The sequence below is a fragment of the Methylobacterium sp. TK31 genome (assembly GCF_055361545.1).
This window is the reverse complement of the sequence record NZ_CM143964.1, coordinates 2,497,002-2,549,649: the sequence shown is the minus strand read 5'-3', so window position 1 is coordinate 2,549,649 and position 52,648 is coordinate 2,497,002. Positions and strand designations below refer to the sequence as shown.

General features: G+C 69.5%; 61 protein-coding genes and 1 tRNA gene (1 of these 62 running past the window's edge). 47 read left to right on the top strand and 15 right to left on the bottom strand.

The window, feature by feature from the left end; all coding sequences use genetic code 11:
- The 3 genes from ACXJY8_RS11805 to ACXJY8_RS11795 all read left to right on the top strand — a co-directional run.
- Positions 1-970 carry the 3' portion of an alpha/beta hydrolase gene (locus tag ACXJY8_RS11805; RefSeq protein WP_463769078.1) on the top strand. Its footprint begins 227 nt before the window's first position, so only the last 970 of its 1,197 coding nucleotides appear in the window; its start codon lies off the left edge, out of view; it ends in the stop codon at positions 968-970.
- 153 nt (positions 971-1,123) lie between these two features.
- Positions 1,124-1,324, top strand: a complete 201-nt coding sequence (locus ACXJY8_RS11800) for a hypothetical protein (RefSeq protein WP_463769076.1) — start codon at positions 1,124-1,126, stop codon at positions 1,322-1,324.
- Positions 1,325-1,495: 171 nt separating this feature from the next.
- Entirely contained in the window at positions 1,496-1,672 is a 177-nt protein-coding gene (locus tag ACXJY8_RS11795) for a DUF1328 domain-containing protein (RefSeq protein WP_003599466.1), read from the top strand.
- A 134-nt stretch (positions 1,673-1,806) separates the two neighbouring features.
- Here the strand turns inward: ACXJY8_RS11795 and ACXJY8_RS11790 are convergent, their stop codons facing one another.
- A complete protein-coding gene (locus tag ACXJY8_RS11790) occupies positions 1,807-2,025 on the bottom strand; it encodes a NepR family anti-sigma factor (protein WP_463769073.1) in 219 nt (72 codons plus the stop codon).
- 180 nt (positions 2,026-2,205) lie between these two features.
- Here ACXJY8_RS11790 and ACXJY8_RS11785 point away from each other — a divergent pair, with 180 nt between their 5' ends.
- Positions 2,206-3,009, top strand: a complete 804-nt coding sequence (locus ACXJY8_RS11785; RefSeq protein WP_055953119.1) for a response regulator — start codon at positions 2,206-2,208, stop codon at positions 3,007-3,009.
- A gap of 933 nt (positions 3,010-3,942) precedes the next feature.
- Here ACXJY8_RS11785 and ACXJY8_RS11780 read toward each other — a convergent pair.
- Positions 3,943-4,137, bottom strand: a complete 195-nt coding sequence (locus ACXJY8_RS11780) for a con-10 family general stress protein (protein ID WP_103709258.1) — start codon at positions 4,135-4,137, stop codon at positions 3,943-3,945.
- Positions 4,138-4,417: 280 nt separating this feature from the next.
- On the opposite strand from ACXJY8_RS11780, the gene ACXJY8_RS11775 reads away from it, so the two are divergent.
- Positions 4,418-4,861: a cyclic nucleotide-binding domain-containing protein gene (locus tag ACXJY8_RS11775; RefSeq protein ID WP_463769071.1), complete on the top strand. Its 444-nt coding sequence runs from the start codon at positions 4,418-4,420 to the stop codon at positions 4,859-4,861.
- 21 nt (positions 4,862-4,882) lie between these two features.
- Here the strand turns inward: ACXJY8_RS11775 and ACXJY8_RS11770 are convergent, their stop codons facing one another.
- A complete protein-coding gene (locus tag ACXJY8_RS11770) occupies positions 4,883-5,326 on the bottom strand; it encodes a VOC family protein (RefSeq protein WP_463769069.1) in 444 nt (147 codons plus the stop codon).
- A gap of 218 nt (positions 5,327-5,544) precedes the next feature.
- Between ACXJY8_RS11770 and ACXJY8_RS11765 the strand changes: the two genes are divergently transcribed.
- From ACXJY8_RS11765 to greA, 8 genes are all read left to right on the top strand, one after another.
- Positions 5,545-6,186: a L,D-transpeptidase gene (locus ACXJY8_RS11765; RefSeq protein ID WP_463769067.1), complete on the top strand. Its 642-nt coding sequence runs from the start codon at positions 5,545-5,547 to the stop codon at positions 6,184-6,186.
- A 50-nt stretch (positions 6,187-6,236) separates the two neighbouring features.
- Positions 6,237-6,389: a DUF3096 domain-containing protein gene (locus ACXJY8_RS11760; protein ID WP_463769065.1), complete on the top strand. Its 153-nt coding sequence runs from the start codon at positions 6,237-6,239 to the stop codon at positions 6,387-6,389.
- Between the two features lie 143 nt (positions 6,390-6,532).
- Positions 6,533-9,205 carry a pyruvate, phosphate dikinase gene (gene ppdK, locus ACXJY8_RS11755; RefSeq protein WP_463769063.1) on the top strand — a complete coding sequence of 891 codons (2,673 nt, stop codon included), beginning with the start codon at positions 6,533-6,535 and terminating at the stop codon, positions 9,203-9,205.
- Between the two features lie 195 nt (positions 9,206-9,400).
- Positions 9,401-9,664 carry a hypothetical protein gene (locus ACXJY8_RS11750; RefSeq protein WP_463769061.1) on the top strand — a complete coding sequence of 88 codons (264 nt, stop codon included), beginning with the start codon at positions 9,401-9,403 and terminating at the stop codon, positions 9,662-9,664.
- Between the two features lie 171 nt (positions 9,665-9,835).
- Entirely contained in the window at positions 9,836-10,843 is a 1,008-nt protein-coding gene (locus ACXJY8_RS11745) for a cell wall hydrolase (protein WP_463769059.1), read from the top strand.
- Positions 10,844-11,036: 193 nt separating this feature from the next.
- Positions 11,037-11,624 (top strand): hypothetical protein, encoded by a 588-nt coding sequence (locus ACXJY8_RS11740; protein WP_463769057.1) that lies wholly within the window; start codon positions 11,037-11,039, stop codon positions 11,622-11,624.
- Between the two features lie 106 nt (positions 11,625-11,730).
- On the top strand, positions 11,731-12,717 hold the full coding sequence (gene acuI / locus ACXJY8_RS11735; protein WP_463769055.1) for an acrylyl-CoA reductase (NADPH): 987 nt from the start codon (positions 11,731-11,733) through the stop codon (positions 12,715-12,717).
- A gap of 42 nt (positions 12,718-12,759) precedes the next feature.
- Complete coding sequence (gene greA / locus ACXJY8_RS11730) at positions 12,760-13,221, top strand: transcription elongation factor GreA (RefSeq protein ID WP_463769053.1); 462 nt, start codon at positions 12,760-12,762, stop codon at positions 13,219-13,221.
- A 155-nt stretch (positions 13,222-13,376) separates the two neighbouring features.
- Here the strand turns inward: greA and ACXJY8_RS11725 are convergent, their stop codons facing one another.
- Positions 13,377-14,405 carry an L-threonylcarbamoyladenylate synthase gene (locus ACXJY8_RS11725; protein WP_463769051.1) on the bottom strand — a complete coding sequence of 343 codons (1,029 nt, stop codon included), beginning with the start codon at positions 14,403-14,405 and terminating at the stop codon, positions 13,377-13,379.
- Positions 14,406-14,527: 122 nt separating this feature from the next.
- On the opposite strand from ACXJY8_RS11725, the gene ACXJY8_RS11720 reads away from it, so the two are divergent.
- The 10 genes from ACXJY8_RS11720 to ACXJY8_RS11675 all read left to right on the top strand — a co-directional run bounded on the left by ACXJY8_RS11720 (position 14,528) and on the right by ACXJY8_RS11675 (position 23,908).
- On the top strand, positions 14,528-16,291 hold the full coding sequence (locus ACXJY8_RS11720) for an acyl-CoA dehydrogenase family protein (protein ID WP_463769049.1): 1,764 nt from the start codon (positions 14,528-14,530) through the stop codon (positions 16,289-16,291).
- A 44-nt stretch (positions 16,292-16,335) separates the two neighbouring features.
- The gene (locus ACXJY8_RS11715) at positions 16,336-17,094 is read left to right on the top strand and encodes an enoyl-CoA hydratase-related protein (protein WP_463769047.1); all 759 of its coding nucleotides are present in this window, start codon (positions 16,336-16,338) and stop codon (positions 17,092-17,094) included.
- Positions 17,091-17,966, top strand: coding sequence for an SDR family NAD(P)-dependent oxidoreductase (locus tag ACXJY8_RS11710; RefSeq protein ID WP_463769045.1), 876 nt, complete (start codon positions 17,091-17,093; stop codon positions 17,964-17,966). The genes ACXJY8_RS11715 and ACXJY8_RS11710 overlap by 4 nt, the downstream gene beginning before the upstream one ends.
- Before the next feature lie 43 nt (positions 17,967-18,009).
- On the top strand, positions 18,010-18,870 hold the full coding sequence (locus ACXJY8_RS11705; protein WP_463769043.1) for an SDR family oxidoreductase: 861 nt from the start codon (positions 18,010-18,012) through the stop codon (positions 18,868-18,870).
- A gap of 10 nt (positions 18,871-18,880) precedes the next feature.
- A complete protein-coding gene (locus tag ACXJY8_RS11700; RefSeq protein ID WP_055953169.1) occupies positions 18,881-19,885 on the top strand; it encodes a magnesium transporter CorA family protein in 1,005 nt (334 codons plus the stop codon).
- 93 nt (positions 19,886-19,978) lie between these two features.
- The gene (locus ACXJY8_RS11695; RefSeq protein ID WP_463769040.1) at positions 19,979-21,667 is read left to right on the top strand and encodes a methyl-accepting chemotaxis protein; all 1,689 of its coding nucleotides are present in this window, start codon (positions 19,979-19,981) and stop codon (positions 21,665-21,667) included.
- A 135-nt stretch (positions 21,668-21,802) separates the two neighbouring features.
- Positions 21,803-22,567: an SOS response-associated peptidase gene (locus tag ACXJY8_RS11690; RefSeq protein WP_463769038.1), complete on the top strand. Its 765-nt coding sequence runs from the start codon at positions 21,803-21,805 to the stop codon at positions 22,565-22,567.
- Between the two features lie 121 nt (positions 22,568-22,688).
- Complete coding sequence (locus ACXJY8_RS11685) at positions 22,689-23,303, top strand: PepSY domain-containing protein (RefSeq protein ID WP_463769036.1); 615 nt, start codon at positions 22,689-22,691, stop codon at positions 23,301-23,303.
- 176 nt (positions 23,304-23,479) lie between these two features.
- On the top strand, positions 23,480-23,683 hold the full coding sequence (locus ACXJY8_RS11680; RefSeq protein ID WP_463769034.1) for a hypothetical protein: 204 nt from the start codon (positions 23,480-23,482) through the stop codon (positions 23,681-23,683).
- 9 nt (positions 23,684-23,692) lie between these two features.
- Positions 23,693-23,908: an alkylphosphonate utilization protein gene (locus ACXJY8_RS11675; RefSeq protein ID WP_463769032.1), complete on the top strand. Its 216-nt coding sequence runs from the start codon at positions 23,693-23,695 to the stop codon at positions 23,906-23,908.
- 82 nt (positions 23,909-23,990) lie between these two features.
- On the opposite strand, the gene ACXJY8_RS11670 is transcribed toward ACXJY8_RS11675, so the two are convergent.
- Complete coding sequence (locus ACXJY8_RS11670; RefSeq protein WP_056211374.1) at positions 23,991-24,245, bottom strand: hypothetical protein; 255 nt, start codon at positions 24,243-24,245, stop codon at positions 23,991-23,993.
- 346 nt (positions 24,246-24,591) lie between these two features.
- Between ACXJY8_RS11670 and ACXJY8_RS11665 the strand changes: the two genes are divergently transcribed.
- The 7 genes from ACXJY8_RS11665 (at position 24,592) to trhA (ending at position 29,706) form a co-directional block, all read left to right on the top strand.
- Positions 24,592-26,400 (top strand): adenine deaminase, encoded by a 1,809-nt coding sequence (locus ACXJY8_RS11665; protein ID WP_463769030.1) that lies wholly within the window; start codon positions 24,592-24,594, stop codon positions 26,398-26,400.
- 221 nt (positions 26,401-26,621) lie between these two features.
- Positions 26,622-26,807 carry a hypothetical protein gene (locus ACXJY8_RS11660; protein WP_463769028.1) on the top strand — a complete coding sequence of 62 codons (186 nt, stop codon included), beginning with the start codon at positions 26,622-26,624 and terminating at the stop codon, positions 26,805-26,807.
- Positions 26,804-27,085: a hypothetical protein gene (locus ACXJY8_RS11655; protein WP_463780556.1), complete on the top strand. Its 282-nt coding sequence runs from the start codon at positions 26,804-26,806 to the stop codon at positions 27,083-27,085. Before ACXJY8_RS11660 ends, ACXJY8_RS11655 begins: the two co-directional genes overlap by 4 nt.
- A 112-nt stretch (positions 27,086-27,197) precedes the next feature.
- On the top strand, positions 27,198-27,350 hold the full coding sequence (locus tag ACXJY8_RS11650; protein ID WP_463769026.1) for a hypothetical protein: 153 nt from the start codon (positions 27,198-27,200) through the stop codon (positions 27,348-27,350).
- A 16-nt stretch (positions 27,351-27,366) separates the two neighbouring features.
- Positions 27,367-28,533, top strand: a complete 1,167-nt coding sequence (locus ACXJY8_RS11645; protein WP_463780553.1) for a COX15/CtaA family protein — start codon at positions 27,367-27,369, stop codon at positions 28,531-28,533.
- Positions 28,534-28,712: 179 nt separating this feature from the next.
- Positions 28,713-28,919, top strand: a complete 207-nt coding sequence (locus tag ACXJY8_RS11640) for a hypothetical protein (RefSeq protein ID WP_463769024.1) — start codon at positions 28,713-28,715, stop codon at positions 28,917-28,919.
- A gap of 106 nt (positions 28,920-29,025) precedes the next feature.
- Complete coding sequence (gene trhA, locus ACXJY8_RS11635) at positions 29,026-29,706, top strand: PAQR family membrane homeostasis protein TrhA (RefSeq protein ID WP_463769022.1); 681 nt, start codon at positions 29,026-29,028, stop codon at positions 29,704-29,706.
- A 52-nt stretch (positions 29,707-29,758) separates the two neighbouring features.
- Here the strand turns inward: trhA and ACXJY8_RS11630 are convergent, their stop codons facing one another.
- On the bottom strand, positions 29,759-30,628 hold the full coding sequence (locus ACXJY8_RS11630) for a glycoside hydrolase family 25 protein (RefSeq protein WP_463769020.1): 870 nt from the start codon (positions 30,626-30,628) through the stop codon (positions 29,759-29,761).
- Positions 30,629-30,843: 215 nt separating this feature from the next.
- Between ACXJY8_RS11630 and ACXJY8_RS11625 the strand changes: the two genes are divergently transcribed.
- From ACXJY8_RS11625 to ACXJY8_RS11610, 4 genes are all read left to right on the top strand, one after another.
- Complete coding sequence (locus tag ACXJY8_RS11625; RefSeq protein ID WP_463780551.1) at positions 30,844-31,275, top strand: DUF488 domain-containing protein; 432 nt, start codon at positions 30,844-30,846, stop codon at positions 31,273-31,275.
- Positions 31,276-31,360: 85 nt separating this feature from the next.
- Positions 31,361-32,095, top strand: coding sequence for a helix-turn-helix transcriptional regulator (locus tag ACXJY8_RS11620; protein WP_463769018.1), 735 nt, complete (start codon positions 31,361-31,363; stop codon positions 32,093-32,095).
- A gap of 127 nt (positions 32,096-32,222) precedes the next feature.
- Positions 32,223-32,846, top strand: coding sequence for an acyl-homoserine-lactone synthase (locus ACXJY8_RS11615; RefSeq protein WP_463769016.1), 624 nt, complete (start codon positions 32,223-32,225; stop codon positions 32,844-32,846).
- A 23-nt stretch (positions 32,847-32,869) separates the two neighbouring features.
- Entirely contained in the window at positions 32,870-33,067 is a 198-nt protein-coding gene (locus tag ACXJY8_RS11610; protein WP_463769014.1) for a hypothetical protein, read from the top strand.
- A 4-nt stretch (positions 33,068-33,071) separates the two neighbouring features.
- Here ACXJY8_RS11610 and ACXJY8_RS11605 read toward each other — a convergent pair whose 3' ends face one another.
- Positions 33,072-34,001: a histone deacetylase family protein gene (locus ACXJY8_RS11605; RefSeq protein ID WP_463769012.1), complete on the bottom strand. Its 930-nt coding sequence runs from the start codon at positions 33,999-34,001 to the stop codon at positions 33,072-33,074.
- Positions 34,002-34,478: 477 nt separating this feature from the next.
- Here ACXJY8_RS11605 and ACXJY8_RS11600 point away from each other — a divergent pair, with 477 nt between their 5' ends.
- The 8 genes from ACXJY8_RS11600 to ACXJY8_RS11565 all read left to right on the top strand — a co-directional run bounded on the left by ACXJY8_RS11600 (position 34,479) and on the right by ACXJY8_RS11565 (position 41,190).
- Positions 34,479-35,564, top strand: a complete 1,086-nt coding sequence (locus tag ACXJY8_RS11600) for a helix-turn-helix domain-containing protein (RefSeq protein ID WP_463769010.1) — start codon at positions 34,479-34,481, stop codon at positions 35,562-35,564.
- Between the two features lie 136 nt (positions 35,565-35,700).
- Positions 35,701-36,105 (top strand): aspartate 1-decarboxylase, encoded by a 405-nt coding sequence (locus ACXJY8_RS11595; RefSeq protein ID WP_463769008.1) that lies wholly within the window; start codon positions 35,701-35,703, stop codon positions 36,103-36,105.
- Positions 36,106-36,347: 242 nt separating this feature from the next.
- A complete protein-coding gene (locus ACXJY8_RS11590) occupies positions 36,348-36,782 on the top strand; it encodes a hypothetical protein (protein WP_463769006.1) in 435 nt (144 codons plus the stop codon).
- 212 nt (positions 36,783-36,994) lie between these two features.
- Positions 36,995-38,998 carry an acetyl-CoA carboxylase biotin carboxylase subunit gene (locus tag ACXJY8_RS11585; RefSeq protein ID WP_463769004.1) on the top strand — a complete coding sequence of 668 codons (2,004 nt, stop codon included), beginning with the start codon at positions 36,995-36,997 and terminating at the stop codon, positions 38,996-38,998.
- Between the two features lie 75 nt (positions 38,999-39,073).
- Positions 39,074-39,505 (top strand): gamma-glutamylcyclotransferase family protein, encoded by a 432-nt coding sequence (locus ACXJY8_RS11580; RefSeq protein ID WP_463769002.1) that lies wholly within the window; start codon positions 39,074-39,076, stop codon positions 39,503-39,505.
- A gap of 168 nt (positions 39,506-39,673) precedes the next feature.
- Positions 39,674-39,952: an acylphosphatase gene (locus ACXJY8_RS11575; RefSeq protein WP_463769000.1), complete on the top strand. Its 279-nt coding sequence runs from the start codon at positions 39,674-39,676 to the stop codon at positions 39,950-39,952.
- Between the two features lie 114 nt (positions 39,953-40,066).
- A complete protein-coding gene (locus ACXJY8_RS11570; RefSeq protein WP_463768998.1) occupies positions 40,067-40,789 on the top strand; it encodes a DUF599 domain-containing protein in 723 nt (240 codons plus the stop codon).
- Positions 40,790-40,929: 140 nt separating this feature from the next.
- The gene (locus ACXJY8_RS11565; RefSeq protein ID WP_463780549.1) at positions 40,930-41,190 is read left to right on the top strand and encodes a DUF3253 domain-containing protein; all 261 of its coding nucleotides are present in this window, start codon (positions 40,930-40,932) and stop codon (positions 41,188-41,190) included.
- Here the strand turns inward: ACXJY8_RS11565 and ACXJY8_RS11560 are convergent.
- On the bottom strand, positions 41,148-41,981 hold the full coding sequence (locus tag ACXJY8_RS11560) for a YdcF family protein (protein WP_463768996.1): 834 nt from the start codon (positions 41,979-41,981) through the stop codon (positions 41,148-41,150). The two genes, ACXJY8_RS11565 and ACXJY8_RS11560, sit on opposite strands and share 43 nt — an antisense overlap.
- A 223-nt stretch (positions 41,982-42,204) precedes the next feature.
- Here ACXJY8_RS11560 and ACXJY8_RS11555 point away from each other — a divergent pair, with 223 nt between their 5' ends.
- Positions 42,205-42,504 (top strand): DUF6894 family protein, encoded by a 300-nt coding sequence (locus ACXJY8_RS11555; protein WP_463768994.1) that lies wholly within the window; start codon positions 42,205-42,207, stop codon positions 42,502-42,504.
- A 284-nt stretch (positions 42,505-42,788) separates the two neighbouring features.
- Here the strand turns inward: ACXJY8_RS11555 and ACXJY8_RS11550 are convergent, their stop codons facing one another.
- From ACXJY8_RS11550 to ACXJY8_RS11540, 3 genes are all read right to left on the bottom strand, one after another.
- Positions 42,789-44,222: a mannose-1-phosphate guanylyltransferase/mannose-6-phosphate isomerase gene (locus tag ACXJY8_RS11550; RefSeq protein ID WP_463768992.1), complete on the bottom strand. Its 1,434-nt coding sequence runs from the start codon at positions 44,220-44,222 to the stop codon at positions 42,789-42,791.
- Between the two features lie 229 nt (positions 44,223-44,451).
- Entirely contained in the window at positions 44,452-44,739 is a 288-nt protein-coding gene (locus ACXJY8_RS11545; protein ID WP_463768990.1) for a hypothetical protein, read from the bottom strand.
- 229 nt (positions 44,740-44,968) lie between these two features.
- On the bottom strand, positions 44,969-45,244 hold the full coding sequence (locus ACXJY8_RS11540; protein WP_463768988.1) for a hypothetical protein: 276 nt from the start codon (positions 45,242-45,244) through the stop codon (positions 44,969-44,971).
- 255 nt (positions 45,245-45,499) lie between these two features.
- Here ACXJY8_RS11540 and ACXJY8_RS11535 point away from each other — a divergent pair.
- Positions 45,500-46,851 (top strand): IS3 family transposase gene (locus ACXJY8_RS11535; RefSeq protein WP_463773284.1). Its coding sequence is split into 2 segments (ribosomal slippage): positions 45,500-45,836 and positions 45,836-46,851, totalling 1,353 coding nucleotides; the frame shifts between segments, so codons are not numbered across the junction.
- A gap of 308 nt (positions 46,852-47,159) precedes the next feature.
- On the opposite strand, the gene ACXJY8_RS11530 is transcribed toward ACXJY8_RS11535, so the two are convergent.
- Both ACXJY8_RS11530 and ACXJY8_RS11525 read right to left on the bottom strand, forming a co-directional pair.
- A complete protein-coding gene (locus ACXJY8_RS11530; RefSeq protein WP_463780235.1) occupies positions 47,160-47,285 on the bottom strand; it encodes a hypothetical protein in 126 nt (41 codons plus the stop codon).
- A gap of 255 nt (positions 47,286-47,540) precedes the next feature.
- Positions 47,541-47,615: transfer RNA gene (locus tag ACXJY8_RS11525), tRNA-Gln, on the bottom strand.
- Positions 47,616-47,715: 100 nt separating this feature from the next.
- On the opposite strand from ACXJY8_RS11525, the gene ACXJY8_RS11520 reads away from it, so the two are divergent.
- The 3 genes from ACXJY8_RS11520 to ACXJY8_RS11510 all read left to right on the top strand — a co-directional run bounded on the left by ACXJY8_RS11520 (position 47,716) and on the right by ACXJY8_RS11510 (position 51,218).
- Entirely contained in the window at positions 47,716-48,468 is a 753-nt protein-coding gene (locus ACXJY8_RS11520; RefSeq protein ID WP_463780233.1) for an SDR family oxidoreductase, read from the top strand.
- A 102-nt stretch (positions 48,469-48,570) separates the two neighbouring features.
- On the top strand, positions 48,571-50,190 hold the full coding sequence (locus ACXJY8_RS11515; RefSeq protein WP_463780230.1) for a peptide chain release factor 3: 1,620 nt from the start codon (positions 48,571-48,573) through the stop codon (positions 50,188-50,190).
- 236 nt (positions 50,191-50,426) lie between these two features.
- A complete protein-coding gene (locus tag ACXJY8_RS11510) occupies positions 50,427-51,218 on the top strand; it encodes a DUF2189 domain-containing protein (RefSeq protein ID WP_463780227.1) in 792 nt (263 codons plus the stop codon).
- A 276-nt stretch (positions 51,219-51,494) separates the two neighbouring features.
- On the opposite strand, the gene ACXJY8_RS11505 is transcribed toward ACXJY8_RS11510, so the two are convergent.
- Both ACXJY8_RS11505 and ACXJY8_RS11500 read right to left on the bottom strand, forming a co-directional pair.
- Entirely contained in the window at positions 51,495-51,947 is a 453-nt protein-coding gene (locus ACXJY8_RS11505) for a response regulator (RefSeq protein WP_463780225.1), read from the bottom strand.
- A gap of 55 nt (positions 51,948-52,002) precedes the next feature.
- Positions 52,003-52,470, bottom strand: a complete 468-nt coding sequence (locus tag ACXJY8_RS11500; RefSeq protein ID WP_463780222.1) for a BLUF domain-containing protein — start codon at positions 52,468-52,470, stop codon at positions 52,003-52,005.
- Positions 52,471-52,648: the final 178 nt, after the last annotated feature.

Below are 52,648 nucleotides of genomic sequence, written 5' to 3'. Positions count from 1 at the left end.
CGTCTTCCTGCATGCCTGGGGCGCGTCCAATCCGCAGGCCTATGGCGGCTGGATCGATCATCTTGCCCGCTCCGGAGCGCTCGTCGTCTTCCCGCGCTTCCAGGACCTCAATCGGACGCGCCCGTCGGAGGCGAGCGCCATCGCCGAGCGCATCCTCAAGTCGACGCTGTCCGACCTGGCGAGCGACGCCGACGCCAAGCCCGACCTGAAGCGGGTCGCGGTCATCGGCCACTTGGCGGGCGCTCCTATCGCCGCCAATATCGCGGCCGACGCCGCCGAGCAGGGCCTGCCCACGCCGCGCCTGATCTTCGCGATCATGCCGGGCGGTATCGCCAGCGATGCCCGCGCCCGCGGCATCGTCCTGCATGACCTTGCCCGGATCGCGCCCGAGACCCTGGTCATCACCGTCATCGGCGACCGCGATGCCCGCGCGGCCGACCTCGCAGGGCGTCGACTCCTGCGGGAAGCCAGCGCCGTGCCGAGCGAGCGCAAGCTCTTCGTGCGCGCCCTCTCGGACGATCACGGCTTTCCTGCCCTCGCCGCCACGCTGACCTCGCCCGCCGCCGTGGACGCGACCTACGACGGCGCAGCGATCAAGCTGCCGCCGGAGCCGCCGCGCGATCCGAAGCAGCCGACGCCGCCCTTCAAGTGGTCGCCCGACATGGCGCTCACGGGTGAGCAGACCACCCTGGTCTCACAGATCAACAATGCCCGCGCCGACAGCCTGGATTACTTGGCCTACTGGAAGACCTTCGATCTCGCCGCGAGTGCCGCCTTCGCCGGGACCGATGCCACCACGCTGAAGGGCAATCCGCGCTTCAGCGACATGGAGCGCTGGGCCGACGGCTGGCCGGTCAAGCGACTTGTCGTCGAATCGGTGCGCGCGCCCGCGGCGCATCCGGCCACCCCGGCCGCGGCTCCGACCGCCGGCACGCCCCACCCGAAGCCTGCCTCGGCGCGCCGCCCCTGAACGGGACGGGCGTCGGCTTCGGCCGATGGGTAAACCCAAGTCGCGCCGGTGAAATCGGGGGCTCGCTGCCCGAGGTCACCTTCCAGAACGCCGGCTCGAAAAGGCTGGCGCAAGCCTTGCCTTGTCGAGTCCGGGTCCACCGGACGCGCCGCCATGCCCGATTTCATCGCCCTGCTCGCCGCCTCCGCGCTGTTCTGCGGTGCGCTGATCACGCTGAATGGGCTGACGCGCCTGCTGCTTCAGGTACACGGGTCCGTCGGCGACCTGTCGGAGAACGGTTTCGCCCAGTACGGCCTCGCGCTGGCCGTTGCCGGTCTCGCCTGGCGGCGGGCCACGCGGCGCAAGGCCGTCTGATCTCGGCCCTTGGCCGTTCCACCGAAAAAGTAGAGTCAAACCCCGGCTTCGGCGCCTGCGGAAAACGTGGCAATCCTGTGGCCGGCACAGGAACCGTCGACCTAACTTGGCGTTATGCTGTCATGAGGTCGCAGCCGATGCTGCACCGTACTTGATGAAGGGTTGAGTCACATGCTCGGATGGGCCGTAACGTTCCTGGTCGTCGCCCTCGTCGCGGCGCTGCTTGGTTTCGGTGGTATCGCCGGCACGGCGATGGAAGCCGCGAAGCTTGTGTTCTTCGTCGCCATCGTTCTGTTCGCCATCTCGGCCGTCATCGGCCTGATGCGCGGCCGTTCGCCGACGCTCTGACACGGGGCGGCATCTGCCGACCACCTGAGATACGAAAAGGGCCGCTCGCGATGAGCGGCCCTTTTTCCTTGTCGTCCCGCGAGACCGCAGCGTAGCCCCGATGGTGCGCGAATCGTTGCGAGGAATGCTCAGGCTTAGGGGTCGGAACCCGGCGTCGAGACGTCGAGCTTCGCAATCAGGTCGCGAAAGCGATCCGGCACCGGCTGCTGCACGATGGTGTCGTACATGGCCCGGAGATGATGCCCGATCCGCTTCTGGGTATGATCGCTCAGGCCTTGCCCGGACACAAAGCTGTCTGCCTTCGGGTCGGGCTCCTCGGGTGAGGAGCCGGGACCCGGTCCGTTATCGTCCATACTTCGGTCCCCTTGGATGTCGACAAGCGACATCGCCGCGATTGTTTTGCGGCTTCACATAGGCCATGGCTGCACCTGCAACGCTGCTATGAACAATCGGTTCCCGGCCGGCGGAACGGAGCCCTGCATCCCGCGTTGTGGCGGAGGCGCCCGAGAGAACGGCAAAGCCAAGGGGATATAATGTCGACAGCTCAACTCGTCGTTCAGCATCTGCCGTACCTGCGCCGTTATGCGCGGGCGCTGACCGGCAGCCAGGTTGCTGGCGACGCCTACGTGGCGGCCACGCTCGAGACCCTGGTGAACGAGCCCGAAACGCTCGGTCGCAGCTCGAATGTGAAGGCCGATCTCTTCCGCGTCTTCACCCGCATCTGGAATTCGCTTTCGGTGAACGGCCAGAGCGAGCAGGTTCAGCACGATCTTCCGGCGGAGGTCCGCCTCGGCCAGATCACGCCGCTGCCGCGCCAGGCCTTCCTGCTTTCCTGTCTCGAAGGCTTCTCGGAAGAGGATGCCGCGATCATTCTCGACGTCGACGTCAGCCAGGTCCGCGATCTTGTGGACGAGGCCGGGCGCGAACTCGCGGCTGACATGGCGACCGAAATCCTGATCATCGAGGACGAGCCTCTGATCGCGATGGACCTCGAGGCGCTGGTGGAAGGCCTTGGCCACAACGTCATCGGCGTCGCGCGCACCCGCACCGAAGCGATCAAGATTGCCTCCGGCGGCACCCGTCCAGGCCTGATCCTGGCCGACATCCAGCTCGCGGACGGCAGCTCCGGCCTTGATGCGGTCAACGACCTCCTGAAGACCTTCGAAGTGCCGGTGATCTTCATCACCGCCTATCCGGAGCGCTTCCTCACCGGTGAGCGGCCGGAGCCCGCCTTCCTCATCGCCAAGCCGTTCCAGCCGGCGAACGTGTCGGCGGTGATCAGTCAGGCCCTGTTCTTCCAGCAGAGCGCCCGTCGCCGCGAGGCGAAGTCCGCCTGATCCGCGCCCGATCCGGCGCGCCGTATCTCCGCATCACCAAACGCGAATGAACCCCGGTCGAGAGGCCGGGGTTTTTTCGTGACTAAACTGGCAGGAACGACAGGCTGAATCGCGGACACAAAAAAACGGGTCGGAAATCATCCGACCCGTCGAAAGGTTCCGGCCAATGCACAAGGGGAATGCGGGGGAGGACCAGGCGGCCGGGTGCTGGATCAACGACAGGCAGCCAGTACGGTTCCGGCCGACGACCCGTCTCCCCCAATTTTTCCCTTCGGCGATGCATTTTCGCCACGTCGTGAGGCTGTGCAGCCTGCAGAGGGAATCGATCAAGAGAATGCGATTCAATTCCGTAAGGACTGGATATCCAGTTCAGAAGGGTTAAGGAACCGTTGTTTTCGATCCGCGTTGACCGGACAACCTGTCAAGCTCTGCGCGGAGATTACGACAATGTCCCGGTCTGGCTTTTTTCTCAGCGTGAGTGGACCGGCCGCCATCTTGACGATGCTGATACAGCCGACCGTGCGCGAAGCCGCCGATCAGTGGGTACCTTCGACAAAGCCGGCCGTCGTGATGTCCTCGCAGGATACTTCCGAGGTTCGTGTCGTTCCGGCAACGTCCGGCCATGTCCATCTGGCCTCAGTGCCGAACGCATCGCCCCGGCCCGCGCCCGCCGCGCCGGCCCTGGGTCGGACCGCGAGCGACAAGGAAATGCCCCGCATGCGCAAGCCTCTTCAGGAGGGATGCGAGCGCTCCATCAGCTCCCTGGCCGGACCGGAGGCGCGTCGCATGGTTCCGGGCCGTTGCATGACCTGATCCGAGGCCCGTTCGCCGACGCCAACGAAAACGCCCCGTCCAGCCGGACGGGGCGTTTTCGTTGGGGGACGACAGGAAGAGAAGGCGCGCGGCCGGTCGGGCCGCGCGCCTTGAACGATCCTACTCTTCGCCGGGACGGCCGGAGCCGCTCGACTGGCCGCCCTTGCGGCCGGCATTCGAGGCCAGTTCGCGATCCTGCGAGAAGGAGCGCTTCTCAGCCGGTACGCTGCGACCGCCCTTGCTCGCGATTTCCCGCTGCCGTTCGAGGTCCATCGATGCGAAACCTCGCTTCGAGGTGGAATTTCCTGATGCCATCAGCGCCTCCTCAGCTTTGCGTTCACTGCCAAGACAACCTTTGCCAATATCGATGGTTCCTCATCTGATGGCTGAGCGAGCAGTCGCTGCCTTCAAGATTGGCGATTAATTTAAGCTTAACCGTTAGATTTGGCGGCTCGCTTCACGGGGCCGGGCGGACCGGAGCCTCCGGCCGACGGATGCCCGATGCCCGGGTCTGGACAAAGGCGTCGCGACCCGCATTGGATGCGCGAGGATCGTGCCGTGCCCGGAGGGACGTCGCGCCACTGGAGCCCGTCCCATGACCCTCGAGACCGAGGTTTCGTCCCTGCGCCAGGTGCCGCTGTTCCGCGGCGTCGAGCCGTCGCGCCTCAAGCTCCTGGCCTTCACCAGCGAGCGTGTGCATTTCGAGGCCGGCCAGCAGCTCTTCGCCCGGGGCGATGCGGCCGACGCCGCCTACCTGCTCCTCGAAGGCTCGGCGGAAGTCTCCATCGACGGACCTCAGGGTCCGTTCCGGCTGGCCCTCCTCGGCGCGAATGCCCTTGTGGGCGAGATGGGCATCCTCGCCGATCAGCCGCGCTCGGCCACCGTCGCCGCCGTGGACCCGGCCATGGCCCTGCGGATCGACCGCACCGTCTTCCTCGAACTGCTGGCGCAGTTCCCGCCCATCGCCATCGCGGTGATGCGCGAACTGGCGCTCCGGCTCGAACAGACCAACCAGCAGCTCGCCCAGAGCCAGGGCTGACGCGCCCGGGGTGACCGCCCGTCAGGGCTCCGGATAGGCGATGAATTCCATCAGCGAGCCGTCCGGGTCGCGGAAGTAGAGGCTGATTCCGGCACCGGCCGCTCCGTTGCGCTCGACGGGGCCGAGCTCCACGGGGACGCCGAGCGACGCGAGGTGGTCGGCCGCCTGCTCGATGGTGCCGGACCAGCGAAAGCAGAGGTCGCTATTGCCCGGCATCACGGGATGCTTGGCCAGCGGAGTCGCGCTCACGCCCGGTCCATGCACGTTCAGCTGCACGCCGCCGAACCGGTAGGCGAAGGCCGAACCCCGCGGAATGATCTCGGCCCCCATCACGTCGCGATAGAAGGCGTTCGAGCGCTCCCAATCGGTGACGTGGATGACGCAATGGTCGAGGTGCACCGCCGGAGCGAGATCCGCCAGGGCCGCGCCGGCATCGATCTCGGAAAGCACCTGCGTGTCGACCATCTTGGCTCGCACCCTGAGGCCCATGGCGGCCCGGGCCGATCATGGAACCCCGGCGCGACCGATGCAATGCGCGCGGCGAAGACGGGTTTAGCGGTCCCCGCTGAGCCCACCCATACGCGACAGCCTCACTGCGGCGGGAATGACACAACGTCGGCGGCCCGGGAGCGGTAGTCAGGGGGCAGAGCCGTCGTCCGACGCGTCGAAACGTGGAGCTGTCCATGCCGTCCCGCCGCCTAGCCCTCGGCCTGATCCTGATCGCACCCCTCGCGGCGTGCCAGTCGCGCGGCCCCGTGAACCTGGCGCAGGACGACGAGGCGGCCTGGTACACCGGCACGATGCCGGACAAGCCCTACGACGTGCCGCTGGTCGACAAGACCCGGCTCGACCCGAAGTATCGCCGGCAGGTGGTGCGCTACACCGGGCCGGAGAAGCCCGGCACGATCGTGGTCGACATCGACAACCGCCAGCTCGCCCTGGTGCAGGAAGACGGCACGGCCGTGCAGTACGGCGTCGGCGTCGGCAAGCTCGGCTTCTCGTGGAAGGGCCAGGCCCGGGTCGGGCGCAAGGGCGTCTGGCCGGACTGGAGCCCGACCACCACCATGGTCTCCCTCAACCCGGACCTGCCGCGCACCCGCAAGGGCGGCGTCGACAATCCCCTCGGCGCCCGCGCCCTCTATCTCTACCAGGGCAACCGCGACATCCTGTTCCGCATCCACGGCACCAACGAGCCCTGGAGCATCGGCGAGCAGATGTCGTCGGGCTGCGTGCGTATGCTCAACGAGGACATCGTCGATCTCTACGAGCGCGTGCCCGTGGGAACGCAGGTCCTGGTCAAGCGCAACGGGAAGTACCGCGTCTGAGGCGGGCCCGCCCCTCGGACAGATCTTGAACCCGTGCCGGAGCGCGCGCCATGACCATCACGATCTCCAGCCTCCAGCCCGTCATCGCTCTGGCCGCCGGGGTGCTGATCCTCATCGTGCCGCGATTGCTGAACTTCATCGTGGCGATCTACCTGATTCTCGTCGGGCTGATCGGCCTCGGGGTCTTCCGCTCGCTCGGCTGACCGGCGGCTCCGTTACAGCGGGGCCGAACCGTCACGCTGTCCCCGCCTGGAAGACCCGTTCATCTTGCGTTGCAGCAAGAGATGGTCCAACCCGCCGTGTTAGGCATGGGGCAGTGTTCACTCCTGCAAGCGGACGGATACAGATGGGCAAGTGGGTCTACTCCTTCGGTGACGGCAAGGCCGAGGGCCAGTCGTCCATGCGCAACCTCCTGGGCGGGAAGGGCGCGAACCTCGCGGAGATGTCGAATCTCGGCCTTCCGGTTCCTCCCGGCTTCACCATCACGACCGAAGTCTGCACCTATTATTACGATCACGGACAGCGCTATCCGGAGGAGCTGAAGAGCGAGGTCAAGGCCGCCCTCGACGCCGTCGGCGCGCTCACCGGCCGCGGTTTCGGCGACCCGGCCAACCCGCTCCTCGTCTCGGTCCGCTCGGGCGCCCGCGCCTCGATGCCGGGCATGATGGACACTGTGCTGAACCTCGGCCTGAACGACGTCACCGTCGAGGCCCTGGCGCAGGGCGCCGGCGATCCGCGCTTCGCCTACGATTCCTACCGCCGCTTCATCACCATGTATTCCAACGTCGTCCTCGGCGTGGAGCACCACGCCTTCGAGGAGGCGCTGGAGCACTACAAGGAAGGCAAGGGCGTCAGCCTCGACACCGAGCTCGGGGCCGAGGACTGGAAGCACCTCGTCGGCAAGTACAAGGCCATCGTGAAGGCCGAGCACGGCTCGGACTTCCCGCAGGCGCCGGAGGATCAGCTCTGGGGCGCCATCGGCGCGGTGTTCGATTCCTGGATGATCCCGCGTGCCAAGAAGTACCGTGAGCTGAACAACATCCCGGAGAGCTGGGGCACGGCCGTCAACGTCCAGGCCATGGTGTTCGGCAACATGGGCGACACCTCGGCCACCGGCGTCGCCTTCACCCGCAACCCGTCCACCGGCGAGCGCGCCCTCTACGGCGAGTTCCTGATCAACGCCCAGGGCGAGGACGTGGTGGCGGGCATCCGCACCCCGCAGGACATCACCGAGAAGGCCCGCATCGAGGCGAAGTCCGACCGCCCCTCGATGGAGCTGGCGATGCCCGACTCCTATGCCGAGCTGGTGCGGATCTACGGCCTCCTCGAGAACCATTACCGCGACATGCAGGACATGGAGTTCACCATCGAGAGCGGGAAGCTCTGGATGCTCCAGACCCGCAACGGCAAGCGCACGGCGAAGGCGGCCCTGCGGATCGCCGTTGATCTCGCCGCCGAAGGCCTGATCACCGAGGAGGAGGCGATCGGCCGCGTCGAGCCCGCTGCCCTCGACCAGCTGCTGCACCCGACCATCGACCCGAAGGCCGAGCGCAAGGTCATCGCCTCCGGCCTGCCGGCCTCGCCGGGCGCCGCCACGGGCGAGATCGTCTTCAACTCCGAGGATGCCGAGGCCGCCCGCAAGGCCGAGCGCAAGTGTATCCTCGTGCGCGTGGAGACCTCGCCCGAGGACATCCACGGCATGCACGCCTCCGAGGGCATCCTCACCACGCGCGGCGGCATGACCAGCCACGCGGCCGTGGTGGCCCGCGGCATGGGCAAGCCCTGCGTGTCGGGCGTCGGCTCGATCCGCGTCGACTACAAGGCCGGCACCCTCTCGGTCGCCGGCACCACCCTGAAGGCCGGCGACAAGATCACTATCGACGGCTCGACGGGTCAGGTCCTCCTCGGCGAGGTCGCGATGCTGGAGCCCTCCCTGTCGGGCGAGTTCGCCACCCTGATGGGCTGGGCCGACAAGGTGCGCACCATGAAGGTCCGCACCAATGCCGACACCCCGACCGATGCCCGCGCGGCGCGCAACTTCGGCGCCGAGGGCATCGGCCTGTGCCGCACCGAGCACATGTTCTTCGAGGGTGACCGCATCGTCGCCGTGCGCGAGATGATCCTCGCCGACGACGTCGAGGGCCGCCGCGCGGCGCTGGCCAAGATCCTGCCCTACCAGCGTCAGGACTTCGTCGAGCTGTTCACCATCATGTCGGGCCTGCCCGTCACGATCCGGCTGCTCGATCCGCCGCTGCACGAGTTCCTGCCGCACACCGACGAGGAGGTGCGCGACGTCGCCACCAGCACCGGCGTGTCGGAGGACAAGCTGCGCCGCCGCATGACGGAGCTGCACGAGTTCAACCCGATGCTCGGCTTCCGCGGCTGCCGCCTCGCCATCGCCTTCCCGGAGATCGCCGAGATGCAGGCGCGGGCCATCTTTGAGGCCGCCGTCCAGGCCGCCAAGGAGACCGGGGCCCCCGTCACCCCGGAGGTGATGGTGCCGCTCGTGTTCACGAAGATGGAGTTCGACATCGTCAAAGCGCGCATCGACGCCATGGCGAAGGCAGTCGCTGCTGAAACCGGCAGCATCGTTGATTATCAGGTGGGCACGATGATCGAGCTGCCCCGGGCAGCGCTGCGGGCCGGCGACATCGCCGAGACCGCGGAGTTCTTCTCCTTCGGCACCAACGACCTGACGCAGACGGCCCTCGGCATCTCCCGCGACGATGCCGCGACCTTCCTCGGCGCCTACACCCAGAAGGGCATCCTCGCGGCCGACCCCTTCATCAGCATCGACCAGGAAGGCGTCGGCGAGCTCGTGCGAATCGGCGTCGAGCGCGGCCGTGCGGTCCGCCCCGACATCAAGCTCGGCATCTGCGGCGAGCACGGTGGCGATCCCGCCTCGGTGGCCTTCTGCCAGGAGGTCGGCCTCGACTACGTGTCGTGCTCGCCCTACCGGGTGCCGATCGCCCGCCTCGCGGCAGCCCAGGCCGCCCTGGCCGCGAAGGCCGCCAAGTAGGGCCCGGACGCCCCAGCGAATCCCCGTCCGGGGCGGCCCCGCGCCGCCCCGGACGCGGGCGAAACGACCTGTTCAACAAATTGTCGAAAACGCGGCGAACCGATGACGCGCGGGTACGTTCAGTGCTAGTGCCAAACCGTTGCGCGCAGGCAAGCCTGCTCACAGGGGCGGCAGCCAACGCGTGGGATCGCCGGTATGAACGACACCAGCCCACCTCCTCTGCTCCTCAACGAAAATTCCGTCGCCGTCCCGCTGCCGCGGGTGATGCAGCAGGCCTACCTTTGGGTGGTGGCCGGCATCGGCGGCGTGGCCACGGTGGCCCTCTTCGTCTTCGCCGTGGCGACACAGAGCGGGGCGGATGCCGAGCGCATCGCCGGCGCCCAGGAGAGCCGGGGCTCGAGCCTCGCGACCCTCGTCGGAAACCTCGCAGCGACGCACGGGCGCCCCGGCGCGCTCTGACGCCGGCGCTTAACCGCTCCGCAACCATACCGCACGATAGTCGACCGTGACGGCCGCTCCCGCGCCTCGGCGGGCCTGGTGGCCAGAGCGTTTGGCATCCTGGTGCGGGTCTGTTGCGTGGGTACGAAACGGTTACGGCGCGCGTCGCATCTTCGCTGGCTCAGTGCCGCGATGACCCCGTGGGCGGCCGGCATCGGCCTGCTCGTTTCCTTCACGGCCACGGCCGGCACCGACATGGCACCCGGTGCCGCAGGGCGGGCCGCCGGGACCGGCCACCTCCTGGCGACGGCCTCGCCGGGTGCACGCCTCGCCGGAACCGAAACCCGCTCGCACGCCCCCCACCGGGTCTATACCCGCGGCACCGCCGAGGGCCTGCCGGCGCTCGAAGGCCGGGATGACGCGCTGATCGTCAAGACGAGCCTCGCGGACCCGAGCAGCGGGCTGCTGGAATCCGGCTCCACGACTTGGAATCCCGATCTCGATGCCGGTTTCGTGCCGGCCCCCGAGCTCGGCCTGGACCGGGGCGGGGAGGGCGATGGACCGGTGATCGTCGTGGAGGACGGGGCGACGCCCGCGATTCCCCGCGCCGAGGCCCTGTCCTCGACCACGCCGGCCCCGGCGGACGCGACCCCGATCGAGATCGCCGCCGCGAGCCTCGCCTTTCCCGGCCTGTCGCCGCGCGGCTCCCAGGCGGACGGGGCCACGCCGGGAGCGGCGGCGCCGCCCGACGTGGCGCGCCACCGCTACGCCGACCTGATCGGCCCGGACGCCATGGACCGCGAGCAGCGCTGCCTCGCCGAGGCGGTGTATTTCGAGGCCCGCAGCGAATCCGAGGAGGGACAGGCCGCGGTGGCCCAGGTCGTGCTCAACCGGGTGAAGAGCGGCCTCTATCCCAGCAACGTCTGCGGCGTGGTCTACCAGAACCGGCACCGCTACATGGGCTGCCAGTTCTCCTTCGCCTGCGAGGGCAAGTCGCTGCGCATCACCGACGGGCCGTCCTGGCAGAACGCCACCCGCATCGCGAGCGCGGTGATCGAGGGACGCACCTATCTGAGCGAGGTCGGCGGTGCGACCCACTACCATGCGGACTACGTGAAACCCGGCTGGTCGCGCCGGCTGAAGAAGATGGACGTCATCGGCCGGCACATCTTCTACCAGCTCAAGCGCGGACGAACCTGATTTTCTCGACAGTTCCGCGGGATTTTACCTAAGCATTGAAACTTCTAAGTAGTCCTAAGCTTGGGTTAATTTTACCTTGAGTCTCGATACAGCTTGATCGAGCGGCAACTTGGCGGCCTCTGGAACGTCGAGATGCGCGCGGGCTTTGCGCGCCATCCCGTCCTGTACAGCGTCTCGAGCCGAGGAACCCGTCATGACCACGCCGGTCGCAGCCCGTATCAGTCTCGCCGCCATCGCCGGCGCCGTCATCACCCTTTCCTCCGCCCAGGCCGGTGGCTGCGGCGGCGCCGAGTGCTACCGCCACGTCAACACGCCCCCGGTCTACGGCGCGGTGTCCGAGCGGGTCCTGGTCCGCCCAGCCGAGACCGTCTACCGCACGGTGCCGCCGGTCTACGACACCGTCTCGGAGCGGGTGCTCGTGGCGCCGGGCGGCCGCGTCTGGCAGACCCGCCGCGACGCCTACGGCGAGCTGATCGGCTGCTGGGTCGACGTGCCGCCGCAATACGCCGTCCGCCGGCGCCGCGTTCTCGTGCAGCCGGCGCAGACGATTCCCGAGACGATCCCGCCGGAATACGCAAGCGTCCGCCGGCGCGTCCTCGTCCAGCCGGCCCGCTCCGGCTGGGTCCCGGCCAATTACGGCCAGGGCGGCTACCCGGGCGCCTTCGGCCCCAGCCTCGCCGCCGGCTCGCTCCCCGATGCCTTCGGCATCACCGGCGCCAGCTCGGCCGATGTCGGCGTCGGCCTCGGCTTCTCCTCGGGCAGCATCTACGACGGCTACTGAGCCGGCAGCCGCGCACGACCGTCGGCCCCGGACGCTCCCCGCGTCCGGGGCCGCTTGATTCGGACCGCCGGTGCCACACCTCAGACCCGTGAGCGGGAGGTGTGCCATGGGTCGGTTCAAGGCTTGGGTCGTCGAGAAGACCGAGACGGGACAATCCCTCGCCTTCAGGGATTTCGACGATGCCGACCTGATGGAAGGCGACGTCACCGTCCGGGTGACCCACTCCACGGTGAACTACAAGGACGGGCTGGCGATGACCGGCACGTCGCCGGTGGTGCGCCGCTTCCCCATGATCCCCGGCATCGACTTCGCGGGTTTCGTCGAGACCTCGGACCATCCCGACTACGAGCCCGGCGACGCGGTGGTGCTCACCGGCTGGGGCGTCGGCGAGACCCATCTCGGGGCCTATTCCCAGCGCGCGCGGGTCAACGGCGATTGGCTGGTGCCGCTCCCGGAGGGCCTGAGCCCCGCCCAGGCTATGGCGATCGGGACCGCCGGATACACCGCGATGCTCTGCCTGATGGCCCTCGACCACCACGGGGTGGGCCCGGCGCAGGGTCCGGTCCTGGTGACCGGCGCTTCCGGCGGCGTCGGCTCGGTCGCGGTCGCCTTGCTGGCCCGGGCCGGCTGGCACGTCATCGCGTCCACCGGCCGCGATTCGGAAACCGAGTACCTGCGCGGCCTCGGCGCCGCCGAGATCCTCGACCGCGCGGAGTTGAGCAAGCCCGGCAAGCCGCTGGGAAAGGAGCGCTGGGCGGCGGCGGTGGACGCCGTCGGTTCGGTCACCCTCGCCAACGTCCTGGCCGGGACCAAGGCGGACGGCGCGGTCGCGGCCTGCGGCCTGGCGCAGGGTATGGACCTACCGACCTCCGTGGCGCCCTTCATCCTGCGCGGGGTCTCGCTGCTCGGCATCAACAGCGTGACCACGCCGCAATCCAAGCGCCGGGCGGCTTGGGGTCGCCTCGCCCGGGAACTCGACCACGACAAGCTCGCGGCGATGACCCAGACGGTGCCGCTGGCGGGCGTCGACGCGGTGGCGCGGGCGATCCTCGAGGGCCAGGTCCGCGGCCGTACGGTGGTCGAGGTCGCCTGAGCGCGATGGAACGCCCGGTGCGAACCGGGCGTTTTCGTCGTCATGAGCCAAGCATTCGTCCGTGAGCGCGACGGAGACGCGGTGTTCGAGGATCTTCCCGAGCGCCCGATCTCGTCCCATCCCAACTTCGTCACCCCCGAGGGGATGGCCCGGATCGAGGCCGAGGTTGCGCGCCTGCAGGAGGCGTTCTCGGCCCTGACGCCGGACGCGCAGGCGGACGTCGCCCGCGTCAACCGCGACCTCGCCTACTGGACCGCCCGGCGCAGCTCCGCGCAGCTGGTCGAGGCCGAGCCCGGCGACGTGGTCCGGTTCGGTTCGACCGTGACGATCCTGGCGGAGGACGACAGCCGCCGGACCTATCGCATCGTCGGCGAGGACGAGGCCGACCCGGCCCAGGGTACGATCTCCTACGTCTCCCCGATGGCCCGCGCCCTGACCGGGAAGGTGGTCGGCGACGTGGTCGAGGTGAACGGGCACGAGAGCGAGATCGCCGCGATCGGCTGACCCTTCGACGCCGCGCCGGATCGCGAGCGGGCAAGAAAAAAGGCTCGGATTGCTCCGAGCCCTGGAAGGGAAAAGGCCATTGGGGGCTGAACTGGCCTTCGTGCAGAGGAAACACCCTTCCTTCGGCCTGGTTCCAAGATATTTCGAAAAAAGATTCAGCGTGGAGCGGCGGCCCGTCTCAGGCGGTCGTTGATCGCTTCGCCGAGGCCGCGCGCCGGGATCGGCGCGACCGCGATCACCTGGGCGCCGGTGGCGTCGAGCCGCCGCAGGGCTGAGAACAGACGGGCCGCCGCCTCGCCGAGATCCCCCGTTGGGCTGAGATTGAGGTGTCCCTGTGCAGTCTCCGCGCCGGGGATGGGATCGGGACCGAACAGCAGCACGGCCTCCTCCCTCGATACGGATGTCGCGTCGAGGCGGACCCGCGCGCGGGGCGCGTAGTGCGATGCCAGCAGGCCGGGGCCGACCGGCTGGGCCGCGTCCCCGCTCTCCGGGCCCGCGAGGGTTCGGCCGAGCCGGGCTTCAAGCGCCTCCCGTGTGAGGCCGCCGGGCCGCAGCAGCCGGGGCGGTCCGCCGAGACAGGCGACCACCGTGGATTCGACGCCGACCGGCGTTTCGCCGCCGTCGAGGACGGCGGCGATCCGGCCGTCGAGATCGGCGAGCACGTGCTCGGCGCTGGTCGGGCTGACGCGGCCCGAGCGGTTGGCCGACGGGGCGGCGACGGGCCGGCCGACACGCGCCAGCAGCGCCCGGGTCGCCTCGGGTGACGGCACCCGCAGGGCGACGCTCGGCAGGCCGGCCCGGGCGAGGTCGCAGACCCGGCAACCCGGCGCGGCCGGCACCACCAGGGTGAGGGGGCCGGGCCAGAACGTTTCGGCGAGGCTGCGCGCATCCTTGTCGAACACGCCCTCGGCGAAGGCCGCGTCGGCGTTGGCGAGATGCGCGATCAGCGGATTGAAGCGCGGGCGCGCCTTGGCGGCGAAGATCCGGGCCACGGCGGACGGATCGGTGGCGTCGGCGCCGAGGCCGTAGACCGTCTCGGTGGCGAAGGCCACGAGCTGCCCGTCGCGCAGCAGGGAGGTCGCCGCCGCGATCCCCGCGGCATCGGCGAAAAGTCGCCGCGTCGCCACGGCCGGACCGGCCTCGTCCGGGTTCGCATCGTCGGGGATTGACCCGAGATCGTTCATATCTAAACTATCTGCGCTGGCACCCCTTCGCGGGGGAGAGCCTGGGCCTAGCGCCCGGCTGGGCCATGCGTCAAACACGGGGCGATACGCGTCGACTCAACCAAGGCGCGGGAGGAAGCATCATGACCTATCGCGCACCGGTGGCCGACATGCTGTTCGCCCTGCGCCACGTGGCCGGGCTCGACGCCGCCCTGGCGGCGGGCCTGCACGGCGACCTCGCGGTGGAGGATGCGGAAGCGGTCCTGGCCGAGGCCGGCAAGGTCGCCGAATCGGTCATCGCCCCCCTGAACCGGGTGGGCGATCGCCACGGCACGCCGCTGAAGGACGGGGCCATCACCACCCCGCCGGGCTGGCGCGAGGCCTACCGGACCTGGATCGCCGGCGGCTGGAACGGGCTCAGCGCCGATCCCGACCATGGCGGTCAGGGCCTGCCCCTCGTCCTCAACGCCGCCTGCAACGAGATGTGGAACGCGGCGAGCATCGCCTTCGGCCTGTGCCCGCTTCTCACGGCAGGCGGCATCGAGGCCCTGGCCCAGCACGGCTCGGACGCGCTGAAGACCGGCTACCTCGACAAGCTGGTCTCGGGCGAATGGACCGCCACCATGAACCTGACCGAGCCGCAGGCCGGCTCGGATCTCGCGCTCCTGCGCAGCCGCGCCGAGCCCCTGGGCGACGGCCGCTACAGCATCGTCGGCGCCAAGATCTACATCACCTACGGCGAGCACGACCTCACCGACAACATCGTCCACCTCGTGCTGGCCCGCCTGAAGGATGCGCCGGCCGGCACGCGCGGCATCTCGCTGTTCCTGGTGCCGAAGGTGCTGCCCGACGGCAGCCGCAACGACCTGCGCTGCTCCGGCATCGAGCACAAGCTCGGCATCCACGGCTCGCCGACCTGCTCGATGGCCTTCGGCGACGACGGCGGCGCCATCGGCTGGCTCATCGGCGAGGAGAATCGCGGGCTCGCCTGCATGTTCACGATGATGAACTCGGCCCGCCTCAATGTCGGCCTGCAGGGCGTCGGCATCGCCGAGCGCGCCTACCAGCAGGCCCTGGGCTATGCCCGCGACCGGCGCCAGGGCAGGGCGCCGGGGGCCGCCGAGGCGAGTCCCATCGTCGCCCATGCCGACGTGCAGCGCATGCTGCTGACGATGAAGGCCTTCACCCAGGCCGCCCGCGGCATCTGCTACCTCACCGCGGCTGCCCTCGACGCGGCTGAAGGTCCAGAGGGCCAGGCGGCCCATGACCGGGCCTCCCTGCTCACCCCCGTCGCCAAGGCCTTCTCCACCGACATCGCCAACGAGGTGACTTCCCTCGGCGTCCAGGTCCATGGCGGCATGGGCTTCGTCGAGGAGACCGGCGCCGCCCAGCACATGCGCGACGCCCGCATCCTCGGCATCTACGAGGGCACCAACGGCATCCAGGCCATCGACCTCGTCGCCCGCAAGCTGCCGCTCAACGGCGGCGCCACGGTGCGGGCGCAGATCGCCGGCCTGCGCCGGATCGCCGAGGGCTTCCTCAAGGATCCCGACCCGGCCTTCGGCCATATCGGCGCGCGGCTGCGCGCCGGCATCGAGAGCCTGGACCGGGCGACGAGCTTCCAGTTGAAGGCGCTGGCCTCGAACCGGCCCGAGGCGGCGCTCGCCGGGGCGACGCCCTACCTGCGCCTGTTCGGGCTCGTCCAGGGCGGGGCCTGCCTCGGCCGCCAGGCGCTCGCCGCCAACGCGGCCCTGAAGGCGGGCGAGACCGACCCGGCCCATGCCGGACGGATCGCCCTGGCGCGCTTCTTCGCCGACAACCTGCTCACCGCGGCGGAGGGGCTCGAGGCGAGCATCGTCACGGGTGGGCACTTCACCGAGGATGCGGACCTCGCCCTGGCGAGTTGAGGGCCCGTCGCGCGGGAATCGAGACGCATCCGGAAGAGGGCACCATGAGCGAGCACATCGCGATCACGGATACGGACGACGGCGTCCGCCTCATCCGCATCGACCGACCCGAGAAGAAGAACGCCCTGACGGGCGACATGTACGACGCCATGCGGGCGGCCCTGATGGAAGCCGACGCGACGGCGGCGGTCGGCGCCGTGGTGTTCGCCGGGGCGCCGGGCGCGTTCAGCGCCGGCAACGACCTCGCGGATTTCGTGGCAGGCGCGAGCAAGCCCTTCCGCGAGGCGCCGGCCCTGCAGTTCATCCGCCAGCTCGCCCGCACCCGCACGCCGATGATCGCCGCCGTGGACGGGATCGCGGTGGGGATCGGCACGACCCTGACCCTGCATTGCGACCTCGTCTATGCCAGCCCGGCCGCCCGGTTCCGCATGCCCTTCGTGGAGCTCGGCCTCGTGCCGGAGGCGGCGTCGAGCTACCTGCTGCCCCGCCGGGTCGGACTCCTGAAGGCCACCGAGATGCTGCTCCTGAGCCAAGGCTTCGACGCCGACGAGGCGCTCGGCCTCGGCCTCGTCAACGCGGTGATGCCGGCCGGCCTGCTGCTGGAGCACGCCCAGGCTCAGGCGGCACGCCTCGCCGGCCTCCCGCGCGGGGCGGTGCAGGCGACGCGGGCGCTGCTCCGCGGCGATCAGGCCGCGATGGAAGCCGCCCTGGAGGCCGAGGCCGTCGCCTTCGAGGAACGCCTGCGCGCGCCGGAAGCCCAGGCCGCCTTCGCGCGCTTCCTCGGCCGGGCTAAGCCGGCGTGAGCGCCGGCGCCGTCCCGTCTCCGAAACCCGATCTGCGTGGGAAGATCTGCCTCGTGGCCGGGGGCTCGCGCGGGGTGGGGCGCGGCCTCGCCCGTGGCCTCGGCGAGGCGGGGGCCACCGTCATCGTCACGGCCCGCTCCAGCGAGACGGGGCCGCGCACGGAGGGACGGCCGGAGGTCGTCGAGGACGCCGCCCGCGCCGTCGATGCCGCCGGGGGCGAGGGCCACCACTATCTCTGCGACCACACCAGCGAGCGGGCGGTCGACGGGCTGGTCCACTGGACCTTGCGCCGGTTCGGGCGCATCGATCTCGCCGTCTCCAGCGTCTGGGGCGGCAACGAGGGCTATGACGGCGAGCGCTACGCGGACGGCGCCGCCTGGGGCACGCCGTTCTGGCGCCGCTCGGCCGAACCGCTCTCCGATTTCTTCGGGAGCGGTCCGTACCCGGCCCTGCTCCTCGCCCGCGCGGTGGCCCCCGCGATGGTCTCGGCGAGAGCCGGCCTCCTCGCCTTCGTCTCCTTCGACACCGCGCCGGGCTATCTCGGCGACATCTTCTACGACCTGGCGAAGGCGACCACGAACCGGCTCGCCTACGCCTGCGCCCAGGAACTGGCGCCGCACGGCGTCACCGCGCTCGGGCTCTCGCCCGGCTTCGTGCGCACCGAGCGCGCGGTCGATATCGGCCATGCCGACCGGGCGACGGAGACCCCGCTCTATGCCGGCCGGGCGCTCGCCGCCCTGGCCGCCGATCCCGCCGTGGCGGCCCGGGCCGGGCAGATCCTCCATGTCGGCGATCTCGCCGCCGCCTACGGGTTCACCGACGCGGACGGCACGCAGCCGCCCCGGTTCCAGATCGACGCCCAAGAATCGTGAACAAGAAACCGGAACAAGAAACCTGAGAGAGGAGACCTGAGACATGAGCGGATCGCTTCAGGGCAAGACCCTGTTCATCACCGGGGCCTCCCGCGGGATCGGCCTCGCCATCGCCCTGCGGGCGGCCCGGGACGGCGCGAACATCGCCATCGCGGCCAAGACCGACACGCCGCATCCGAAGCTGGAGGGCACCATCCACACCGCCGCCGCCGCCATCGAGGCGGCGGGCGGCCGGGCGCTGCCGCTCCTGGTGGACGTCCGCGACGAGGACAGCGTCGCCTCGGCGATCGCCAGGACGGCGGAGACCTTCGGCGGCATCGACATCGTGGTGAACAACGCCAGCGCGATCTCGCTGACCCGGACGCCCGAGACCGAGATGAAGCGCTTCGACCTGATGCACGGCATCAACACGCGCGGCACCTACATGGTCAGCAAGTACGCGATCCCGCACCTGGCCAAGGCGGCGAACCCGCACATCGTCATGCTGTCGCCGCCCCTCGACATGTCCGAGAAGTGGTTCGCGCCGCACCTGGCCTATTCCATCGCCAAGTACGGCATGTCGCTCTGCGTCCTCGGGCTCGCCGGCGAGCTGCGGCGCCAGGGCATCGCGGTCAACGCCCTGTGGCCGCGCACCACCATCGCCACGGCGGCGGTGAAGAACCTGCTCGGCGGCGAGGCGCTGATGCAGGCGAGCCGCACGCCCGAGATCCTGGCGGACGCCGCCCACGCGCTGTTCGGCCTGCCCGCCCGGGAGGTCACCGGCCGCTTCCTCATCGACGACAGCTTCCTGGCGGAGCAGGGTGTCACGGACTTTACAAAATACCGCGTCACACCCGGCATCCCTCTTGCGCCGGACTTCTTCGTGCCGGATGCGAGCACACCGCCTCCCGGGGCCTTCGCCTGAGACATCCCGCGTGATCTTCATCCACCAGCCGGTCGCCGGTGCCGGGCAGACCCTGCTCGAGCGCCGTTCCCTCGAACTGCAGGAGCCGATCCCCGACGACACCGTCTGGCTCGACATGGTGCGGCCGAGCCGGGAGGAGGACCTCAAGGTCGAGGTCTTCATGGGCATCTCGGTGCCGACCCGCGAGGAGATGAAGGACATCGAGCCCTCCGAGCTCCTCTACGTCGAGGACGGGGCCCGCTACATGACCGGCCGGGTGCTGAGCAAGGTCAGCGAATCCGAGGAGCCGGGGCTGGCCGGCATCACCTTCATCCTGCGCGGCAACCGCCTGGTCACAGTGCGCTACGAGGAGCCGCAGGCCTTCCGGATGTATACCCAGCGGGCCGGCCGCTCCACGGGCAACGGCCCCTCCGCCGTGCCCTCGGGCGAGACCATCCTGGCCGGCCTCATCGAGACGGTGATCGACCGGGCGGCGGACGTGCTCCAGCTCCAGGGCGAGCGCATCGACCGGCTCTCCGGCAAGATCTTCGAGGAGAAGGAGGACCCGAGCGCCCGCAACACCGCCCTGCAGGACACGCTCCGGGCGCTCGGGCGCCACGGCGACCTCATCTCGAAGCAGCGCGAGAGCCTCGTCTCCATGGAGCGCATCCTGCTCTCGCTCTCGGCGACCTACCGCACCGCCAAGGCGCCGCGCGAGCTGCGCGAGGACGTCCGCTCCACCCTGCGGGACCTGCAATCCCTGGAGGAGCACGCCACCTTCCTGTCCTCGAAGATTCAGTTCCTCCTCGACGCCACCCTCGGGCTGGTGAACCTCGAGCAGAACAACATCATCAAGCTGTTCTCGGTCATGGCGGTGGTCTTCATGCCGCCGACCCTGATCGCGTCGATCTACGGCATGAACTTCAAGGCGATGCCGGAACTCGACTGGGGGTTCGGATACCCGATGGCGGTGGTCATGATGGTCGTGGCGGCCGTGCTCCCCTACGTGTTCTTCCGCTGGAAACGCTGGCTGTAGCAAGTATTCGATGCATCCCGTTAAGGATGCCGAGGTAACGTGCCCGCGATTGGCGTGCTCCGAAGGGCGGACGCACGTCCGCGGAGCGGTTCCATGCCCCTGAAGACCCTGACGATCCGAACCCGTTTGGTAGCCAGCTTCTCGATCATCACTTTCTTTATCGTCGCAATTGGCTGGCTCGGAATGTCCGGTGTCGGGCGGATCAATTCACTACTCACCGACGTCCAGACCAATTGGCTCCCGAGCATCCAGGCCAGCGGCCGGATCGACGTCGCCCTGGCCCGCTACACCACGAGTCTGCTGCGCGTCACCCAGACCGTCGACAACGCCGACCAGGCCAAGATCCAGGCCGACATGGCCAAGCGCCGTGACCAGATCGGCACCCTGTCGAAGAGCTACGAGCGCCTGATCAGTTCGGAGACGGAGCGCGGCCACTTCCGGGCCTTCGAGCGCGAGGTGGCCACCTTCTTCGGCGTGGCCGACCGGATCGTCGCCGCCGCCCGCACTGCCCCGAAGGGCGAGGCCTATGCCCTCTACCTCGCCGAGGGCGTCGAGCCGCGGCGGCGGGCCTCGACCGCCCTCGAGAAGCTCATCGAGATCAACGATGCCGGTGCCGCCCAGGCGGAGGCGGACGGCGTCGCCCTGACGGCGCAGACCCGATCCTTCGCCCTGGCGGCCCTGGCCGTCGCGGTCGCCCTCGCGGCCCTGCTGGCGACCCTGATCATCCGCAGCGTGACCCGCGGCATCGATTCGGTGGTGCGGCCGATGAGGGCGCTCACCGCCGGCGACCTCACCGTCGCGGTCCCGCACCAGGGCACCGGCACCGAGATCGGCCGCATCGCCGACGCGGTCCAGGTCTTCAAGGACGGCCTGATCCGCATGAAGGCCCTGGAGGGCGAGACGGCCCTGGCCCGGGCCGGGGCCGAGGCCCAGCGCCGCCGGGCGATGCAGGAGATGGCCGACGGATTCGAGCGCGCGGTCGGCGGCATCGTGCAGTCCGTCGGCCGGGCCGCGGGCGAGCTGCAGGCCACCGCCCAGGCGATGAGCGGCACCGCGAGCGAGACCGCCGGCCGGTCCGTCTCGGTGGCGGCCGCCGCCGAGGAGGCGGCCTCCAACGTCGAGACCGTGGCGGCGGCGGCCGAGGAACTCGGCTCGTCGGTCCAGGAGATCGGCCGGCAGGTCCAGGGCTCCGCCGAGCTCGCGGGTGCGGCCGTGCGGGAGGCCGGCGCGACCGCCGCCCTGGTGCAGGAACTCAGCGGCGCCACCGCGCGGATCGGCGACGTCGTCAAGCTGATCTCCGACATCGCCGGGCAGACCAACCTGCTCGCCCTCAACGCCACCATCGAGGCGGCGCGGGCCGGCGAGGCGGGCCGGGGCTTCGCCGTGGTGGCCACCGAGGTGAAGGAACTCGCCGGCCAGACCGCGCGGGCCACCGGCGAGATCAGCGCGCAGATCGCGCGCATCCAGGGCGCCACCACCGAGAGCGTGCAGGCCATCGACGCCATCCGGGGCCGGATCGACGAGATCAGCGCCGTGGCGACCACCATCGCGGCGGCCGTGGAGGAGCAGGGCGCCGCGACCCAGGAGATCGTGCGCAACGTCGCCCAGGCCTCCACCGGCACGGGCGAGGTCACGGCCAACATCGCCGGCGTGGCGGGAGCGGCCGAGGAGACGGGTGCCGCCGCCGCGCAGGTGCTGGCCTCGGCCTCGGCGCTCTCGCGCCAGTCCGATCATCTCGGCCAGGAGGTCGGCCGCTTCCTCGCGAGCGTCCTCGCCGCCTGAGGCCGCTCCCCCCGGGAGCCGTATCTCCGGGGGCACCGGACCCTCACCCGATCGAGGCTTGCTCTTCAGGCCTCGCTCTTCGGACCACGCTCTTCGGGCCTTGCTCATCGGGCCGGATTTGCCGATCGTCCGCGCATGTGTGGACGCTTCTTCATCGCCCAGGCCCCGGAGATCTTCCGCGCCTTCTACGGCTATCCCGAGCTGCCGAACTTCCCGCCCCGGTACAACGTGGCGCCGACGCAGCCGGTGCCGGTGGTGCTGTCCGAGGCCGGGCGGCGCCAGTTCCGGCTGGTGCGCTGGGGCCTGTGGCCGAGCTGGATCAAGGACCCGAAGGCGTTCCCCCTCGTCATCAACGCCCGGTCCGAGACCCTGCGGGAGAAGCCGACCTTTCGCGGCGCCCTGCGCCATCGGCGCTGCGTCTTCCTGGCGGACGGCTTCTACGAGTGGCGCCGGGAGGGGACGGGCCGGACCGCGACCAAGACGCCCTTCATGATCCGCCGCGCCGATCGGGCGCCGATGGCCCTCGCGGGCCTGTGGGAGAACTGGCTCGGGGCGGACGGCTCGGAGGTGGACACGGCGGCCATCGTCACCACGGATGCCAACGGCACGATGGCGGCGGTGCACGACCGGATGCCCGTGATCCTGGCGCCGGATTCCATCGAGGCCTGGCTCGACACCCGCGCCACCGAGCCGGACGCGGCGGTGAAGCTGTGCCGCCCCTGCCCGGACGAATGGCTCACCCTCGACCCCGTCGGCGCCCGCGTGAACAACGCCCGCATCGACGAGCCGGATCTGATCGAGCCCCTGACGCACCCGCAGGCGGGGGCGCCCGAGCGGGAGGCGCCGCCCGCAGCGCAGCCGCGCTCCAGCGACGAGGATGCGCAGGGCGCCCTGTTCTGAGCGCCGATATCCTTCGTTTCCGGTGCAAAAATAGCGATCGCCGGGTGTTCCCGCAGCGCAACGAAACCGCGCTTTGGCCGTTCAGGACTGGCAACACCAACCCGAAAACGGGAGACCCGCCATGTCCCTTCGCCTTCCCCTCCGCCTCGCCGCCGCCGCCAGCCTCCTCGCCCTGACGGCCGGGGCCGCCCTGGCCCAGAACCCGGACCTGACCAAGAACCCCGAGAACACCGGCCGCGCCGCGACCGCCACCGAAGCGACCCAGAAGAACGACAACCTCAAGGAGTGGCAGGTCGCCAAGTCGGCCAAGACCAGCCTGGCCCAGGCGATCGCCACCGCCGAGGCCAAGGGCGACGAGAAGGGCGGCCGCGCCATCGACGCCGATTTCGAGAAGGCCGACAGCAAGAACCCGGCGCATTACGCGATCAAGGTCGTCTACCCGAGCGGCAAGCTGGTGGAATACGGCATCAACGCCGACACGGGCGAGCTCTACAAGACCGAGAACCAGCCGATCGAGCGCTACTTCACCCGCCTGAAGCCGGCGGACTTCCAGAACGCGAAGGTCTCGCTGAAGGACGCGATCGCTCTGGCCGAGCAGAACGCCCCGGGCGGCAAGGCCTACGAGGCCGAGGTCGAGCGCGAGGGCAAGGCCGTCGAGTACGAGATCAAGGTCGCCCTCACGGATCGCGAGCAGGAGATCAAGATCGGACCGGACGGCGCGGTGAAGACCAAGTGAGCCGCGTTTAACCCGATCAGGCCGGGCGCCCCGAGGCGGGCGCCCGGTGCCCCACCCGCGCCGTGCGCGCCGTACCCCGTCGAGGGGGCCGGAGCGCACGGCGCTGTTGCATCGGCGGGGCAAAGACCGCATCGCTCACCCACGCCCTCCGGGGCGGCCGCAGGGGCGAGGACACGATGACGTCGGACGAGATCGAAACCATGAACCTGGCCCGGGCCAGCCTGGCCCGCCAGCGCGGCGCCCTCGCACGGCGCATCGGCGCCAGCGAGGTGGCGGCGCCCTCGGCGGCCGAAGACCTGACCCGGATCCTGCTCGCCATCGAGGCGGTCGACCGGGCCCTGGTCGATGCGGGCCGCCCCTACGTGCCGGCCGAGCGCTGAGGCCCGGCCATGGACCCCGTACGGGATGCGAACGGCACCACCCTCGCCGACGGCGATTCGGTGACGCTGATCAAGGACCTGAAGGTGAAGGGCACCTCGACCACCCTCAAGCGCGGAACGCTCGTCAAGAACATCCGCCTGACGGACGATCCGTCCGAGATCGAGTGCAACGCCGAGAAGGTGAAGGGCCTCGTCCTGAGGACCGAGTTCCTCAAGAAGGCCTGAGCGCACGGGCGTCCGCGCGACGATGGCCGCCGCCCCGGGCCGTGGACCGGGCGGCGGGGCAGGGCGGGGCCGCGTGCGGCGCCTACTCGTCGGAGGCCGTGGAGACGCGGGCGGGCGAGCGGGTCAGGCTGCGGATCGCCCGCAGGGGTCGGCCGGACTTCTCCGAGATGGCCCGGTCCTGGTCCTCGATGAGCTGGCGGGCCGGCTCGTCGCCGTCGAGCCCGCCGAGGATCTCCATGGGCACGCGCCGGTTCGAGGCGCGGGACTCGTCGTCGTAGACGACGTCGAACAGGACGGAGCCGCGCTCCTGCGGTTTCGACTTGGTACGCTTGGCCATGACGGGACGATGCTCGAACTGCAGGAACGGGGGAGAGACGTCGACGGCCACGGAGGGGCGGGGCGGGTGCGCGTACATCCGGCGTCACCCAGGCCCGGCCTCGTGGCCGTCTCCGATCGAGCGACGCAGGGTCGCGATCGGCATAGCCCTTAAATGGTGCCGCGGCGCCGGCTTGGCAACCCGGCGCCTCTCCGGGCCCCGGTCCCGCCGCCCCCTGTTCCCCGCCCCCCGTTCCCTCTGTTCCCCAGGCGGGCCGCCTGTCGCCCGGGGCCGTGCTCTGGCACGATGCGTGCGCCGGAGCGCGGCAGGGGCCGGGCGGCCGGCCCCCGAGGACCCGGGAGACCGCATGACCGACACGCGACCGCTGACGCGCTTTTCCGTCGAGCCTTTGAGCCGGATGACGCGACACCTCTCGGCCGTGGCCTCGGGCCGGGCCGAGCCGGATCGCGTCCTCACTGGCGCCCGCCTGCTCTCCACCTATTCCGAGCGTCTCCTGCCGGACCGCGAGGTCTGGATCGCCGGCGGGCGCATCGCCGCGGTCAAGCCGGCCGGCAGCTATCGTGGGAGCGCGCCGCGCCAGGACCTCGCCGGCGGCCTGCTCGCGCCGGGACTGGTCGATCCGCACCTACACATCGAGAGCAGCATGGTCACGGCCTGCACCTATGCCGAGGCCGCGCTCCTCAACGGCACCACCACGATCGTCTGCGACAGCCACGAGATCGGCAACGTGCTCGACACGGACGGCATCGCCTGGATGCTGGAGGATGCCCGCGCCGCGCCGCTGAACATCTACCTCACCGTGCCGAGCACGGTGCCGGCGACCTCGCCCGAACTGGAGACGGCGGGCGGCGACCTCGACGCGGCCAAGATCGCGGCCCTGTTCGACGCCTGGCCGGAGGCAATCGGCCTCGGCGAGAAGATGGATTTCGTCGCGGTCTGCGAGGGCGATCCCCGCGCCCACGCCATCGTCCAGGCGGCCCTGGAGCGCGGGCGCCCGGTCTCGGGCCACATCTACGGGCGCGATTTCGTGGCGGCCTATGCCGCCAGCGGCGTCACCGACACGCACGAGGCCATCGACCGCGACATCGCCGACGACCTGCTCGAGGCGGGCGTGTGGATCTACCTGCGCGGCGGTCCGCCGACGACTCCCTGGCACAGCCTGCCCAAGGCCATCGGCACGATCCTGGACTACGGGGCCGCGGCCAAGCGGATCTGCGTCTGCACCGACGACCGCGACGCGCAGGATCTCCTGGCCTTCGGGCTCGACTGGGTGGTGCGCGAGGCGGTGCGGATGGGCATCCCGAAGGTGCAGGCGTGGTCGATGGGCTCGCTGCATCCGGCGACCCGCTACGGTCTCGACGGCGAGATCGGCGGCTTCGGCGGCGGCCGTCGGGCCGACCTCGTGCTGCTCGACGACGACCTCGTGCCCCAGTCCACCTGGTACGGCGGCGAATTGGTGGTCGAGAACCGCCGAATCACGCCGCTGCTCGACGCCGCCCTGTCGCGCCCCTATCGCTATCCGGCGCCGGCCTACGCCACCATGCACCTGCCCGACCCGCTGCCCGCCCTGATCCCGGACCTGCCCGCAGGCCCGTGCCGGATCAACGCGATCCGCACCACGCTGCCGGGCATCGAACTCACCCACGAGATCGTCGACCTCGTCCCCGGGCCGGACTGGCCCGCGACGCTGGCCGCCAACGACCTCTGCTTCGTCACCGTGATCGAACGCCACGGGCGGGCCGGAAACGTCGCCCACGGCCTGCTGCGCGCCTTCGGGTTGACGCGCGGCGCGGTGGCGAGCAGCGTCGGTCACGATTCGCACAACGTCATCGTCGCTGGCCTGAACGAGGCCGACATGCGCGTCGCCCTCGATGCGCTCAGCGCGATCCAGGGCGGTGTCTGCGTGGTCGAGGACGGCCGCGTCGTCGCCCTGGTTCCGCTGCCGGTGGCGGGGCTCCTGTCGGACAAGCGCGTCACCGCCGTGGCCGAGGAGGTGCGGGTGCTGAAGGAGGCCTGGGACCGGGCCGGGTGCAGCATTCCCTATATGGGGTTCAACCTCATCCCGCTCTCGGTCATCCCGGAGATCCGCATCACCGACAAGGGCTTGGTCCTGGTGCCGGGGATGCGCATCGTGCCGCTGTTCGAGGCGGCCTGACGCGATTTCCCGCGTGACGCCCGGGAACCGTCGCCGCAGGCCGCCGTTGTCAGGCAGGTCTCAACAGCCTCTCGATCCTCCCAAGCTTACACAGCCTGCATGCCGTGATCGGCGCGCGGGCTGTTTCTTTGTCCTGGACCCGCCGGGGCTTTCCCCCGACGGATCACCGGAAGCGGCGGGTGGAGGGATGAGGCGCCGGACCCGTCCTGGGAGTTGCCCCGATGCGTAGTCTTCTCACCCTCATCATCGTCGGCGCCGTCGCCTTCGTGCTCGTCGCCATGTACGTGGCTCCCGGCCAGCCGGAGCTGCGGACCTGGTACCTGCGCAATGCCTGCGAGCACCTCGACAAGGTCTCCCCGCAGATCTGCGCCCCGGCGCGGAAGGCCGAGAGCGGGGTCCCGACCTGAACGCGATCGACTGGTTCTTCCGTGACCGTCGCACCGGGGCGATCACGATCGGGCAGTGGCCGAACGCGCCGCTCCTGATCTTCATCGCCTGCGCGGCGGTCGGCTGGCTCGACGGGCCCGGCGGCCGGATCGGCCCGACCCTGCGCGTCGTCGGCGGGATCGCCCTGGCCTGGTGGGCCGTCGACGAGGTGGTGCGCGGCGTCAATCCCTGGCGCCGATGCCTCGGCGCCGGCGTCCTCGCCTTCCTCGCCTGGAAGCTCGTCCTCACCCTCCGGTGAAGGCGGACCGGTCCGTGCAGCGTGCGTTCGCGCCTTGCACAACCCAACGCGTGACCTATCATCCGTCGTGCGCGCGGCATCGATGCACGCGGGCTCGGGAGGATTCGGACGCATGACGTTCTTCATCGGGATCGCGGGGCCCTGGATCGTCATCGCCGTACTCGAGATGCTCGCGCTCGCCCGGCAGCGGGAACTCGATGCCGACGGCCTTGCGCCGGGCGGTGCGTCGCCGCTGAGCGTTGCCCACAGCGCCTACCTCGCTTAACCCGCATCCATCCGTGATGCGCCGAGCGGCGCCCGGACGGGATGCGAGGAAGACCGTGGTGCGATCAGGCGATCAGGCGACCGGCGTGAAACCCGGACAGCGGGGCGTGCGGATCTGGCTCTACCTGCTGGCCGCCCTCGTCGTCGGGATGGTCGCCGTCGGCGGCGCCACGCGCCTGACCGGCTCCGGACTCTCGATCACCGAGTGGCGTCCCGTCACGGGCGCGGTCCCGCCGCTCTCGGCCGAGGCCTGGGCCGCCGAGTTCGACAAGTACCGCGACACGCCCCAGTACCGTATCCTGAACCAGGGCATGGGGCTGTCGGACTTCAAGGTCCTGTATGCCTGGGAATGGGGCCACCGCCTGCTCGGGCGCGTCGTCGGGCTGGTGTTCTTCCTGCCCCTGCTCTGGTTCTGGTGGCGCGGCGCCCTGACCCGCCGCCTTGGCCTCGGCCTGCTCGGCCTCGGTATCCTCGGCGGACTCCAGGGGGCGATCGGCTGGATCATGGTCGCCTCGGGCCTGCAGCCCGGCATGACCGCCGTGGCCCCGCTCAAGCTCGCCCTGCATCTCACCACCGCCAGCCTGATCCTGGCCGGGCTGGTCTGGCTCGCCGCCGGCCTGCGCGCGCCGGACGCGGCCGCCGAGGCAGACCCGCCGCGCCTGCGCCGGACGGCCGTCGCGATCATGGCCCTCGTGGTCGTCCAGATCTTCCTCGGCGGTCTCGTCGCCGGGTCGAAGGCCGGCCTTCTCTACAACACTTGGCCGACCATGGACGGGCACCTGGTGCCGCCGGCGGCGGAGCTCTTCGCCGGAACACCCTGGATCGAGAACTTCGTCGACAACCTCGCCCTGGTGCAGTTCAACCACCGCCTGACCGCCTACCTGCTCCTCGCCGTCGCGCTGGTCCATGCCCTCGACGCCCGCCGGACGCGGCCGGGTTCGGGCACGGCCCGCCGCGCGACCGGCATCGCCGGCCTCGTGGTCGCCCAGGCCGCCCTCGGCATCACCACCCTGCTGCTCGCGGTCCCGCTCTGGGCGGCACTCTCGCACCAGGTCTTCGCCATGGCGGTGCTCACCATGGCGACGGTGCATGCCCGCCGCGCCGGACAGGCCGCCGTCCCGGCAGCGCTCGGACGCCCCTCGACCCCGTTCGGCTACGAAGCCCTCTCCGGACGGACGGCCTGAGGGACGGGCCGCCCGAGGGACGGGACTGCCCCGTCCCGGCATGTGCGCCTCCCCACATCGCGACCGCACCGCAGCGAACCACCCGCGTCCCCGCACGTTCGACCCCCGTCCCGAAAAGGCCCCGGCCGTTGAGGCCCGCTTTTTCCGACGCCCTTGAACTGCGAGAGGACGACCCCTGCATGCAGGATACCCAGACCCGGCGCACGCCCGCTTCCGAGCCGACCCTCCCCGAGACCCGGCCGGCCCCCGCCGCCGGTTCGAACCGGCCCCCTGCGACGCGCCGTCACGGCAGACATGCCTGGCTGGCCCTCGGCCTGACGGGACTGCTCGGTGCCGTCTGGGCCGTCGCCATCGCGAGTCGCTACCCCAACATCCTTCCGGGCTAGATCTCACCCGAAGAGATTCCTGTTGATGGCTCCAACTCCGTAGTTGTCGCGGGGAACGCGGCAACAGGTTGAAGCGTAGCTTCTCCAGAAATACCGGAGGTCGGCGATGCTATTAGCGGACGACGGACGCCCAACGGGAGTGACCTGGAACTACACCCGGAAAGAAATCCTGGCGGATGGCGCCGTGCACGTCGTGGGCGTCGCCCTCGGCGTCGCCGGAGCCATCGCCATCGTGGTGATCGCCGCCCTCTCGCCGCTCTCGCTCCTGGAGCGCGCCGGGGTCACGATCTACGCCGCCGGCCTCGTCTCGATGCTCGGCGTCTCGGCCACCTACAACATGTGGCCGGTCTCCCGGCGCAAGTGGCTGCTGCGCCGCGCGGACCACGCCCTGATCTACCTGATGATCGCCGGGACCTACACGCCCCTCGTGGCCCTGGTGGGCGACGGGTTGCCGGCCTGGAGCCTGCTCGGCACGGTCTGGCTGGTGGCCGCGATCGGCATCGCCCTGAAGCTGCTCCTGCCCGGCCGCTACGACCGCGCCTCGATCGGGCTCTACCTCACCCTCGGCTGGAGCGGCGTCGTCGCCTACGACGCGGTGATCGGCCGGCTCGGCGCCGATGCCCTCTGGATGCTCGCCGCGGGCGGCGTGCTGTACTCCCTCGGGGTGATCTTCCACGTCTGGCGCAGCCTGCCGTACCAGAACGCGATCTGGCACGCCTTCGTGCTGGCCGCCACGGCCTGCCATTACGGGACCGTGATGGCGACCGTGATGGGCGCCGGAGCCTGAGGGTTCCCGCGAGCCCGGCGCCGCAGCGCCGGGTCTACCTTACTTGCCGGGCCTACTTGCCGGTGCAGAGGCCGCGATCGGCGAGGGTGCGGTGCTCGCGCGGGTCGCAATCCGTCGAGAGGAACGAGGCCCACTCGGCGGGGGTGCCGTAGAATGCGTTGCGGTCGACGTCGCCGCGCACGCCGGGCACCCGCCCGGTCGAGGTGAACTGCCACAGCATCCACTTGCGCTTGACGTAGCGCTGCTCCGGCTCGGCGGCCGTGGAGCGGACCCAGTGCGGGTAGTCGGGAAGCTCGTCCTCGAGCACGTCCTTGTGGAAGGTGATGTCGGTGTAGATGATCGGGCGCTTGCCGGTGTAGCGCTCCATCTCGTCGAGCATGTAGCGGATCATCGACAGGGCCTGGGCCTTGGGCAGTTTCTTCGGGCAGAGCTGCGAATGGCCGTTCCACTCCACGTCGAGGACGGGGGGGAGGGCGGTCGGATCGTTGGGGACGTTCTTCTTGAACCAGGCCATCTGGTCCTGGGCCGAGCGGCACCAGAATACGAAGTGGTAGGCGCCCCGCGGCACCCCGGCCTGGGCCGCGCCGTCCCAGTTCGCCCGGAAGCGCTCGTCCACGTGGTCGCCGCCCTCGGTCGCCTTGATGAAGGCGAACTGGGTGCCGGCCGCGCGCACCGACATCCAGTCGATGGGGCCCTGCCACTTGGAGATGTCGATGCCCTGGACCGGGTGCTGCTTGGCCCGGGCCACGCCGGGATGGGGCTTGGCATCGCCCTTGGTGGGGTAGAAATCCGTGGTGCCCGAGCAGGCGGCCAGGGCCGACAGCACGGCGATGGCCGCACCGCGCCGCAATCCGGTGCGCAGGGCCGTCAGGCTCGCACGCTGAATTCGACGTGCCGGGGCAGTCCCGTTCCTCAGCCGCATCGTCGCCCGACCCACCAGAAGTGACACGTTACCAATGGCTAAGGGATGGCCCGGCCGCGGTTAACAGACCTTTGACGCCAATGCGGCGGAATTCGGGAAGCCGTGTCGCGCGAGCCACATAGGGGCCGGGCATCCACGCTGGCCCCCATGGGCTCCACCCCCTAAGTGCAGGCCGTGCCTGCGAGTTCGAGCCACGGGAGGGCGTCGTGAAGGTTCTGTTCACCATCGGGTACGAAGGGCTCGATCCCGAGCGCCTGATCGCCGCCCTGCGGGACGCACAGGTGGGGACCCTGGCGGATGTCCGCGCCGTGGCGAATTCCCGCAAGCGCGGTTTTTCGAAGAACGCCCTGCGCACCAGCCTGGAGGAGGCCGGCATCGGCTACGCCCATGCCCGCGCCCTCGGCACGCCCAAGGCCGGCCGTCAGGCCGCCCGCGCCGACGATGCCGCGCTGATGCGGCGGATCTACTGCGAGGAGGTGCTCGACACCGCCGATGGCGGGCTCGCCCTCGACGAACTCTCCGCCCTGGCGGGCCGCAGCCCGATCTGCCTGCTGTGCTTCGAGCGGGAGCCGGAGCGCTGCCACCGCCGGGTGCTGGCCGAGCGGCTGGAGGCGCGCGGCTTCACCACCGTCGACCTGTTCGGCTGAGGCGCCGCGACTCGGCCGTCATCGCGTTGACAATCTAGAGTTATCCGGCATTCACTCCGGCGGGGGCGACGATGCCGGAAGAGCCATGACGCGCAGGGCGCTGGATCAGACGCTGGGCTTCCTGCGGTCGCTCGACCGCACCGGGAACACGGAGGAGGTCGGCCGCCTCCTGGTCTCGGAATTCGCCGCCCACGGGGTGGCGCACGCCATGGCCGGCACGGTCCCGCGCAAGGGGACGCCGGCCCGGCAGCAGAACGGGCACGTCCTCGTCAACACCTTCCCGGAGGAATGGGGCCGGCGCTACCTCGCCCGCGGCTACGCCTTCCACGATCCCACCGTGCGGCACCTTTCCGACAGCACCGTGCCCTTCGCCTGGAGCGACCTCGCCGGGCGCCTCGGCGACGATCCCGCCGCCCGGCGCGTCATGGACGAGGCGGGCGAGTTCCGCCTGCGCGACGGGATCACGGTGCCGCTGATGACCCTCGACGGCGACGTGGCGGGGTTCAGCCTCTCCGGCGAGCACATGGCGATCAGCCCGGCGGACCGCCCGATGATCCACCTCATCGCCACCTACGCCTTCGGGCACCTCCTGCGGCTGCGCGGCTCGGACGGCGCCGCGCGGGCCGCCCGGCTCGCGCCGCGCGAGCGCGAGGCCCTGCAATGGGCGGCGGAGGGCAAGACCGACTGGGAGATCGGCGAGGTGATGGGCATCTCGACCCACGGGGTCGATTTCCACCTGCGCTCGGCCCGGACCAAGCTCGGCACCACCAACCGGACCCAGGCGGTCGCGGTCGCCCTGCGGCGCGGGCTGATCAGCTGACGCCGCGCCCGTCGGAGGGCGCGCACGCCTCCGCCTCGGCACGCCGCCACGCCTGACCCTACGGATTCCCGTAGGTTTGTGACGGTCACGATCATGACAGAACCGGCCTCGAACCGGAGGTTTTGACATGATCCAGATCGTGACACCTGCGAACGAATACTGTTTTCGCGAAGAAATGGAACAAGCCTGGCGCCTGCGCCACGCAGTCTTCGTCGAGGAGAAGCGCTGGCTCGACCTCGCCCGGCCGGACGGGCGCGAGATCGACCAGTTCGACACGCCCCACGCGGTGCATTTCCTCGCCCTCGAGGCGGGCCGCGTCATCGGCTACAGCCGGCTCCTGCCCACCACCCGGCCGCACCTGCTCTCCGACGTGCTGCCCCAGCTCTGCGAGGGCGCGCAGCCCCGCGGCCACGACACCTGGGAATGGACCCGGCAGGCCGTCGCCCGGTCCCATCGCGGCCGCGGCAAGGCGGTGAACCCGGTCTCCCTCGCCCTGCTCTCGGGCATCGTCGAGTGGGGGCTGGCCAACGGCGTGCGCCGGCTCGTGCTGCAGATGCCGACCCTCTACCTGCTGCACGTGGTGCAGCTCCACTTCCGGGCCCAGCCGCTGGGCCTGCCGCAATCGATCGGCGGCGAGGACATCATCGCGGCGACCGCCGGCTTCGATGAACGGACCCTCGCGCGCCTGCGCGCCCTCACGGGCCGCACCGAGAGCGTCCTCTTCCCGACCTACCCCTACCTCGCCGCCTGACGCGCCCCTCGAAGGAACCCACCATGGCCACCGCGATCCCGTCGCCGAACGGCGAAGCCCTCGACGTCCTCGCCGCCCATTGCATCGCGGCCCGCGCCGTCATCGAGAATGCCGGGACGCCGGTGATGCGCCGGCTGATCGACCTGCTGCTGTTCGAGATCGCCGTCGCGATGGCGGACCCCGCCGACGATCCCTCCGTCGCCCTCGAGCCCGTGGCCTGAGCGCTCAGCGCCCCATCAGGGCATCCACGTGGGCGGCCACCGAGAGGCCGAGCCCCTTCAGGCTGTAGCCGCCCTCCAGCACCGAGACGACGCGCCCGCCGGCATGGCGGTCCGCCAACGCCATCAGGCGGCGCGTCGCCCAGCCGAAATCGGCCTCCGTGAGGTCGACGTGGCCGAGGGGGTCGAGGTGGTGGGCATCGAAGCCCGCCGAGATGATGACGAGGTCGGGGGCGAAGGCGTCGAGACGGCGCAGGATTCCGGCCTCGAAGACCTCACGGAAGGTCTCCCCGTCGTCGCCCGCCCGCAGCGGCACGTTGACGATGGTGTCGTGGTTGCCCCGCTCCGAGACCGCGCCCGTGCCGGGGAAGAGCGGCATCTCGTGGGTGGAGGCGTACATCACCGTGCCGTCGTCCCAGAAGATGTCCTGGGTGCCGTTGCCGTGATGGACGTCCCAGTCGACGATCGCGACCCGGCTCGCCCCGTGCGCCACCCGGGCGTGGCGCGCCGCGATGGCGGCGTTGTTGAACACGCAGAACCCCATCGCGGTCATGCGCTCGGCATGGTGGCCCGGGGGCCGCATGGCCACGAAGGCGTTGGCGCACTCGCCCTTCATCACCGCGTCGACCGCGTGCACGGCGCCGCCGACCCCGCGCAGGGCCGCCTCGATGGTCCCGGGCGAGAGCAGGGTGTCGCCGTCGATCTGGACGTATCCCTCGGTCGGGGCGGCCTCGATGATCGCCTGCACGTAGGGCACCGGATGCACCAGGGTCGGCACCGAGGCCTCGGCCTTCGGGGCCTGGCCCCGCACCAGCCCGGCGAAGCGCTCGTCCTCCAGGGCCCGCTCCACCGCCCGGATGCGGTCGGCCCGCTCCGGATGCCCCTCGGGCATGGCGTGGTCGAGGGCGGACGGATGGCTCACGTACAGCGTCGTCACGGTGGTCCCTCCGCGGGCAGCCGACCCGCCGCGGCCACGCGACGGCAAGGATGCCGATGAATCGCGTCTGGCGCGCGATCGCCCTGTTGGGATGCGCGCTCGGTCCCGCTTACGCAAGACCCCGCTTTCACAAGACTCCGCCTGTGCTTGACCCCGCCCGCGCAGGACCCGCCGAGCCCGGTTTTCGGCGGGCTCGCGCGTCGGGGACGGGACCGGGCGGGCCGGGAACGGCGCGCCCCCCGGGGCCGGCTCGCAGGCCCCCGCCGCGCGGCGGCGGTGCCCGGACGCACTCACGAAGACGTGGCGTGTCCGCGACCCTGGCGTGTGCCAAGCCCAGGGGAGGCAGGTCCGCGTGAGCCAGTCCAGGCGTTGCAGGTCCGGGCATTGCAGGTCCGGGCATTACAGGACCGAGACTGGCGAATGCCGGACCCGGCGTTCCCGGCCCCGCCGGCAGCCGCAGGGCGCCCGAGGATGACGATGCAGGCAGTATCACCGGAGCGCCAGTCGTCCGCCCCGGCGCGGCGGTCCCGTCTCCTGGACGATCCCGGCCCGGTCAGGGTCGAGTCCGGCGGGGCCGTCCTGCCCCGGACCGCGCCGGATGATTTCGGAGCCTATCACGATCTCTACGCGGTGGGCTCGACGGTCACGCGGATCGGTGACCGGTTCGAGGCGGCCGTCCGGGGCCGCCGCACCGCAGGCCTGCTGCTGTTCGACCGGCAGATCGCCGGGGCCGTGCACCAGCGCGAAGTCCCGCGCGTCCAACGCGACGACCTCGAACACGTCAACGTGCAGGTGCTGCGCTCGGGCCGGATGCTGGCGGGCGCGCCCGGCCACGAGCGGCTGCTCGCCGCCGGGGACGCGGTCCTCTTCGATACGACGCAGCCGCAGCGCACGGTCCTGTACGATGCCGACTACGTCACCGTCTCGCTGCCGCGCGACGTCGTCGAGGCGACGGTGCCGGACCTGCGCGGCCTGCACGGGCGCGTCCTGCGTCGCGAGGCCTTCCCGGCCCTGGCCGAGGCGGTGCTGTCGCTGGCGCGGGGCATGGCGGACTCGGCCGATGCCGGCCAGGGCGGGAGCCGCCTGATCGCTGGCCTCCTGCGCCACGCCGCCGGCCCGCCGGCGTGGGAGGACGGGGACGCCGACGATGCCGAGGCGGCCCGGCGGCTGCGGGCGCTGCTCTTCATCGACGCCCATCTGGGCCGGCGGGACCTCGACGTGCAGGCGGTCGCCGCCGGCTCCGGGATGTCCCGCAGTTCGCTCTACCGCGCCTTCGCGCCGGTGGGCGGGGTCGGCCGGGAGATTGTCCGGCGCCGGGTCGCACGGCTTCGTGCGGGCATCCTGCGCCACGGCGGCGACGTCCGCATCTTGGCCCTGGTCTGGGATCTCGGATTCGCCACGCCGAGCCACGGCTCGCGGGCCTTCAAGGCGGCCTACGGGTTGGCCCCGGGACAATTCCGCGAGGAGATCCGCCTCCCGCCCGGCCAGATCGTCGGCGAACGCGCCGCCGACCACCTGCGCGACTGGATCGCGAGCCTGAGCCGCCCGCGCCCGCTCGCCTGAGCGCTGCGAACGGCGCCCGCGCCCGCGGGCTGCGCCTTCCGGTGGGCTACGACGCGCATCGGTTGCACCGGAGGGATCTGGCGTCACCCCCGGGCGCCGGTTAACAACGCGGCCGCACCAGGAGAGAGCCAGAGCGATGCAGAGTTTCGTCCGCGCCAAGTTGCACGGCCTCAGGGTGACGGGTGCCGACCTGAACTATCACGGCTCGATCACCCTCGACGCGGAGTTCTGCCGCGAGGTCGGTCTCGATCCGCTCGAATTCGTCGAGATCTGGAACAAGATGTCGGGCGCCCGGATCAGCACCTACGTCCTCTACGGGCCGGCAGGCTCGCGCTGCTGCATCCTCAACGGCGCCGCCGCCCGCACCTGCCAAGTCGGCGACGAGGTCATCATCGCCTCCGCGACCTACGGCACCGTCGACGACGTGATCGCGCAGAAGCCGCGGGTGCTCATCTTCGGCGAGGGCAACACCGTGAGCGACCGCGTGACCTACGACGTCTTCCGCGACGACGAGGGACGCCTGGACATGCGGATCGTCTGACCCGGGAGGTTCGGCCGCGCATCCGGGGTCGCGCCCGGGACCTCGCCCGAGGCCGACGCCCGGAGCGCGGTCCGCCCGGCCCTGTTGCCGTCATCTTTTCGAAAGGCTCATTCGTGAGCAGGCTTTAACCTGAACAGTGATTCAGATTTGCCCGTTAACCGCCTGAACGATGCCGTCCTGCATAGTCGAACCATCGACAGGGACACAGACCGGCCAAGATAAAGCCGGGGAGGCATCAAGACATGATCAACCTTTCGCTTCAGGTTTTCTGTAACCGTATCGTCGCCGCCGACCGCATCACCGCCGAGGATGTCCTGGCCCTGACGCGCGAGGTCCTCCCGGACGGCTTCGTCTGCCGCGACGAGGCCGACATGCTGATCGCCCTCGAGCGCATCGTCACCAGTGCCGATCCGGCCTTCGGCGAGTACCTCGTCGCGTCCGTGGTGGATTTCGCGGTCTGGGGCGAGCGTCCCACCGGCTACATCGACGGCGGCGTCGCCTCCTGGCTCGTCGGCTCCCTGCGCGCCGGCAGCGGCCCGACCCGCCTCGCCGCCCGCATCGCCCGCGAGGTCGTGCGCGAGGCCCAGGCCAGCGACGAAACCCTCATCGCCTTCGCCCTGGCGGCCAACCGCGCCACCGCCGCGCACGACCGGTCCCGGGAGCTGCTGGCCGCCTGAAGGCCCGCGCACCCCGGTCGTCGGCCCGATATTTCGAATTCAAAATGAGATGGTGCGATGCACCGTCAGAATGTCGGCGGCGCACCCGCATAAACCGGCCGCCGCCCCGGTTCGATCAGCTTCCCGAAGCCGCATAACTGCTTTAACGGGAACGAGCTTGGGCGTTTGTTGAGACGCCGCATGTTCCCTGACGGACCAGAGTGCGCGGAAAGATGTTCGACAAGATCCTGATCGCGAACCGTGGCGAAATCGCCTGTCGCATCATCAAGACCGCCCGCCGCATGGGCATCAAGACCGTGGCGGTCTATTCGGATGCCGACCGCGATGCCGTGCACGTCGCCATGGCCGACGAGGCGGTGCATATCGGTCCGGCCCCGGCCGCGCAGTCCTACCTGCTGATCGACAAGATCATCGACGCCTGCAAGCGGACCGGCGCCCAGGCCGTGCATCCGGGCTACGGCTTCCTGTCCGAGCGCGAATCCTTCCCGCGCGCCCTGGAGGCCGCCGGCATCGTCTTCATCGGTCCGAACCCCGGTGCCATCGCGGCGATGGGCGACAAGATCGAATCGAAGAAGGCGGCCTCGGCCGCCAAGGTCTCGACCGTGCCGGGCTTCCTCGGCGTGATCGAGAGCCCCGAGCACGCCGTCACCATCGCGGACGAGATCGGCTACCCGGTGATGATCAAGGCCTCCGCCGGCGGCGGCGGCAAGGGCATGCGCATCGCCCACTCGTCCGGCGAGGTGGCGGAGGGCTTCGCCCGCGCCAAGTCCGAGGCCGCCTCGTCCTTCGGTGACGACCGCGTCTTCGTGGAGAAGTTCATCACCGATCCGCGCCACATCGAGATCCAGGTGATCGGCGACAAGCACGGCAACGTGATCTACCTGGGCGAGCGCGAGTGCTCGATCCAGCGCCGCAACCAGAAGGTCATCGAGGAGGCGCCGTCACCGCTCCTCGACGAGGCCACCCGCCGGAAGATGGGCGAGCAGGCCGTGGCCCTGGCGAAGGCCGTGAACTACGATTCCGCCGGCACCGTCGAGTTCGTGGCCGGCCAGGACAAGTCCTTCTACTTCCTCGAGATGAACACCCGCCTGCAGGTGGAGCATCCGGTCACCGAGATGATCACCGGCCTCGACCTCGTCGAGCTGATGATCCGGGTCGCGGCCGGGGAAGCCCTGCCGCTGGCCCAGGCGGACGTGAAGCTCGACGGCTGGGCCGTCGAGAGCCGCGTCTACGCCGAGGACCCGACCCGCAACTTCCTGCCCTCGATCGGGCGCCTCACCACCTACCGGCCGCCGGCCGAGGGCCGGTTCGGCGGCGCCATCGTGCGCAACGACACCGGCGTGGAGGAGGGCGGCGAGATCGCGATCCACTACGATCCGATGATCGCCAAGCTCGTCACCTGGGCCCCGACCCGGGCCGAGGCCATCGAATCGCAGGGCGAGGCACTGGACGCCTTCGCCATCGACGGCATCCGCCACAACATCCCGTTCCTCTCGGCGCTGATGGCCCATCCGCGCTGGCGCTCGGGCAACATCTCCACCGGCTTCATCGCGGAGGAATTCCCGGACGGATTCGTCGCCCCCGAGCCGAAGGGCGAGATCGCCCAGCGCATGGCGGCGGCCGCCGCCGCCATCGACCACAAGCTGAACCAGCGCAAGCGCGGCATCTCCGGCCAGATGCGCGATCCGGCCCTGCTGCATTTCGAGCGCGACCGCGTCGTGGTGCTGGCGGGCGAATCCTATCCGGTCACCGTCGACGCCGTCGGCGGCACCCTGATCGTCACCGGTGCCGACGGTGCCACCTGGCCGGTCTCCTCCGACTGGCGCCCCGGCGAGCCGGTCTGGCAGGGCGAGATCGGCGGCACCCGCGTCGCCATGCAGGTCCGCGGCCTCCTCAACGGCGTCGCCCTCCAGCACGCCGGCGCCGCGGCCGAGGCCCGGGTCTACACCCAGCGCGAGGCGGCCTTGGCCGCGCTGATGCCGGTCAAGGAGGATGCCGGCTCGGGCAAGCAGGTGCTCTGCCCGATGCCCGGCCTCGTCAAGGCGATCCTGGTCAAGGAAGGCCAGGAGGTGAAGAACGGCGAGCCCCTGGCCATCGTCGAGGCGATGAAGATGGAGAACGTGCTCCGCGCCGAGCGCGACGCCACCGTCGCCAAGATCGCCGCCAAGGAAGGCGACAGCCTCGCGGTCGACGCGGTCATCCTCGAATTCGCTTGACGCCTCGCCGACCTCGCGGGCGCCCTCTCCCCGAGGGGGAGGGCGCCCGCGAGTCGCGAGTCCAGGGACGGGTCGATGCCCCTCTACTTCGCCTATGGCGCGAACATGGATGCCGGCGCGATGGCCGCGCGCTGCCCGCGCTCGACCCTGATCGGACAGGGCCGGCTTAACCGGCACCGTTTCATCATCATGCGCGAGGGTTACGCCTCCGTGGTGCGTGACCCACGCGCGACCGTGTTTGGTATACTGTGGGATTTGGCGCTCGGGGACGTGCCCGCCCTCGACCGCTACGAGGGCGTCGCCTCGGGCCTCTACGTCAAGGCGATGCAGCCGGTCTCGGTGCCGGGCGGCTCGAAGCGGGCGCTGATCTATCTCGGCGGCACCAGCGCCACCGGCGCCCCGCGCCCCGGCTACCTCGAATCCGTGCTGGCCGCCGCCGCCGCCGCGCAGTTGCCGGCGGCGTATCGCGCCGAATTGCAGGGCTGGCAGCGCGGGCGTGCCGGCTGACGCAAGCTTTCGACGCGTCCGCCGCTCGTCCCTGACCCGCGCGCAACCGTCGAGCACCCGGCAAATCGGCCATCGGATACTGGTCGGACATCTCCGTCTGCGCGCCGGCGTGGTATCTCGTCTTCCGAACGACAGCCCCTCTCCGATCCGACCGAGGACAAGACTGCGATGCCCGAGATCAGAACCGTCGCAGTGATCATCAGCGGCCGCGTCCAGGGCGTCGGCTACCGGATCTGGACGCGGGGCGAGGCAGGCCGCCAGGGCCTCGCCGGCCATGTCCGCAACCGGCCGGACGGCACCGTCGAGGCCCTGTTCTCCGGCCCTCCCGACGCCGTGGAGCGGATGCTGGAGGCCTGTCGGCAGGGGCCGCCCGGGGCCCGCGTCACCGACCTCGCCGTGACCGAAGGCGCGGCGCCACCCCCGGAGACGGGCTTCGCGATCCGCTGACGGGCGGTCCGCCCTGACAGGCTTCCGGTCCCGCACCGGCTGGACAGGGCCTCGCCATCCGCGCTAGCGCCCGGGCGGGACGCCCGGCGATCGGCCGTCCAGAGACCGGACGCGATGCTGACCGTCGACTTTTCCTATCTCGACCTCGCTGCCCTCTGCTACTTCGTGGCGGCCTGGGCCGGCTACGGCATCGCGGTGGCGCGGATGCGCGGGCGCCGCACCAGCCTGAGCCAGATCATGAACGCCCAGCGCTCGGAATGGACCCGCCAGCTGATCGGACGCGACAACCGCGTCGTCGACACCACGATCAACGCCTCGCTCCAGAACGGCACCGCGTTCTTCGCCTCGACCTCCCTCATCGCCCTCGGCGGCGTGCTCACCCTGTCGCGCTCGGGCGACGACGTCCTGACCCTGTTCGGCGCGCTCCCCTTCGGAGCCGTCGCCACGCGGGCGACCTGGGAGATCAAGGTTGCGGGCCTGGCGATCGTCTTCGTCTACGCCTTCTTCAAGTTCTCCTGGGCCTACAGGCTGTTCAATTACGGCGCGATCCTCCTCGGCGCCGTGCCACCCAAGGGATCGGACGCCACGCCGGAGCAGATGCTCCGTGCAGCGCGCAAGGCCGCCGCGATGAACATCGCCGCCGGCAGCCACTTTGCCCGCGGGCAGCGGGCTTTCTTCTTCGCCCTGGCCTATCTGGGCTGGTTCGTGAGCCCCTGGCTGCTCATGGCGACGACGACCGCGGTGGTGCTGGTGATGTGGCGCCGGCAATTCGCCTCGCAAATCCGTGCGGCCCTGCTGGCGGAAGACGACGGGACAGGGCAGGGATGGAAACCATGACGATTCCCAAGAAGCCCACCCGCCAGCGCACCTCGTCCCCGAAGGTTCCGGTACCCAAAACGCCGGCTCCCGCGCCGGCGCCGAAGGCCGCCGCGAAGCCGGGCGGCCGGCCCGAGGGCAAGGGTCCCTCCGAGGCGCTCATCGCCGAGACGATCCTGCGCCTCGTGGCGGAGCGCGGCGTCGGCAAGACCGTCTGCCCATCGGAGGTGGCCCGGGAACTCGGCGGGCCGCAGCCGGACGGTTGGAGCCCACTGATGCAGCCGATCCGCCGGATCGCGGTGCGAATGACCAAGGCGGGCGACGTCGCGATCCTGCGCAAGGGCAAGCCCGTGGAAGACCCAGACGATTTTCGCGGCATCTACCGGCTGGGCGCGGCCGCCACGGCGCCGGACGACGCTTGAGGCGCCGGCAGGAGGGCATCGGTGTAGCCGACGAGCCGGTAGGCCACGAGGCCGAACCACTCCTTGGCGATGACATCGAGAAGCGAGAGCCCCTCCGACGCGAAACCGTTGATCCGCCACACGTCGTTCCAGCCGCCCGTGCGGTAGTCGACCGGATAGGCCGTCACCGCGAAACCCGCCTGCCGGAAGCACCCGACGGCCCGTGGCATGTGCCAGGCCGACGTAACGAGGAGCCAACGCTCACCCGGCTGGGGCTTCACCATCGCGGCGGTGAAGAGAGCGTTCTCTCGGGTATTGCGCGAGCGGTCCTCCAGGATCAATCGGGTCCGCGGTAGGCCCATCGTGTCGGCGTAGCGCCCGACGATTTCCGATTCCGACGCCTTGCTGCTGGAGATGCTGCCGCTGCCGCCGGTGAAGACGAGGCGACTCTGAGGATAGCGCCGGGCGAGATCCGCCATTGCCACCTGCCGCTCGGCCGCATCGTTGAGGAGGAGCTGTCCGCGATCCGCCGAGAGCCGGGTCTCGATCGCTCCCCCGAGGACGATGATCCCGGTCACCGGCTGCCCGTCCTCGACGAAAGCCGGAAAGCGATCCTCGAGGGGTAGGGCCGCGAGGACGGATAGCGGCGACAGGCCTGCCACGAAGAGCAGGAGGCCCCCCGCTCCGCCAATCCACAGACCCGTCCGGAGCCAGCCGCCCGCCGCGAGGCCGATTCCCAGCAGCACCAAGAGGACGAAGGCGTTCGTCGGCGTGACCAGGAAATAGAGCAGCTTCGAAAGCGGGAAGAACATGCGCGGGCGACCGGGAGGGTTGGTGGGTGAGGCGTGATACCGCAATGCCCGCGGCCTTGTCTCTCGTCGCCCCGGATGGTCCCCATCGAGAGCCGGGGCGGTCGAAGGACCGCGACACCGTCATCCGCTTGCGCCGGCCTCAGAGGTGACAAATCTATCCGGGAGAAGACCTAAGCATGGACCACCGATTGCACTCGGTCCGCGAACAGCCTAGGTTAACGACATGGAGTGGGATAAATTCCCACGGGTATCATCGTCAATGCCACGCTATTTCATCGACCTCCACGACGGAGCGAATTTCGTCAAGGACAAGGTCGGATTCGAACTGTCCGACGAGGACGCGGTGCGAACCAAGCTCGTTCGGATCATGGCCAAGATCGCGCAGGAATTCAGCGTCGATGCCGAGCGACAGGATTATCTGGCGATCGTGCGGGGCGAGGGGTCCCAGGTCCTCTATCGCGCTCACCTCTCGCTCGATATCGAGCGGGTCACCGGTGCGGTCGAAGTGATCCCTGAGGACTGACATCCCCTCGAAATATAGGTCTTGCGGATGGTCCCTGAGCAAGCTCGGGACGCCACTTCGCGCTTCGGGATTTGGCGGGAATGCCGTTCCTGAATCAGCTTGGGTGCCATGGAACGGCGTCCGACGCGCCGCACCGATCGGTCACCTGAGTGACCGCACATTGGCCCGTAGATCGCAAGCTTCCCAAAACGGTGTGGGGATGGGGTTCCGAACGCCATCCCCACACCGGATAGCTTCTTTTCCATCCGCCTTCGGGGCAAGGCCGATCAGGATCTGCGACGTGGTCAACGTCCGTAGATATCCTCGACGCGGATGATGTCGTCCTCGCCGGTGTAGGAGCCCACCTGCACCTCGATCAGCTCCAGGGGGATCTTGCCTGGGTTGGTCAGGCGGTGCATCGAGCCGATCGGCAGGTAGATCGCCTCGTTCTCGTGCACCAGCACCACCGACTCGTTGAGCGTCACCTCGGCCGTGCCCTTGACGACCACCCAGTGCTCGGCCCGGTGGAAATGCTTCTGCAGCGACAGCCGCCCGCCCGGCGTCACCATGATCCGCTTGACCTGGAAGCGCTCGCCGATGTCGATGCGTTGGTACCAGCCCCAGGGCCTGTACATCCGCCGATGCGCGTCCGCCTCCGGGTGCGCCTTCTCGCGCAGGCGCGTGACCAAGTCCTTGACCTGACCGGAACGGGCCTTCGAGGTCACCAACACCGCGTCGGGCGTGGTCACCACGACCACGTCGTCGAGGCCCACCACCGTCGTCAGGTGCTCGCCCTCGCTGTGGATCAGGCTGCCGCGGGTGTCGATCGTCTCGACCCGGCCCCGGACCGCGTTGCCGTCGGCATCGTGCCCGAGCACCTCCCAGACCGCGTCCCAGGTGCCGACATCCGACCAGGGGAACGAGACGGGGCGCACGCCCGCATGCCGGGTCCGCTCCATCACGGCATAATCGATCGAGGTCTTGGGCGCCCGGCCGAAGGCGGCCGCGTCGAGGCGCACGAAGTCGAGGTCGATCACGGCCGCATCCAGCGCGGCGCGGGTGGCGGCCAGGATCTCGGGGGCATGGGCGTCGAGTTCGGCCAGCATCACGTCGGCGCGGAACAGGAAGTAGCCCGAGTTCCACAGGGCCCCCTCGTCGATCAGCCGCAGGGCGCCGTCGCGGTCGGGCTTCTCGACGAAGCGCTCGACCGCATGGTTGCCCTCGCCCCCTGCCAGGGGAGAGCCGACGCGGATGTAGCCGTAGCCGGTGGCGGGCGCCGTCGGGGTGATCCCGAGGGTCATGATCGCCCCGGCCCGCGCGCCGGCGGCGGCCGCTTTGGCAGCAGCCACGAAGGCGAGGGTATCGCCGATGACGTGATCGGCGGCCATGATCAGCACGACGCTCTCGGGATCGCGACGCGCGGCGTGCAGGGTGGCGACCGCGACCGCTGCGGCCGAGTCGCGCCGCTCGGGCTCGAGGATGATGTCGGCCTGGATGCCGGCGTGCTGCAGCTGCTCGGCGACGATGAAGCGCGCATCGCTGCTGGTGAGCACGGTGGGGCGGGAGAACACGCTGGTATCGCCCAGCCGCTTGGCGGTCGCCTGGAAGGTCGAAGTGTCGGGATCGACGAGCGGCGTGAACTGCTTGGGCATGCTCTCGCGCGAGGCCGGCCACAGCCGCGTGCCCGAGCCACCACAGAGAATGATCGGATGGATCAGGGCACCGGCAGGCTCAGACATTCGATGGATCGCCTCGTGAAATGCTGGACGCATCGGGCCGACCTGCCCGCCGCAGACCGCAGTGCAACAATTTGGTGATCTACCAGTTCGGCTCCGCTCACGCTACCTCGCGCGGATCGATCGAGACCACCGGAGATTGAGCGCCCTCGATTTCCACCCGACTCGTCTATCGGGGTCGAAACTCAGAATAGCCGGCGGATGCCCAACCGCAATCTCTGTCCGCGTTCCGTCAGCGCCGGGTCTTGGGCGTCTTGCGCGTCGTCGGCTGCGGACGTCCGATCGGGATGCGTGGTGTCTGAGCCGCCAAAGCGGCGCGGGCGATCTCCTGAGGCCGAGGCGCGCCGCTGGCGATCCGCTTCAGGGCTTCGGCCATTTCCTCGATCATCTGAGCCGATTCGCCCTCGAGGGTCTCCTCTGCCCGGATACCGTTGAGTTCAGGCGCGATCTCCTCGGCGGCCTCGCGCAGTTCATCGATCAGTTCGGCTGGAGACCAGCGGGGATAGGACGTTTGCGGCATGGCCCATCATGCCAGGACGCCAGGGGCGCGACAACGCCCCGAACAATTCCGGCCTCGGCATCGCGGGGCGAAAATCACGATCGATGCCAATTCCTGCGGGGTGGCGGAGACAACCATCCACCGCGCTCGATGCCATTTGCGCGATCCGACAGCCCGCGAAGAACTTCATGGTCCGAGCGGTGAGTGAGAAGACTCAGCCGACCGCTCGATGAGGTCGCGCGGGCGCAAGCTAGCGGCCGCCGGGGCCACCATTGGCGCTGCCGTTGGGGAAGGCCTGCTCCGGCCGGCTCGCATTGCCGCCGGCGGCCGAATTCGTGGTCACCGTGTCGGCTCCTGTCGCGCCATAGGAAATGACCACGTCACGGCTGTTCCCGGTGGTGTTCGGCTGATTCTGGATGATCACGCCGCGGCGGCCATCCGGACCCAGGAATCCCTGCGCCGAGACGGGGAACGACATCAGCATCGCGAGCACGCCTGCGCTCGCCACGGACACGCGAATCTTCATAGGAAATCCTGACGTAAGGCTTTGACGCATAAACCTTTAGCACCAGATGCTTGTTCCTGTGGCGAAGACGCGCCCTTTCGCTGAATCAGCGTCAGCAACTGAACCGCTCCGGGTTTCCCGGAGGCTCCAACTCTTGAGAGGATGGAGCGATGACGAAGCGAACCCCACCGTGTCCGACGTCAGCACCTATGGGACAGATTGAGGGTCTTCACGAACGGAGGATGGCTGGTTCATCGTAGCCCCTGAGGAGCGAAGATGAAGCAGACATCCGGACCGGCCAAGAAGCCGGCAGAAGCGGTGATCAAGGACATCCGTCGGGCCACACGTCGGCAGTTCTCGTCCGAGGAGAAGATCCGTGTGGTGCTGGAAGGCTTGCGGGGCGAGGACAGCATCGCCGAGTTATGCCGACGTGAGGGGATCGCCGCCTCGATGTACTACGGCTGGTCCAAGGAGTTCCTGGAGGCTGGCAAGAAGCGCCTGTCCGGCGACACGTCTCGTGCGGCCACTACGGATGAGGTGCGGGACCTCCGTCGCGAGACGGGGGCGCTGAAGGAGGTCGTAGCTGATCTCGTCCTGGAGAACCGTCTGCTCAAAAAAAGCATGAGCGGGGCTGGGGGCGACGAGGCATGAGGTACCCGGCCCCCGAGAAGCTGGAGATCATCCGGCTCGTCGAGCAATCCCACCTGCCGGTGCGCGCTACCCTGGACAAGCTCGGCATCACCCGCTCGACGTTCTACCGCTGGTACGACGCCTACCAGCGCGGCGGCCCCGAGGCGTTGAATGACCATCCTTCGCAGCCAAGCCGGGTCTGGAACCGCCTACCTGCGGAGATCCGCGAGCAGATCGTTGCTCTGGCCTTGGAGCAGCCTGAACTCAGCCCGCGTGAACTGGCGGTACGCTTCACCGACGAGCGGCGCTACTTCGTCTCGGAAGCGACCGTCTACCGGCTGCTCAAGTCTCAGGACCTGATCACCAGCCCGGCCTATATCGTCATCAAGGCCGCCGACGAGTTCCGCGATAAGACCACCGCGCCCAACCAGCTTTGGCAGACGGACTTCACCTACCTGAAGGTCGTTGGCTGGGGCTGGTACTACCTGTCGACGGTCCTGGACGACTTCTCACGCTACATCGTCGCCTGGAAGCTGTGCACGACGATGCAGGCCAGCGACGTCACCGCCACGCTCGACCTGGCGCTGGGTGCGGCTGGGCTCGATCAGGCGCGGGTGATGCCGCGGCCACGCCTGCTCTCCGACAATGGGCCGAGCTACGTCGCCAGCGACCTAGCTGACTGGCTCGGCATTCGGGCCATGACCCACATCCGCGGCGCGCCATGCCATCCTCAAACGCAGGGCAAGATCGAGCGTTGGCACCAGACGCTCAAGAACCGCATCCTGCTTGAACACGCCTACTTGCCCGGCGAGCTGGAGACGCAGGTTGCCAACTTCGTCGAACACTACAACCATGCCCGAGCCCATGAGAGCCTGAGCAACCTCACGCCCGCCGACGTCTACTTCGGACGCGGTGAAGGGATCCTGGCCGAGCGGGAACGCATCAAGCGCCAGACCTTCATGGATCGCCGCTTGCGCCACCACGCGCACGCTGCCTAACCTCTCACCCCAGATGGACCAGAGCCTCCGCTCCTGAACACCGCTGAATGTCCCAAATCATCTGACGACGGACAGGAATGGCGATGCGTCCTTCGAGTTCTATTTCAAGGTCACGGTCTGACCGGAGCCGCGACCGGGCTCAACCTCTTCTTGCTCAGCTCCGCCGGCACCCGCCGCGCGGAATCTTTACGCTTCAGCCGCCAGCGATGCTCGTGCCGGACCCGCGGCTGGCCCGCACCTCCAGCCACATCGCCCAAGCCGCCTTCACCCAGTCCGCTGCGGCCTGTTTCGTCGCCTCGTGGCTCCGTTCAGGGCGCACCCGACAGCACCGGGCGCCGCCTCTCGATGCCGTTGGCCGTCCAGAACCATGCCGGACCAGCAGTGATCAGGATCTCGTAGATCCAGTCGACCGGAACGCCCTCATCCGTCGCCACATAGGCGCGGCGAGCATCCCCGCGAACCGGGCCATGGCCGGGCCCAGGTGATCGTCACGGCTTCTCCGGCCGGGCCAGCAAGATCGCGGTGCGCACGCAGCGCGCCAGGGCTGCGAGCCTATGGCGGGAGGGTCACCAGCACCGCTTCGTGCGCCTCAGTCGACTGAGCCGATTCTTGTACGTCTCAACAACGCAGTTTGTTCTGGTGTGGCCGAGAAGTCCGCGTAGCCATCCCCCTGAAACACAAGGAAAGTTTGGCTGGGGCGCCAGGATTCGAACCTGGGAATGGCGGTACCAAAAACCGCTGCCTTACCACTTGGCGACGCCCCATCGCGCTCGGCGGAGGTGTGTCTAGACGCAGTGCCGGGTGCTGGCAACAGGGGGAAGGGGCGCTTATGGCTCTCACGGGTCCGGCGGGAGGAATCGGGATATGGGCGGGCGGATCGCGGTGGTGACGGGGGCGGGGTCGGGGATCGGGCGCGGGGTCGCCCTGGCGCTCGCCGGGGTGGGCTATGACCTCGCTTTGGCGGGGCGGCGCCTCGCGCCCCTGGAGGCGGTGGCGGGGCTGGCCCGGGAAGCAGGCGTCGCTGCGGACGCTGTGGAGACCGACGTAGCGAATGCGGACTCGGTGGCACGGCTGTTCGCCCGGGTCGCCGAGCGGTTCGGGCGGCTCGACCTCCTGTTCAACAACGCGGGCGTGTTCACGCCTGCGGCGGCGATCGACGCGGTCGCCCTCGACGACTGGCGGCGCTCGGTCGACGTGAACCTCACCGGCGCGTTCCTGTGCACGCAAGGCGCCTTCCGGATGATGAAGGCGCAGGATCCGCGGGGCGGGCGCATCATCAACAACGGCTCCATCGCCGCGCAGGCGCCGCGGCCGCACTCGGCGCCCTATGCCGCCACCAAGCACGCCATCACCGGCCTGACCAAGGCGACCTCCCTGGACGGACGCCCCTACGACATCGCCTGCGGACAGATCGACGTCGGGAACGCCGAGACCGAGATGACGGCGGGGATCGCCAAGGGTGCTCTGCAAGCGGATGGCAGCATCCGCCCCGAACCCGTAATGGATGTACGGCACGTGGCCGACGCGGTGGTCTACATGGCGAGCCTACCGCTCTCGGCCAACGTCCAGTTCCTCACCGTGGTCGCCACCACCATGCCCTATCTCGGACGCGGCTAAGTTTTGCGCATCGCGTCCGAAACGCCTACAGAACAGCCCTTCGTCGCTCACCCGTCGCGAATGCAGTGCCGCCCAGCGCGGACCCGGAAATTTTTGCCCGCCATGCTGATGCAGTCTGAGATCAAGCCTCCGGAGGCCAAGGCCGACCCCGTCGCCCGCCGCCGCACCTTCGCGATCATCTCGCACCCGGATGCCGGCAAGACCACGCTGACCGAGAAGCTGCTGCTGTTCGGCGGTGCGATCCAGCTCGCCGGCGAGGTCAAGGCCAAGCGCAACCGTGTCTCGACCCGCTCCGACTGGATGGGCATCGAGAAGGAGCGCGGCATCTCCGTCGTCACCTCGGTGATGACCTTCGAGTACGGCGACTGCGTCTTCAACCTCCTCGACACCCCCGGCCACGAGGACTTCTCCGAGGACACCTACCGCACCCTGACGGCGGTCGATTCGGCGGTCATGGTCATTGACGCGGCCAAGGGCATCGAGGCGCGGACCCGCAAGCTGTTCGAAGTCTGCCGCCTGCGCGACATCCCCATCGTGACCTTCATCAACAAGCTGGACCGCGAGGCGCGCGACCCCTTCGAGCTCCTCGACGAGATCGAGAAGGTGCTGGCCCTCGACGTGGCGCCGGTGACCTGGCCGATCGGGCGCGGCCGGAGCTTCGCCGGCACCTACGACCTCGGCAACGGCCGGGTGCGCCGCCTGGATGCGGCCGACGATGCCGGCACCGTGGCGGTGACGGGCGTGGACGACCCACTCTTCGACCAGCTGCTCACCGAGGACGGCGAGGCGGCGACCTGGCGCGAAGAGGCGGAACTCGCCGAGACCGGGCTTAAGCGCTTCGACCTCGCGGCGTTCCGGGAAGGGCACCTCACGCCGGTGTTCTTCGGCTCGGCCCTGCGCAATTTCGGCGTGCGCGACCTCATCGACGGGCTCGCCCGCTTCGCGCCGCCGCCGCGCGGCCAGGATGCCGACAAGCGCCTCGTGGAACCGACCGAGCCGAAGATGACCGGCTTCGTCTTCAAGATCCAGGCGAACATGGACCCGAATCACCGGGACCGCATCGCCTTCATGCGGGTCTGCTCCGGGCGGCTGAACCGGGGCATGAAGGCCAAGCTGGTGCGCACAGGCAAGCCGATGTCGCTCTCGGCACCGCAATTCTTCTTCGCCCAGGACCGGGCCATCGCGGACGAGGCCTTCGCGGGCGATGTCGTGGGCATCCCCAATCACGGCACCCTGCGCATCGGCGACACCCTGACGGAGGGCGAGGAGATCGTGTTCCGCGGCGTGCCGAGCTTCGCGCCGGAGATCCTGCGCCGGATCAAGCTCACCGACGCGATGAAGGCCAAGAAGCTGAAGGAGGCCCTGCAGCAGATGGGCGAGGAGGGCGTCGTGCAGGTCTTCCGGCCGCATGACGGCTCCCAGGCCATCGTCGGCGTTGTCGGCGCCCTTCAGCTCGACGTGCTTAAGGAGCGCCTGCAGGCCGAGTACGGCCTGCCGATCGACTACGAGCCGACCCGGTTCTCGATCTGCCGTTGGATCACCGCCGAGAAGGAAACGGAGCTCGACAAGTTCATCGGCAGCCACGGCTCGGCCATGGCGAGCGACCTCGACGGCGCCCCGGTCTTCATGGCGACCACGGCGTTCTCCCTGCGCTATGAGGAGGAGCGGGCGCCGGAGGTCCGCTTCAGCGACATCAAGGACTATCAGAAACGGGCGGCCTGATCCCGGCCCTCTGATGTCAAACTTTCGTGTCGCACAAGACAGTCTCTGAAAATATCTGGCGGCCACGCCGCATGGCTGAAGACAGGATCATCGAAAGGGATTAGCGTCGAGACCATTCGCTCTCGGCGCCATCACGCACGAGCATGCGCGGCAAGCTTTGCCGGAACGGCCGAGACTTGTCGGAACGGGCTTGGACGTCGACGTCGTGAGCTTCCCCCCGCGTGAGGGCTTGCGCCATGACGACCCTTCCCGTCCAACATTTCGGCCACAGCATGGCCCGCCCGGTGGTGAACGCCATCGACGGGCACGATCTCTCCACGGCCTTGCGCCGCGGCGTCGACGACTTCCTGGCGATGCCGACCCATGCCCTGTTCATCGGGCTGATCTACCCGCTCATCGGCATCGTGCTCGCGACCGTCGCCTTCGGCACCGAGGTCCTGCCGCTGGTCTTCCCGCTGGCGGCGGGCTTCGCCCTGATCGGCCCCTTCGCGGCGATCGGCCTCTACGAGCTGAGCCGGCGCCGCGAGCAGGGCCTGTCCACCGACTGGGCCTACGCCTTCGCCAACCTGACCCGGCCGGCAGCAGGCGCGCTCGCCGGGCTCGGGCTGGTGCTGGCGGTGGTTTTCGCCTGCTGGCTCGTGGCGGCGCAGGGGATCTACTGGGCGCTCTACGGAACGAGCGTGCCGGAGTCGATCTTCGCCTTCGCCGAGGATGTCCTGACGACGCCGCGCGGCTGGGCCCTGATCGTCATCGGAAATCTCGTCGGCTTCGCGTTTTCCCTCGTGGTGCTCGCGATCAGCGTGGTCTCGGTGCCGATGCTGGTGGACCGGGACGTCGACATGCTGACCGCGATCGAGACGTCGCTGGCCGCCTTCCGGCGCAATCCGCGAACCCTGACGGCCTGGGGCTTCGTCGTCGCCGGCCTGCTGATTCTCGGTTCCCTGCCGCTCTTCGTCGGACTCGCGGTGGTGATGCCGATTCTCGGCCACGCGACCTGGCATCTCTACAGGCGGATCATCCCCGCCTGACGAGATACCGGTCCGGAGCGGGATCCCTGGTCCGGCGTGAGCTGCGCCCGGGCGAGTGCCTCGTACCGGCCCGCCGTGCCCCGATTCAGATTCTCTCCTCCACCACCACTGAAGCACGGCGACCACGCCGGTCGGAGCGGGATTTCGGCGGCATCGCTACTGACGGCGGTGGCGACGAACGACCTCACGGGCGGGGGCAGGTGCCTGCGCGATGGCCTGCATGGCTCCGGAGGCTTATCGCCGGTCTGGCGACCGTTCGCCGGGAGAGGAGGCGGTTCAGAACTTGCCCAGCATCGGGAAGTCGATGCTCAGGGTCGATTCGGTAGCGAGCGGTGCCTCGCGGCGGCGCGGCTTGCGATTGATGACCTGCTTCAGTTTGGCCTTCAGCACCGACATGTCGAAGGGCTTCAAGATGAAGGCGTCGGCGCCGGCCTGGTGGGCGAGATTGATGTCCTCGAAATCGAACGATGCCTCGGTCAGCAGGAAGGGGGTGTTCATGAGGGCATCGTCCGCACGGATCTCGCGCAGGAACGAGAGGCCGTCCATCGGCTCCATGTCGAGGTCCGAGATCACGAGCGAATAGCGCCTCTGACGCAGCCGTTCGAGGGCCGTGACCGCGTCGGTCACACCCTCGACATCGGGAAAGCCGAGCCGGTTCATCAGCAGGATGACCAGCTTCAGCAACTTCTCCTGGTCATCGACGATGAGGATCGCGGGCGTATCGCTCATGGATTTTCACGCGTTCGAGGACGGGGCGACGACGGCGCGCCACGCAACAGCAGGATCAGACAAAGAGATGGTCGATGCCCTGTTTCGTCATCGATTCCGCCTGGAGTGTCGCCGCGAGAGCGTGGATCGCCATGCCCTTGGGGGTTCCGCGCTGGAACATCGGGAGCAGGTTCGCCTTCTGGAAGGTCGCGTCGTTGAGCGGGCTCCGGATTCCCGTGGTGAAGGAATTCACGAACTCGCGCTTCACGATCTCGCGCCACTCGACGATCTGCACGTCGCGATGCCGCGAATCGTTGCTGATGCGCGCGAAGGTCTCGCTGACCGAAGCGCGCTCACCCTCGATGACCTGCGCGGCGAAGTTCTGCTCGATGACCAGGAAGCTGGTGATCACCGAGAATTCGTTCTTCTTCTGCGCCTGTCGCGTGATCTCGCCAATTTGCCGGGTGCGCGTGGGCGCATCCGCCGCGAGGGTCAATCGCGAAAAGTAGATCAGATGGACGAGGGTCGACCGTTTGGCTCTCATGATCGCGATCCAACACCTTGATACGGGGACCATAGGCGGAACGACGATAACGCTACGTAAACGACCATGCCCGCGCGGACCGACCCGGCAAAAGCTGCCGGTTTTCGACGGAAGCGGCGCTTCCTGCCGGGCGCGCGATCCAGAAGATCGTTCATTTGCAAAGACTTGCCGATGGCAC

Coding starts and splice junctions, on each gene's coding strand:
- ACXJY8_RS11560 (WP_463768996.1), bottom strand. CDS start 41,981: ATGTTCTTCCCGCTTTCGAAGCTGCTCTATTTCCTGGTCACGCCGACG.
- ACXJY8_RS11520 (WP_463780233.1), top strand. CDS start 47,716: ATGGGCGGGCGGATCGCGGTGGTGACGGGGGCGGGGTCGGGGATCGGG.
- ACXJY8_RS11505 (WP_463780225.1), bottom strand. CDS start 51,947: ATGAGCGATACGCCCGCGATCCTCATCGTCGATGACCAGGAGAAGTTG.
- ACXJY8_RS11500 (WP_463780222.1), bottom strand. CDS start 52,470: ATGAGAGCCAAACGGTCGACCCTCGTCCATCTGATCTACTTTTCGCGA.
- ACXJY8_RS11765 (WP_463769067.1), top strand. CDS start 5,545: ATGCCGTCCCGCCGCCTAGCCCTCGGCCTGATCCTGATCGCACCCCTC.
- ACXJY8_RS11670 (WP_056211374.1), bottom strand. CDS start 24,245: ATGGCCAAGCGTACCAAGTCGAAACCGCAGGAGCGCGGCTCCGTCCTG.
- ACXJY8_RS11695 (WP_463769040.1), top strand. CDS start 19,979: ATGCCCCTGAAGACCCTGACGATCCGAACCCGTTTGGTAGCCAGCTTC.
- ACXJY8_RS11725 (WP_463769051.1), bottom strand. CDS start 14,405: ATGAACGATCTCGGGTCAATCCCCGACGATGCGAACCCGGACGAGGCC.
- ACXJY8_RS11645 (WP_463780553.1), top strand. CDS start 27,367: ATGCGCCGAGCGGCGCCCGGACGGGATGCGAGGAAGACCGTGGTGCGA.
- ACXJY8_RS11600 (WP_463769010.1), top strand. CDS start 34,479: ATGCAGGCAGTATCACCGGAGCGCCAGTCGTCCGCCCCGGCGCGGCGG.
- ACXJY8_RS11580 (WP_463769002.1), top strand. CDS start 39,074: ATGCCCCTCTACTTCGCCTATGGCGCGAACATGGATGCCGGCGCGATG.
- ACXJY8_RS11540 (WP_463768988.1), bottom strand. CDS start 45,244: ATGAAGATTCGCGTGTCCGTGGCGAGCGCAGGCGTGCTCGCGATGCTG.
- ACXJY8_RS11515 (WP_463780230.1), top strand. CDS start 48,571: ATGCTGATGCAGTCTGAGATCAAGCCTCCGGAGGCCAAGGCCGACCCC.
- ACXJY8_RS11740 (WP_463769057.1), top strand. CDS start 11,037: ATGACCACGCCGGTCGCAGCCCGTATCAGTCTCGCCGCCATCGCCGGC.
- ACXJY8_RS11660 (WP_463769028.1), top strand. CDS start 26,622: ATGCGTAGTCTTCTCACCCTCATCATCGTCGGCGCCGTCGCCTTCGTG.
- ACXJY8_RS11795 (WP_003599466.1), top strand. CDS start 1,496: ATGCTCGGATGGGCCGTAACGTTCCTGGTCGTCGCCCTCGTCGCGGCG.
- ACXJY8_RS11775 (WP_463769071.1), top strand. CDS start 4,418: ATGACCCTCGAGACCGAGGTTTCGTCCCTGCGCCAGGTGCCGCTGTTC.
- ACXJY8_RS11575 (WP_463769000.1), top strand. CDS start 39,674: ATGCCCGAGATCAGAACCGTCGCAGTGATCATCAGCGGCCGCGTCCAG.
- ACXJY8_RS11705 (WP_463769043.1), top strand. CDS start 18,010: ATGAGCGGATCGCTTCAGGGCAAGACCCTGTTCATCACCGGGGCCTCC.
- ACXJY8_RS11690 (WP_463769038.1), top strand. CDS start 21,803: ATGTGTGGACGCTTCTTCATCGCCCAGGCCCCGGAGATCTTCCGCGCC.
- ACXJY8_RS11590 (WP_463769006.1), top strand. CDS start 36,348: ATGATCAACCTTTCGCTTCAGGTTTTCTGTAACCGTATCGTCGCCGCC.
- ACXJY8_RS11745 (WP_463769059.1), top strand. CDS start 9,836: ATGACCCCGTGGGCGGCCGGCATCGGCCTGCTCGTTTCCTTCACGGCC.
- ACXJY8_RS11800 (WP_463769076.1), top strand. CDS start 1,124: ATGCCCGATTTCATCGCCCTGCTCGCCGCCTCCGCGCTGTTCTGCGGT.
- trhA (WP_463769022.1), top strand. CDS start 29,026: ATGCTATTAGCGGACGACGGACGCCCAACGGGAGTGACCTGGAACTAC.
- ACXJY8_RS11785 (WP_055953119.1), top strand. CDS start 2,206: ATGTCGACAGCTCAACTCGTCGTTCAGCATCTGCCGTACCTGCGCCGT.
- ACXJY8_RS11685 (WP_463769036.1), top strand. CDS start 22,689: ATGTCCCTTCGCCTTCCCCTCCGCCTCGCCGCCGCCGCCAGCCTCCTC.
- acuI (WP_463769055.1), top strand. CDS start 11,731: ATGGGTCGGTTCAAGGCTTGGGTCGTCGAGAAGACCGAGACGGGACAA.
- greA (WP_463769053.1), top strand. CDS start 12,760: ATGAGCCAAGCATTCGTCCGTGAGCGCGACGGAGACGCGGTGTTCGAG.
- ACXJY8_RS11585 (WP_463769004.1), top strand. CDS start 36,995: ATGTTCGACAAGATCCTGATCGCGAACCGTGGCGAAATCGCCTGTCGC.
- ACXJY8_RS11630 (WP_463769020.1), bottom strand. CDS start 30,628: ATGCGGCTGAGGAACGGGACTGCCCCGGCACGTCGAATTCAGCGTGCG.
- ACXJY8_RS11550 (WP_463768992.1), bottom strand. CDS start 44,222: ATGTCTGAGCCTGCCGGTGCCCTGATCCATCCGATCATTCTCTGTGGT.
- ACXJY8_RS11760 (WP_463769065.1), top strand. CDS start 6,237: ATGACCATCACGATCTCCAGCCTCCAGCCCGTCATCGCTCTGGCCGCC.
- ACXJY8_RS11510 (WP_463780227.1), top strand. CDS start 50,427: ATGACGACCCTTCCCGTCCAACATTTCGGCCACAGCATGGCCCGCCCG.
- ACXJY8_RS11680 (WP_463769034.1), top strand. CDS start 23,480: ATGACGTCGGACGAGATCGAAACCATGAACCTGGCCCGGGCCAGCCTG.
- ACXJY8_RS11610 (WP_463769014.1), top strand. CDS start 32,870: ATGGCCACCGCGATCCCGTCGCCGAACGGCGAAGCCCTCGACGTCCTC.
- ACXJY8_RS11570 (WP_463768998.1), top strand. CDS start 40,067: ATGCTGACCGTCGACTTTTCCTATCTCGACCTCGCTGCCCTCTGCTAC.
- ACXJY8_RS11665 (WP_463769030.1), top strand. CDS start 24,592: ATGACCGACACGCGACCGCTGACGCGCTTTTCCGTCGAGCCTTTGAGC.
- ACXJY8_RS11620 (WP_463769018.1), top strand. CDS start 31,361: ATGACGCGCAGGGCGCTGGATCAGACGCTGGGCTTCCTGCGGTCGCTC.
- ACXJY8_RS11615 (WP_463769016.1), top strand. CDS start 32,223: ATGATCCAGATCGTGACACCTGCGAACGAATACTGTTTTCGCGAAGAA.
- ACXJY8_RS11780 (WP_103709258.1), bottom strand. CDS start 4,137: ATGGCATCAGGAAATTCCACCTCGAAGCGAGGTTTCGCATCGATGGAC.
- ACXJY8_RS11720 (WP_463769049.1), top strand. CDS start 14,528: ATGACCTATCGCGCACCGGTGGCCGACATGCTGTTCGCCCTGCGCCAC.
- ACXJY8_RS11715 (WP_463769047.1), top strand. CDS start 16,336: ATGAGCGAGCACATCGCGATCACGGATACGGACGACGGCGTCCGCCTC.
- ACXJY8_RS11770 (WP_463769069.1), bottom strand. CDS start 5,326: ATGGTCGACACGCAGGTGCTTTCCGAGATCGATGCCGGCGCGGCCCTG.
- ACXJY8_RS11675 (WP_463769032.1), top strand. CDS start 23,693: ATGGACCCCGTACGGGATGCGAACGGCACCACCCTCGCCGACGGCGAT.
- ACXJY8_RS11650 (WP_463769026.1), top strand. CDS start 27,198: ATGACGTTCTTCATCGGGATCGCGGGGCCCTGGATCGTCATCGCCGTA.
- ACXJY8_RS11750 (WP_463769061.1), top strand. CDS start 9,401: ATGAACGACACCAGCCCACCTCCTCTGCTCCTCAACGAAAATTCCGTC.
- ACXJY8_RS11790 (WP_463769073.1), bottom strand. CDS start 2,025: ATGGACGATAACGGACCGGGTCCCGGCTCCTCACCCGAGGAGCCCGAC.
- ACXJY8_RS11595 (WP_463769008.1), top strand. CDS start 35,701: ATGCAGAGTTTCGTCCGCGCCAAGTTGCACGGCCTCAGGGTGACGGGT.
- ppdK (WP_463769063.1), top strand. CDS start 6,533: ATGGGCAAGTGGGTCTACTCCTTCGGTGACGGCAAGGCCGAGGGCCAG.
- ACXJY8_RS11545 (WP_463768990.1), bottom strand. CDS start 44,739: ATGCCGCAAACGTCCTATCCCCGCTGGTCTCCAGCCGAACTGATCGAT.
- ACXJY8_RS11640 (WP_463769024.1), top strand. CDS start 28,713: ATGCAGGATACCCAGACCCGGCGCACGCCCGCTTCCGAGCCGACCCTC.
- ACXJY8_RS11555 (WP_463768994.1), top strand. CDS start 42,205: ATGGAGTGGGATAAATTCCCACGGGTATCATCGTCAATGCCACGCTAT.